Raw genomic sequence first — 57,671 nt, forward strand, 5'->3', positions numbered from 1 at the left:
AGTGTTCCAGCTTGGCGAGCCGATTCCGAAGGCAGCAGCAGAACAGTACGAGGTGTTCGTCCGGAACTTCGAGCCGGTGCCAGAGGGTGACCCTGTGGCAGCAGCCGACGACGAAACTGTCGTCGCGGAGGAGGCCTTCCACCCGGTGTTGCTCTCAGCCTACGGCTACGAGGACGTGTTCGGCTTTACCGCGGATCAGATCGGGATGCTTGACTGAGACGGGTTTGCCGCGGGGTTCCGGTCCGGTCGTGACTTCACCGTCGGATTAGTCATCATTCTGGGCGACGACTTCGTACGAGGTGTACTCGATCTTGTCCGAGTCGCCCGAAAGCACCGGATCGAGTAGCTCGTCCTCACAGCATGAGAGATGCGGGAACAGCACGAACCGTTCTTGCAGAGGTATTTGTGGGGCGGTTGATTCTGGGAGGAATCGTGCTACGTTAGGACGGCAGGCGACGTTTCGACCGATACGATTGAGCTATCGTCCTGTTCGTCTTCGTCCCCGTTTTTACAGAGAGAGGTGTACAGAAGAGGTATGCACGAACGCGCTTCGGAATTTGCGGACCGGGCCCGTGACCGATACGGGGTTGACCTCGATGTCTCGGAATTCGAGTCGGGAACGGAAACAGCCGCAGCGGCGGCCGAGGCCATCGGCTGCGAGACGGCCGCCATCGCATCGACCATCGTCGTCGCACTTGCAGGCAGCAATCGCGACGGTGACCTCGTCGCCGCAATCACGAGCGGTGCGAACCGTCTTGACCGTGACGCGGTCGCGAACCACTACGGTGCAGAAACCGCGTCGATGGCCGACCCGGGCGACATTCGGAGCGTCGTCGGCTGGAGCATCGGCGGCGTCCCCCCGATCTGTCACGATACGGCCCTCCCGACCACGGTCGACCCGACACTGACCCACTACGACGTTGTTCACGCTGCCGCCGGCACGCCGAGCGCGGTGTTTGCGGTCGAACCGGACCGGTTGGTGGACCTCGCCGACGCCGACGTCGTCGACCTCACAGAGTAGCGCCGACGGTGCGACCATCCGTCGTTTCAGGCTTGTTGGCACTCAGACCGGGGGTCGAGTACTGGCCGCGGAACCGGCCGGTCAGTACCCGGGGAAACAGCCGACAGACGGACGAAACACAGCAGGAGCGGTTGTATCGCCAGCTGCGATGACAGATCGCGAACATACAGAAGAGGTTTACAACCGCAGATGAAACCGAGAAGACGCTACTATGCCCTCCAAGCAAGCCGTTAGTAGTCTCGGGAGTCTACTCGCCGTACTCGGACTCTCCGGGGTCGCAACAGCACAGCCTACAGCCTCGGGTGGGAGTCTTAGCCCGGCGCTCGAAGTCGTTCTCCGATTCGGTGTCGGGTTCGTCATTCTTGCAGTATTAGGTGCTGCAGCCGCCGCTATCGGCCCGAAGTATACGACTAACGCCGTGCGGGAGATTCAGGACGACCTCGGCGGCGCAATCGGCTGGGGAGTTCTCGTCGGCATTTTCCTCCCCATCGGGCTGGTGATACTCGCGCTGACGGTTATCGGCGCTCTGATCTCGATCCCCGGGCTGCTTCTCATCGGCATCCTGGGTATCATCGGTACCGGCATTACTGCCGTCTGGGTCGGGAACTCGGTTATCGGCGATGACGGGACCGTGAGCGCAACAGATGGCGTCGCTGGCGGACTGTTACTGGCCGTCCCGTTCGCAATTCCGGTCGTCGGTGGCCTCCTCCTCAACCTCATAACGCTCGTCGGCCTCGGTGTCGTCGGCCGCGGGCTGTACGAGGACTGGACGGACTGAGCGAGTTTCTCGCCCACCGTTCAGCGGTTTCTCTCTGTTGCTGACGAGTGGGTCAGCTGGCACCGGGACAGCCGAGTTCGTAGGGGTCGTCGTACACCTCCGGTGGTACCGAGATTTTGGTCGGTTCGTCGAAGTCAGTGTACCTGAGCGTAATTGTCGCGGTTGCGGTCGCGCCTCGCTGTGAGATTTGTAGTCGGAGTTCCGATTTTACTGGCCTGTTTGTTTCCGGGTCGAGCCAGAGTCGCGCCGTCGCGTTCTCAAGCGAGCCGCGGTTGAGCGCCATGTCGCCAGCCTGTCGGCGATTCATCAGTGACTCGATGGTCTCGGCGCTCGGGGACGCCGTGACGAGGACAGTCCGGTTGCCGTCGAGCGTCTCGTTGCCCCGCCAGTAGACGTTCGAGCGTTCGAAGAGCAGTACTTGCCGATGGAGCGGTGTCGCGGTTGCCCACGGCTCGGAGCGCGAAACGTTCTCGACGCCGTAGCCGTCCCAGGGTTCCTGACAGCCCTGGTACGCTTTGTACCCATCGACGAAGGACTCGACCGTCTGGTCTTGCATCCGTGTCGTCGCCTGCATCCGTTTTTCCGAGACGTTCACCGCACCCTCACCGTCGACTCTCACGGTCCGTGACTGCTCACCATCCGACGCAGTTACGTGCATATCCATTCCGAATCGGTACGCTTTGACGGTGGCGACAGTGCTGTTCGCCTCCTCGACGGCCGCGACGGCTCGTTCGTCGCTCGGCGGCGGACTATCTCCCACGAATGTGCCACACCCAGCGAAGAGGGCAACGAAGCAGACGGCGAGGACCAATCGTCGCATACAATACCGTCGTTCGCCCGTCGGTCTAAAACGTCATGGATCCGACTTGTGATACCCCTCAAAACAATCTGAAGTCAAGTTGGGTCTGCAGGTCCATTACTAGAATATACGCCGCCAGTGCGAGAACGAGCACCGAAAACCCGGTCCAGAGGTGGAGATTTACTGCACCCTCGCCGACCCACTGTGGGACCGCCGGGCGCACAACGGGCGGCTGGAGCGGCCAGAGCAAGTCCGACGACACGTACGGGTCCGGGCGAAGGAGCTGTCGGTTATCGGCCACCAGATGTGAGAGATGGGCGAAGGCAAACGCCGCCCCAAGTCTAGTCCGATCCGTTCGGACCGCGTATGCGACGACGGCAATCGAGAGCGGAATCGCGAACGGAAGCGAGTGCATAAATACCCGCCCGGAGGGGATCAATTGGAGTTCGTACGCCAGTGGCTTGTCGATGAGATCCGGGAACTGGCTGCCGAAGAACGTCACTGCCAGTAAGTGAAGCGTTGGGAGCTGTCGATCGCGGAGGAGGGCGTATACTGCGACGGGAAGGAGGGCGATGATGAAATGTTCGATTGGGAGGACCATTCTCTGACTCGGTAGTAGTGCTACGTTGATGTGGGAGGAAATACCTTGTGTGGGAGGGAAGACTGCGTGTCACATGGCATTCTATTAACGAACAGCCAGTGCGCCCGCTGTAGTGATTCCCCACCGTGTCGAGTGCTTTCCAATTGATTCATACGGGCCTCGTGGGAAGCGGTACTCTATCGCTCTCCTACCCAGTCGCCGTCTCGTCGAGTGTCTCGAATGTCCTCTGTATTGGTATCTGAACCCGGGACACTCGACGTAGCGTAGTACTGCAATCACAACCTTGTTGCAGGATATCAGGTCCCTCAGCCAACTCCACGACAGTACACAGTCGCCCAAATAAATAGATACACAGAAAGTCAGACACAGATGCCGAGTAAAACAATCAGTCTCAAAGAGGAAACATACGAGCGGTTGCGTCGTAAGAAAGGCGAAGGTGAGAGCTTTAGCGACGTTATTGATCGTATCCTTACCGAAGAGGAACATCCACTGTATGGATTGGTCGGGTTGGCAGAAGATGACGAAGTAGCGCAGATTCAAGAGAAATCCCGCTCATTCCGTGATGATGTCGATAGACGCATCAACGATGAGAGCCAGATTGAACAGTGATTCTCGATGTATGCTTTTTGACTGATTTACTCGCTGAGGACGCCGGAGCAGTTGCAAAACTCGATGAGATCTCCGATGAACTACTTGTTGTCCAACCCTAGTCTATACCGACGTCGGGATCGGTATCGACCCAACGACAACGACTGGCCAACAGTTCGATGAGATTCTCGACGACAGTCCGTTAGTGCCATACGATAGCGAAGCTGCGCGTCGTGCCGTGGACGTTCAACGTGATCTTGCTCGCTCCGGGGAACAGATTGGTGCTGTCGAGGCAATGATCGCGGGGATTGCTGTTGGCCGTGATGAACCAGTCGTCACGCGCAATGCCGGTGAATTTGCTCGGACGCCTGTTCGCGTCTCGCCGTACTGAGGATGTGTTTAGATTTCGAACGACGGCCGCAGAGAGACAGAAAGCCCTGGCTGGTTGAGGTCGGGGGACTTGCTCAGTACAGTCGTGATGGTCAACAAGCGCAGGTTCGAACACCAGATTTCCGGAGTGTTCTGGTAGCAAATATACCCGATCTGATGGCTGGAACTAGCTCGATAGCACCAGGGATATCCATTGACCGTTGAGACACACACCCGATTCGGAGTTAGTTCAGTTCTCAACTTCGTGAGGCAGGGCTATGCTTCAGCAGCTATCTTTGTAGACATCTGAGCGTCTAACTGGGTGTCAAGTGTGTCTCTGGGCACAGGAATTGAACTGAGGAGTTACGTGTCCTTCTGAATCGAACCGCCGAACTCCTCTTCGAATCCCTCGACGAGACGCGCGACGCCCGACTGAAGCGAGAATTTGGCGTCTTCTTTCGCTTCACGGAGGTGCTTCGCCTGCGTCCCCGACGTTTCCCCTGCCATATCGTCAAGTTCGATGACAAGCGCTTCCAGTGTCTCCTCATCGTCAAGCGCGTCGTAGGTTCGAAACACGTCTTTCAAGCCACGCTTGGCCGCTTGTCTAACACGGCCATCGTCGTCCGTGAGCGCCTCTAGTAGAAAGCCACACAGTGCATCTGTCTGGTCTTGGAAAGTTGCTTCGTCGATAGCGATAGATCGGTCGTCATTGTCGAGTGCCGCTACGATCGGAAGTCCAGGTACAAGCTGGTCTGCGACGCGGACAACTGACTGCCGGACGTATCCATCGTCGGCCGCCTCATACAGTTGGACTACCTCGTCGAAGCAGCTGTTGAAGAGTTCGCTCCGCTCGCTGAGACTCATATCGCTAATATCGTCAATAACGTCGTTGACGCGGTCCGATTCACCGGATTCGAGTTCTGGTGCGAAGTCTGACCACCGCTGGTGCATGGTTAGTGTTACTCTTTCCACTTACTAACACCTAATCAATAAGGCGTCAAGCGTCTCCGTGTACGAGTCAGCCGTGGGTTATGAACAGCTATAGTAGCCATTGCAAATCAATGTACACCTGATCGCACGATGGCAGTGTGATCTGTGTACATCGTTTCAATTGTTACTATAGGGACAACCGGAGCAGTACGTTGCAATCACATACTGGCTCGAAAAGCGATAACGGTCCGTATGACACATGGCGACCAGAAGCCTGTTCCTGCTACCACATGTCCAGTGTCTTTTGTAGCAGTTGGACGACCTCGTATCGAGGACAGCTCAGTGACTCCGATCAAGACGCTGTTGTACTTCCTTGAAGATACCCATGTGGCCTACCGTTTTGCTGATTGTCTCGATACAGGGAGTGGATTCGCAGCAAGAGCGTACTCGTAGTACCGTCCTCCAACGTCGTCTGTATCCTACTCAACCCAACTGGTGATTCCCAGCATGGCGAGCTCGTGTAGGTAACCTTGCATCCACCGAGGGAAGAGTGCACCTGTCACCGCCCGGTGGTGAATGACGTCGTACCGCGCTCGAATCGCTCGTGTCCGGACTGTCGTATCGCTTCCCTCGTGAGCTCTCATATGGACTACGCGGCTGCTGCCGTGGGTGGTGCTTTGGGGTTGATCTGCCGTTGGTACAGGTGTGCTGGTCCTGCCTGACTGGCGGAAAGCTTGTCCCGGACACACCTGATACCGAGTGTACTGGCTGGTTGTCATTGTCTGTCCGATAGATTCTCGTCTCAGACACACCCCACACCGAGTGAAAGATCGGATCTCCACAGCGTCTCTGATGAGCGGCAAGTAAGCGGGTTTCGGGACGAAAAGCGGACTGAGACAAAAGCCGCGAAGTTGCGGGTTGCATCGAATATGCAACCCGACTGCGTTTTATAATAGTCCACAAATGGATCTCGCAGGCACGCACCAAGTACCGAGTGTACTGACCGCTGATCGTCGTTGACAGAGAGATACTCGTCATGAGCGGATCATGAACCGAACGTAAGCTGTGTATTCTCGGCCAGTCGTTCGGCGTTTACTGTAAGTAGACGCTGCGCCAGTGGTGAAATGAGGGTAAGGGACTCCGATCTAGATATAGTCCATCGTGGACTGCATGCCTTCCCGCGCGTGACTTCAAGTAGCCTAGTGTGGGCAGTAGGCGATTACACTCGGTAGAGGGTGTGTGACACCCCACACAGACATATATAAATTTATGTGAAAAGCTACTAAAATGGTTTTAGACGGTTTTTACTAAACTTCACTCGTTGCTTGGTCGCTACACTTATCATACAGGGACGGATTTGATAGAGTAAATAATGTCAGACTCAGATGAAGATGATAATATCTTCAAAACCGGCGGAATATTTGCTAACAGGGAACTGGTACGCGTCGGCCACGTCCCCGATCTGGAGCGAGTCGTTGGGCGGGACGACGAAGTCAGCGCTATCGGGCAAGCACTCGGTCCAGCAACGGTCGGCGGCCCACCGGAGAGTACGATCATATACGGCAAGACCGGAACCGGAAAGTCACTCGTTGCGAGGTGTGTGTCTCGTGAGGCTCACTTCGAGGCACAGGCAAACGATATCTCGTTTCAGCAGGCGTACGTCGACTGCTCCGATTATCAGACCGACGCAAAGGCAAGCCGGGAGATGGCACGCAAACTAGTGGCGAGCCTCGACGCAGATATCGACGTCCCGCGTGTCGGGATCGGAGCCACCGACTACCGTGACATCACCTGGGACCTACTTGAGGAGTACAACATTAACTCACTGGTCGTCATTCTCGATGAAATCGACAAGTTAGACGATGATGAACTGTTACGCAGCCTCTCTCGGGCTCGCGAGAGCGGGAAAGCAGAGACACACGTCGGCGCCATCTGCATCAGTAACAAGATCGAATATCGCGAGCGCTTGAGCGAACGCATCGACTCAAGTCTGCAGGAGAACGAACTCGTCTTTGACCCCTACGATGCTGGTCAGTTACGAGCAATCTTGGACAACCGGACGGATGCCTTCGAACCGGACGTGTTGGAGCACGATGTGATCCCAAAGGTCGCTGCCCTCTCAGCCAAAGAACACGGGGATGCACGGAAAGCGATCGATACGCTATACGAAGCTGGTCGTCTCGCTGAGAAACAGGGGACGGAGACAGTCACAGTCTCGCACGTCGATGACGCCGTCCAACGAGCGGAGGTGAACCGCTTCGAGAAACTCGTGCGTGGGACGACGCCGCATGTGAAATACATCCTCCGAGCGCTGGCGCTACTTACCGTCGACAACCCCGCGCAGGAGGCCTTCCGAACCCATCAGATCTACACGCTCTACGTGAAAGTCGCTGAGCAGGCTGGGGCAGACCCGCTCTCCGAAGATCGCGTGTACCGGCTGCTGAAAGAACAATCGTTTCTCGGGGTGACTGAATCGAATCACACGGGGGGTGGACAGGGTGAAGGGAGCTACCTTGAGCATCGACTGCTTCGGGATCAAGAGGTCGTCATTCAGGCTATAGATGGCTCAGCGACGGGCGGGGACCCATGACGATGTTTCACTCGTTACGAGGTGTGTGGGTCGGCTTCGGTCACGGTGCGCTGGGTTAGTCGTTAGCCGTACCGGCGACAGGACGGGACCAGGGATCACAATGCGTTCGCGGCCGACGTAACACAAGTCGGTGCATGGCTCTTCGATGCGCCGCCAACCGTCAATGTGTGGAACATATGGAATGGAGCGACGGGCCTGACTTCATTCATAATTTCCCCCTGGTCCAAGATATCTTGTGTGACCCTGGTTTCTCCCGCTTCCCGGCCTGAATTAGATCCAGACACCAAATTATATCCCCGTCTGCTAGAACACTTTCCCAATAGATGGACAAATAATTGAAAGAGCCAATTCAATAACAAACTTAGGGACGAATGAGAGTGTAAATCTGACCATTTCAATTGCTCTTGACTTATCCCAAAGCGATACCGTTATTTTTCGCTACCCAAATGGCGAGAGAATGTGTCTGAAAAACACCCACAACAGAAATTCAGCTATCGGTGTAATCTGAGAAGCCGCTGAGAACTGAATTAGAGACGTAAACAGTCTCAATAATCGGCATGAGAAATATTAACTAGGTTGATAACTGACAGGAGGATGTGTACCAACTGGATCGGGGATTAACAGCAGCGAGCACAGTAGGGATTAGTGCCGCTGCGATTGGGGCAGTCGGCACTACAAAATCAGCAGGGTATACACCGAGTTTCTATGATTTCGTCCCAATTTGGGTTTGGGCTGGACTAGTGTTGGCACTTGTTGGCGGTCTTGGCCTTCTCGTCCGTGGAACATTTGCCCAGCGGCGGCCACTGTTCGCTCGCGGTGCTCTGATCATAGGAGCCACATATGGCGTGCTATACTTCCTGCCACAGGCAACTGGGTTCAAATTCTGGTCGTTCTCTCGGGCTGACGCCCTGATGCATTTTTCATACGCTGAGTATATCATGTCAACCGGAGCGAGTCCGGCATCGAATATGTATCCCGGGACGCATTTCATCGTCGCACAGACCGCCCTCATCACAGGGTTACCGGTTGAGGCGCTCCAGCCGATCGTGATGTACCTTGTTACAGGAGTTTTCGTCGCCGGCTGTGCGGTGTTCGGACGCGCCCTTGGCGGAAAGCCCGCCGGACAGTGCGTATTCATTGCAGCGGTTCCGCTCGTGCTAGGAAAGTATATGCAGCATCTGATGCCGTGGTTTATTGCGTTCGCACTGTTGCCCATCACGCTGTTTGTCGCCGAATCTCTGCGGAAAGGCCAATTGGCTGGGTCAAACACAGTCTCAGCGACACTCTGTGCGGCTGTATTATTATTCGGTATTGTGTTTATCCACCCGATGTCGGCCGCCCTCGCGGGAGTCGTGCTCGGATGTGGGCTCATCGCCGTCACAGCATATAATTGGCGCACCGTTGAGATCGAGCGCCAGTATCGTGTGACATGGGGACTCTTGATCGCAATCCCTCTTGTGGCTTGGTATTTTGCGATGCCGACATTTAGTCGATTGGCTCGCCAGACAGCTCTGTCACTCGTGGCGGCCTCTCCGGGTGCAGCAGCAAGGGCTGGTGAGGCAGGAGCCTCAGGCTACACGACTTGGCAAATCATCCGGCGCTACGCCATTGGTGAGTTCGGAACCCTTATTTTATATCTCGCAGCAGGAGGCGTTATCGCACTGTGGTTCGGATACACGCTGTTTCACGGCCGAGATATCAAGTCCGGCGAAGTGGTGGCTTGTGCCATCTATGTCACTGGCGGCACTATCGGTGTAATATTCGTGATGTTCCGCGCAATAATTACCGAATTTTACCGCATGAACCAACTGACACTTTTCGGGGCAATTCTTCTGATTGGCCTCGGGATGGCAGTGCTACATACACACAACGACAACTTACGCAGCGGCGTGTTACTCAACTCCGTTGCAACAAGCGCACTTGTGTTGGTCGTCATCACAGCAGGCAGTCTTGCAGTCTTCAACGTCTATGATGAGCGGCGTCACGCCACCCAGGCCGAATTTGAAGGGGTAAACCATCACATGACCTACGCAAACTACGACCTCAACACACGGTCGCTTCGGGTGTCGGCGATCGCATCAGAGTACACCATCGGAACGCAGCGTGCTTCAAATATTCCCTGGACGGAGCGTCCGTTCCACCAGCTAAGACCCAACAGTGGGCTCCCGGACGATCTCGGGTATACGACGAATAAGTCCGTCTCAAGTCTGTTTGATGGACGAGGGTACATCGTCATCTCAGAGCGAAACCAGGACTGGGTTGCTGTTGAACCCCCCAACCGACACCAGTACGTGAAATACATCTCCGATGAGGAAATGTCAAGGCTTAGAAGTGATAATAGGGCCCGGCAAGTGTACGACAATGGTGGTTCATGGATATGGTGGGTCCGCTGATGGGGAAATTGTGTATCCAACTTGTACGAGTGAAGAGCGCTAGCCAAATGGCCAGCCTTGATAGGAGCTACCGATATACCTGTGGTACCAATTATAATTTATCTAATGGGACTTTGTAGTGCTTATAATCGTGGATTACCGCGCTTCGGCCGCTATAGACAATTGTGGCCTTCGCCAAATGACGCGAATCTATCAATTCGATTGTCCTATTGGTATATGCTTGGAAAGATGGACAGGGGCTGTGTACAGAAGAAATGAGTGAAACGATCCATATGAGGTATAGACTGACACTATATTCTCTATATCTTAAAGAGATACCCTTTTGAGTTGTAACGTCTACCCGGTTGGTATGGAACAGAGATCTGGGGATCGGGTTTTGCTATGTTCTGACCATTTACCACCGAGTGATGGCGGAGTTGAACAGGTTGTACAAAAGTTGGCACTCCATCTAGTTGATCACGGATTCAGTGTTGGTGTATTCACACTTGATGACGGGACTGGTGAATTCGACTTGGCAGATATCCCTGACATTTCTTTTTATACGTCTTCCGGAGTTGATCTTACCAATAAAGTCGGTTTACAGAGTATGTTGTCTGTGTCCGCATTGCGTGAGTTTGGACACGTCCTTCGGGACTTTCAGCCGGATATAGTACACACACATAACAGATTCTTTTATACATCAGCACTGGCCGCTGCCTACTCAGTGCGAGCAAACTACAAACTAGTGACGACGGTTCATTTAGGAGATATCGGGATGATCTCGGGGGTTGGAGGAGCGGCAGCGAGAGTGTTTGAACAGACTATTAGTCGATTCATTGTCTCTCAAAGCGACCAAGTGATCTGCGTCAGTGCTGCTGCCGAGTTAATCACCCAGTCGCTCGGAGCGGATCGAACAGAAGTAATTCGGAACGCAGTCGATATAAAAGAGTTCTCTCCGGTTCCTACTGAGAAAAAATCACTACTATACATCGGGCGACTTGTTCGCAACAACGGCATTCAGGACCTATTGAGTGCACTTCCAGGGTTGCTTGAGACACATCCAGATGCAACAATACACATCGTGGGGAGTGGGCCCATGGAAGAGAATGTTCACGAGATGATTCAAGCAGAGGGCATATCCGAGTCGGTGACGGTTTATAATTTCGTCGAGGACATCTCAGAGATGTATGATATTGCTAGCGTGTTTTGTCGGCCTTCTTACTCCGAAGGACTACCACTCACGATGCTAGAAGCGATGGCATCGGGAGTTCCTCCCGTTGTTACGGAAATCGCAGGTGTTCCCGAAGTCGTTACAGATGGCGAGTCCGGCGTTTTACTTGAGCCCGGAAGGCCAGATGAAATTGAACGCGAAATCAGTATATTGTTTAAAAATAATGAGTTGCGAAAACAACTGTCGCGAAACGCACGTAGGTACGTTGCTGAAAATCTGACGTGGAAACGACGGGCCAAAAAAGTCATGAACGTTTATTCCACTCTATATTAAATCTCGATTGGTTTCGTAGTATTGGGTAAACATATTACCCACCGACACAAAGCACCTCTCAACGATGGAACAAGCAAATAATGTTATTCTGATTGTAATGGATACAGCGAGGTATGATTTCGTTCATGGGCAAAAAAATGGGGTAGAAGTCGCGCCAGAAATCAATTCTCTTGCAGAGTCTGGAACCAAATTCACGAATGCGTTTAGTGCAGCTCCGTGGACATTACCTTCTCATGGGTCCCTCTTTACGGGACAGTATCCGTCGAAGCATGGGGCCCATGCCGGATCAAAACAGTTGCCAGATGAGAGTACGACTCTCGCAGAGGTTTTTTCGGAGGCGGGTTATGCCACAGTTGGCGCTTCAAATAACGCGTGGATTAGCGAATCTTTTGGATTTGGGAGGGGATTTGATGATTTCTATAAGGGGTGGCAATATATTCAATCTGAGACAGACTTAGGGAGGGCTGGCCTGATGAATAACGGGCGAGATATGTGGAAGGCTATTATGAGAGAGATGCTTAATGGAAATGTATTTAAAAACGTTCTCAACGCATTATATGCTAAGCTTCGTTTTGGTGAACTAGATGATGAGGGAGCTCGGAAAACTACCGAATGGATTACAGAGTGGATTGACTCACATTCAAAACAAGAGCCGTTCTTTATGTTCATAAACTATCTTGAGCCTCATTTAGAATATGCACCTAAACGTGAGTTAGCAGAGCAGTTCCTTCCAGATGATGTCAGCTATGAGGACGCAATAGAGGTCCCACAAAACCCTTGGAAGTATGTAACCGGCCAGCTTTCGCTTACAGGGCCTGAGTTTGAGATCCTTAAATGCCTGTATGCCGCTGAGATTGCGTACGTAGACTCCAAGATAGGTGCCCTAGTCGGCCATTTAAAGTCTATAGGTGAATGGGATAATACCGTTCTTATGATTCTTGGAGATCATGGAGAAAACATAGGTGACCACGGCCTAATGGATCATCAATACTGTTTATACGATTCTCTTCTACACGTTCCACTTGTAGCACATGGCGGTTCGTTCACTGATCAAGGCAGTATTGACGATCTTGTACAGCTCACAGATATAGCACCAACCTTACTCTCAGAGATAGGTATTGGGAGCAGTTCGTTTAGCAATCAGACTCAAGGAAAACCTATCTTTGAACAAGACAGAGACCATGTAATCGCGGAATATATTACACCCCAGCCTTCACGCGAATCCATCGAGAAACGGGTTGGTGACCCGAACAACTGTATGGATATGTATGATAGATCGCTCAAAACGATACGTAATAAGCAATATAAATTAATACGTGGGTCAGATGGGTCTACGGAACTATATGATATTGTGAAAGATCAAGATGAAAAGGACGATTTATCGGCATATAAACCAGACGTGGTTGATGAGATGTGCTCCACACTTGATACGTGGATTAGTTCATTTGACGCAATAGAAACGACGTCAAACGAAAATATCGATGAGGATGCTCAAGAAAGGTTAGAAGATTTGGGATATATTTAATTCTTCCGTAACAAATTTTCAAATACCTTATTGGACTTTTTTTTGAACTTTTCAAATGAATGCTTTTCCGCCAGCCTCCTCCCATTCTCTGCTAGCGGCTGTAGTGTTTTTGGGTCAGATAGGGCGCTATCCAATATTTCTGCTAATTGCTGTTCGTTATTCGTCTCAAATAAGAATCCATTTGAATCTACGTTGATATAGTCTCGGATTCCATATGTATCGGACCCGACAACTGGCGTACCAGATGCTAAAGCCTCAAGTCCTGTCGTCATATATCCTTCCATGAGTGAAGGAACAATAAATAACAGTGACTCGCGGTAAAGGCTTTGTTTTTTCTCTTTGCCAACATATCCATGAAACTCAATATTCTCAAGATTTAGATCCTCAGCCAATTGCTTTAGAGATTCTTCTTGATTTCCAGTTCCAGCGATAGATAGTGTATAATTCTTGTATTTAGGTTCGATTTGAGCCCAGGCATTTATAAGACAAGAGACATTTTTACGAGGTGTGAGACGTCCCAAATATAGAAGTCGTTTTGATTTTGAGTCAAACTGATATTGGAACTCGGAGATATTGATACAAGGGTTCAATATATACCCATCGTTGTATCTAGTTTTTTGTTTCATTCTCTGCTTTGTGCTCCTGCTAGCACAGATCAGTTCTGGGTCGTTCATATACGGTAACAACCGGTCAATAATATTTACGACAGAACCCTTTATAGGACCGTTAAATTCCCAAGCGGAGTTAAAAAATGCCGTGTGCATAAAAATCGAATTTATTGAGTTTTTTGAAAAGAAATGTGCAGGATAGTAGGGAATATGAGAAATGTCATCCAGAATAATGTCTGGATCTTCAGCCTGTATAAGTGAACGGAATTTATTCATTCCCCTCACCGAGCCGAATAGACGTTCGGATGCCGTTTTTGGGTTTGAGTAGGGAAATGAATGGTAAGTACAATTTTGACCTAACTCTGTCGTCGGGACCTCCTCTTCAGGTTGTGGACAAAGAATGTTGACCTCCCAGTTCGTGCTGCCCAATGACCTCGCAATGTTACACATCAAGCGGCCTGCACCGCCGGCAGGAGGTTGGTGAAGTGATCGAGCTGAACGAATTAGAATTTTAGGGGAGAATTCGGCATTCACACTCGGATATAACTCAACCAGATATATAAAACCGTAATGAAGTAAGAAGTGAAATGTTAACACGTTAAACAACATCATAACTGAAATGTCGCAGCATAAGGTGACCAAAGCATCTCAAATGTAGTAGAGTCGCTAAGAGGGTGTCATAGAACGGTTATCGCACCAGAGAGCAGGGTGAACGCTGAGGTGGAATGAGCTCAGCGGCCCTGTTAGATGATTTTTCGGTAGAGACGTTCTTCAATGTCGTGGGGTCAGAGACGCTAGCGTTGTTTGAGCATCTCTCCTTCTGGTTTTCGAAGAGTTAGACGTGTTCACCCTGGCGGAGACAGGGGAACACGAGAGCATGAGCCACCAGAGATGATGCGTGGTTTCTCCATTGCTACTACCACGATATTACGGCATTCGTCCCGTTGAACGCGAGTTTCGGAACACGTCCGTTTGGATGAGCCGTGGCTTCGATCGACCACCGTCAAGAAACGCGGTCGATCGCTTCCTCACTGATCTTGGATACGTCGTCGACGAAGTCTTGGACCACTTCATTGAGCAGGCCGCCCGCCGCGGCCTGCTCGACTTGACCTACTGCACCGATTCAGCAGATATGAGTGCGATACCCGCCGATCAAGACGCGCCGAAGTGTACGAACCAACGACTGAAGAGTACTACCACAGATACGGCTGCATGATCGTCTCGGCCGAACAATCGACGTTAGACAAACGTACAACCGCCGCACGGGAGTCAAACGAGCTAACGAATCGTTGAATGACTGCGGCCTATAGTGTGTGCTCACCCGAGACTGCGTCCACGCACGAGTGCAAGTGTTTCTTGCACTGTGCCTTCGCCTCGTCGTCGTAATCACCAACTACGAACCGGAGACAATCCAGAAAAGACCGTGATCACGGTGTGAAATCTTCTACGACACCCCTCATTAAATTAAATTGTACAAGAATTTCAGTTGGATCACTTACAATCTGCTGAATCGAACAAGCAGTGCTAGAGCGATGTTTTATTATTCTTCGAGGTTATGCCTAACATAGTATTGAAGTTGTATATGATAAAGATCATACATAGAGGTTTGCGGTGTGAAACTCTATTTGAGATCATTACCCACAGTAGAAGAGTCTGAATAAAACAGCATATTGGGGCCATGAAGCGCTCGATTAAAGAAAACTAAGCTCGCCAACTTGCTGGCTGAGGAAGATTTCCTAGGAGGAATGAATGATAAATAATTGTCGAATAATAAGAGCTAATTGTATCAAGGTAAATTCATCTTGTAATGGATGAGAAACTAGTCTCAGTCGTTATTACCACATATTATCGCAATGATGGGCTCAGGGAGGCAATTGAATCCGTCAAGTCACAATCGTACGACAATATAGAAATTATCGTCGTAGATGATTCAGGAGAGAAGCATGCAGCTCCCGTTGTTGAAGAGTTTGATTTAACCTACATACCAAATGATGGTAATATAGGGGTTAATAAATCACGATCTATTGGAATTGACGCAACGCAGGGAGAATACATACAGCTCTTTGATGATGATGACATATTACGCCCCACAAAAATTGAAAAACAGGTGTCGGTAATGGAATCAAATACTTCAGCTACAGTCGTGTACTGTGGACTGAAAGATCAAAAAAATAATTTTCTTTGTCCAGATAAGAATGCAAGGGGCGATATATTGGATTTAATCTTACAATTTGATGTTGAACCAGCCCACACCTCAACGCTACTGTTTGATGGCCCCCTAATGAGAGAACTCTCCCCATTTAATTCATACCCCGCTGCGACTGATATGCCGTTTAAAATACGGGCATCAGCTCACGGCGAATGTGACTTTGTTGATGAGTGCTTGGTAGTGAAAAAAGACCTTGGTAACAAATTATCAGAAGGGCTAGAATATTCTGATGCTTTGCTTAGCATCATCAACGACTTTGAACACCTCTATGAAAATAACAAGCATCTCCGTGATCGCGCGCTTGCCAATGCATATAGGCGGCGTGGCATTGATTATATATACAACGATGTATGGTCTTTCGAAGCCATACTTAGTTTCGCAAAGACAATATACTACGAGGAAAACGTAGATGCGGTCCTTATCGGACAATTTTTGGGTTCTTTACTGGGCCGACCAGGATATAAAACTGTCAAAAGTTGCGGTGATATAATTAACACTGATCGCTGAAAATGCTACGAGGATTCATATCAATCTTAACTGGTAAATTTTCCTCACTTTTACTCGGGTTATTAATTACACCATTATTGGTCCGAATGCTAGGGCAGGGCCATTATGGTGACTACGCATTTGTATTATCATTTATATCAATCACCACAATTATCACAAATGCTGGAATATTTGATGGCACCCGTAAGTATATCGCTGAGACCCACGATAGACCAGACTGGGAAGCCAATGTATTTGGCTTCTATCTTAAGTTGGCATCTGGAATCGGTATAATTGTGTCTGTCGGCTTAGCATTACTTGCAGCAAGTGGTGTAGTGAGCAGGCTCTTGGGTCCGGAGTTTGAATTTTATTTGTATATTTCAATTCTCTTGCTGCTTGCTCGACAGTTGCGGTCAGTTGTTAGAGGTGGCTTGATGGGCCTTAGTCTAGAGCACATAAGTGAGTCACTGAATGTTCTGAATAAACTGGTATTTGGGGTGGCTGCAATCGCACTTGTACATTTTAATTATGGAGTCAACGGGGTCCTCATTGGACACATCACAGGAACAATGATTTTAGTTCTTATGGGTTTAATTAGTTTATCGAAAAGGATTGATTTGATTAAGTCTATATTTACGCTCCAACGTAACATCCCACGTAAAGATCTTATATCATTTAATTTTATGAGCTTCATACTCATTTTGTTCCTCTATTCGCTTTATCATGTAGATGTTATGCTCGTAGAAACATTAGCTCCAGAGGATCAGACTGGATATTATCGAGCGGCATTGGTAATTGCCGAATTCCTATGGTTCGCACCAATGTCATTACAGAAACTATTGTTGCACTCGGTAGCGGATCTATGGAACAACGATCAGCGTAAGAGAATATCGGAGCTGTCATCTAAATTGACACGCTACAATGTACTACTGACGGCGTTGCTAATGATGGGGTTGGCAGCGCTTGCAAGGGATTTTATTCCCCTATATTATGGCGCAGAATTCGCACCCACTGTGACTCCCTTACTGATTCTTCTTCCAGGGACTTTCGGATTTTCGATTACGCGTCCAATTATGGGAATTGGTCAGGCGAAAGGCGATTTTCGGTTATTAATCGCTGCTACGGGTTTGGCTGCAGGACTAAATATAGTATTGAATATTATACTTATTCCACGGTATGGGATGAATGGAGCAGCAATTGCGACAAGTATCAGTTATAGTTCGATGTTATTTTTACATCTTAGTGCGTGTCAAAAGATCGGATTCGACCCAATCTCTGATCTTAGATTAGCCAAGACCACGACTACGATTGCCGTATCTGCTCCAGTGATTTTTGGTACAGCATGGCTACTACCAAACCCATATAGTCTCATTGTTGTTCCGCCAATCGGATTCATTTTGTACAGTATAGTCGCACTCAACATTGGCAGTATTTCTGCGAGCGAGATTTTTGAGATAACTGATAGGTTTCCCACCCCAATCAGTAGATATATCCGATTAATAATTAGAAAAGTAAATGTTACTAAAAATATTTCCGTAGTGTTCAGATAAGGATTGAAGAGTGAGGCACGGCGGTTTTGAAGTGTCTATGCCCAAAAACGCCGGCCTCGGTGGTAGTCTCGACCAAATCGACTTAGATTTTGTGGAGGGAGAAGCGACACCGCGACTGCTGATGAAGCTGAGTATTCAATTGCATTGGCTGGACTGTCACTTTCGAATACTGTCTCAGTTCTTGAGGTATTCGGTGTCCAACGCGCTCGATCAACTGTCTATAATTGGGTTTACAAAGCAGATTTACAGCCCAAATATGGACAGACACCGGATCACGTTGCGGTTGACGAAACTGTGATCCAACTCAACGGTGAGAGATATTGGCTGTACGCCGCTGTCGATCCACAAACGAACAAATTGCTCCATACGAAGCATAGACCGACTACAACGAAGGTTCTCGTCCATGCATCTCTCACCGAACTCTCTGAGAAACACGACGTCGACGTGCAGGAAAACATGGCACCGATCCAGGTGGTCGGCTCAGGTGCGACAGTCAACGACGCCACGCAGAACGCCTTCGACCGGGCGAGGTCCGGGCGCGCTGTACCTTTACCGGCGGCGTCCAGATCGGTCGGCTCCCCGGTGTCGTCCAGTTCGATATGCTCTCCCCGCTTGATATATTAGAGGATCGCGGCCTCGGCGATGCCGTCCAAACGCAGTAAGGGCCATAAGATGGGGTAGTTGCTCTATTCTCCGGGCGCTTCCAGCTCCACCAGCGTCAAATCACGATCTAGCATACAGTAGTCATGCGGCGGGTCACCAACAATCTCGGATATCCGATATTCCTCATCAAACTCAGCCCCAGCAGGCTCACAGTAGGGGTGGCTGGGACATTCGGTGTGCGGACAGGGGCCCGGCAGCGACGCCTTACTCCCAGCGTACGCACCCTTCGAGGGGACGTTGGCCTGAATCGGTGCGGGCTCAACCTCGACGGCCCGAACGCCGTTTTCATGCACGGCACAGTCTAGCGTTTGCCCGCTCTGGCGGACGTTGGTGATCCGGTATCGGTTCCCCGTCGTCAGATTGAGACATTGGTCGCGGTAGGGACAGCCCTCACAGCCGCTGGCTTCGCCGCGGTAGACGAACTCCTCGCCGGCCTCGGCGAGGCGCGTCCCGACGAGCGTGACAGTAGTCATACTGGGTTATAGAGTGTCGCCACGGTAAAGCGTCATGACCGCCCGGTCAGCTCGTCCAGTTTGTCCAGATACGCCTCGCGGGGGACCTGATACAGCGAGCGGTAGTCCAGCTCGCCGTCGGCGAACCGAGTAGCGAGTGCGACAGCGCCCTCAACGGCAGTGTCGCGGCGTTCGTAGGAGTCGGCGTCGCGCTCGACTTCGGGCTCAAGATAAAAGGTGACGTACCAGCTTTCTCCGGTCCGGTCAGCGCCGGGGCGGCGGGTCCGTTTCCCGCGCGTGAGGTAAATAGTCGGCAGGCACGGCGCTGGAAACTGCTCAGAGTCGAAGATGTCCGGGCGGTACGCGAGGATGAGCTTGTCGTCGGTCTCGTTCCACACCGTCCAGTCTTCGGGAAGGGCCGACAGGTCCATACCGTCGAATTGGCGTGGACCGGCAAGAATCCGCTGGTCCGTCCCGAAATCCGCCGGGCCCGGATACCGACACTCGTGCTGACGGCGGCAACGTCGATACGTCAAGCCACAATATCGTGTGGGCCGTTCTCAGTCGCCAATCAAACCAGCAACAGATTCACATCAATCCAGCGCTAAACACTGGCCGACACACCGAAGAGAACAGTTGACAACCGACACAGTATATAAATCCAACTCGAAACCAATGATGCACGCTAACATACATATGGCCCACCATCCCCGTGTTCGGCCTATCACGGCGTCGGAATTTATCGGCGGTATACCCACAAGAGGGCAAAGTTCTTATACGAACAGAGTTCGTACGGTAAATAGTATCGGAAACAGTTCCACACTGTCTCCCGTTACCACAGCAGGTCGGAGCAGTCCCCGTGTTCCGCCCGGCAGGTCAGCCATGGAAGGGCACACGCGTCACCCTGCAGCGAAGGGTGATTCGGCGGCTGTACGCGGTCACATCTGCAGCGGACAGCACCGACGACGAGTAGCCACACAGCCCCGGGACCGTCCCGCAACAGTCGGCGGTCGCCTGCAGCCACGACGAACTACTGAGATAGCATGAGCAAGAACAAAGAGACACTCGAAGCGCTGAGCAAGGAGTACCGTGACACGATACCGGCGGACCTCCGGAAGACGAACACGTTCGACTGGTATCTACAACAGTTGTACGACGAACCGACGATCGCCCGCAACGCCCACCAGCGCGTGGCGGACATGTTCGACTACTACGGCAAGACCTACGACGAGGAGGCCGGCGTGGTCGAGTACGAACTGGCGAGCGAGGACCCGCTCAACGACGGCGAGAACACCTTCTACGGGCGGGTCATCCACGAGGCAATCCACGAGTTCGTCAACAAGGTCAAATCCGGCGCTCGCGGCCTTGGCCCCGAGAAGCGCATCAAACTCCTCCTGGGGCCGGTCGGGTCGGGCAAGTCCGACTTCGACCGCCAGGTCCGGCGCTACTTCGAGGACTACACCAGCCGGGACGATGGGCGGATGTACACCTTCCGCTGGACGAACCTCTGTGACGTCATCCACGACCAGGACCCTGCCGACGACGTGGTCCGGTCGCCGATGAACCAGGACCCGCTCGTGCTCCTCCCACAGGAGCAGCGGGACAAGGTCATCAAGGACATCAACGCGGAACTCGATGCGCCTTACACCATCCGGAACGAGCAGTCGCTTGACCCCGCCTCGGAGTTCTACATGGACCGGCTGCTGGCCGAGTACGACGACGACCTCCAATCGGTCTTGGAGAACCATATCGAGATAATCCGCTTCGTCGCGGACGAGAACCAGCGCCGCGGTATCGAGACGTTCGAGCCCAAAGACAAGAAGAACCAGGACGAGACGGAGCTCACCGGCGACGTCAACTACTCGAAGATCGCCATCTACGGCGAGAGCGACCCGCGGGCGTTCGATTACTCCGGGGCGTTCTGTAACGCCAACCGCGGAATCTTCTCTGGCGAGGAGCTGCTGAAGCTCCAGCGGGAGTTCCTCTATGATTTCCTCCATGCCAGTCAAGAACAGACAATCAAGCCCAAGAACAACCCCCGCATCGACATCGACCAGGTCATCGTCGGCCGGACGAACATGCCCGAGTACCGGGACAAGAAGGGCGACGAGAAGATGGAGGCGTTCAACGACCGGACCAAGCGCATCGACTTCCCGTACGTCCTCCAGTACGAGGCCGAAGCCAACATCTACCAGAAGATGCTACGCAACGCCGACCTGCCGGACATCCAGGTCGAGCCACACACCCTGGAGATGGCGGGCCTGTTCGGCGTCCTCACCCGCATCGAGGAGCCGGACAACGAATCCATCGACCTCGTCCAGAAGGCGAAAGCCTACAACGGTGAAATCGACGAGGCCGACGACGTCGACGTGAAGAAGCTCCGCGAGGAGGCCGAGAAAATGGCCGACATCGGCGAGGGGATGGACGGCGTCTCCCCGCGGTTCATCGGCGACGAGATCGCCGAGGCCATCATGGATTCGATGCACCGCAGCCGGGACTTCCTCTCGCCGCTGACGACGTTCAACCACCTCGAGGGCAACCTCGAGAACCACGGCTCTATCGACGAGGAATCGTTCAGCAAGTACTACCGCTTCCTCGAACTCGTCCGCGAGGAGTACAAGGAGCGGGCCATCGAGGACGTGCGCCACGCGCTGGCCTACGACATGGACGAGATCCAGCGCCAGGGCGAGAAGTACATGGACCACGTCATGGCCTACATCGACGACGCGACCGTCGAGGACGAACTCACCGGCCGCGAACAGGAGCCGGACGAACAGTTCCTGCGCTCCGTCGAGGAGAAGCTCAACCTCCCCGAGGACCGCAAGGACGACTTCCGGCAGGAAGTGTCCAACTGGGTGTCCCGGCGTGCCCGCGAGGGTGATACGTTCAACCCACAGGACAACGACCGCCTGCGCCGTGCCCTCGAACGCAAGCTCTGGGAAGACAAGAAACACAACATCAACTTCTCCGCGCTGGTCTCCAGCTCGGAGATGGACGACGAGGAGCGCAACCAGTGGATCGACGCCCTCATCGAACAGGGCTACTCCGAGGAGGGCGCCAAGGAAGTCCTCGAGTTCGCCGGCGCGGAGGTCGCCAAAAGCGAGATGGAAGAGTAATGACCGGCGAGGAGTACATCGACCGCGCGGACGAGTCACTCGACGCCGCCTACGAGGCCCCGATGAGCCTCGCGGAGTACGTCGACACCGTCCTCGAAACGCCCCAGGTCGCAGCCCACGCTTCGAAGTACCTGCTCGATGCAATCGAGGACGCCGGAACACGGATCGTCATCGAGGAGGGCGAGGAGAAGGAGCGCTACCGCTTCTTCGACGACCCGCACAACGACGGGGAACACGCCATCCTCGGTAACACCGAGGTCCTGAACGCGTTCGTCGACGACCTCCGCTCGATTGCGGCGGGCCGCGGGAAAGACGAGAAGATCATCTGGCTCGAAGGACCGACGGCGACCGGCAAGTCCGAGCTCAAACGCTGTCTCATCAACGGCCTGCGGGAGTACTCGAAGACGCCCGAGGGGCGGCGCTACACCGTCGAGTGGAACGTCGCCGGGGCCGGCGGCAACGCCACCAGCATGACCTACGGGAACGCGGCCGTCGAGGACGAGGACGACTGGTACGAGAGCCCCGTCCAGGCCCACCCGCTGACGGTGTTCCCCGACGACGTCCGCACCGATCTGCTCGCCGAGGTCAACGAGCGCCTCGACGACCACATCCCGATCCGCGTCGACGGCGAACTCGACCCGTTCTCGCGGGAGGCCTACGACTTCCTCGAAGAACAGTACCGCCGGCAGGGCGAGACGGACCTGTTCTCGGCGGTCACCCAGCCCGCCCACCTCCGGGTGAAGAACTTCGTCGTGGACGTGGGCCACGGCATCGGCATCCTGCACTCCGAGGACGAGGGGACGCCCAAGGAGCGGCTCGTCGGCTCGTGGATGCACGGCATGCTCCGCGAACTGGATTCGCGGGGGCGCAAGAACCCACAGGCGTTTAGCTACGACGGCGTCCTCTCCCAGGGCAACGGCCTGCTGACCGTCGTCGAGGACGCCGCCCAGCACGCTGACCTGCTCCAGAAGCTGCTGAACGTGCCCGACGAGTCTCACGTCAAACTCGACAAAGGCATCGGGATGGACGTGGACACCCAGCTCATCATCATCTCGAACCCGGACCTAGAGGCCCAGCTCAACAAACACGCCGACCGGGAGGGCCAGGACCCGCTGAAGGCGCTGAAACGCCGGTTGGACAAACACGAGTTCACGTACCTGACGAACCTCTCTCTCGAAGCCCAGCTCCTGCGGCGGGAGCTGACCAACGAGACGCAGGTGTGGGACCCCGAGACCTGGGACGAACTAGAGACGTGGATTCAGGAGCCACTGACCATCTCGGTTCGGGACGAAGTCGAGTCGGCGACCGACAAGGAGCTGGCCCCACACACAATCGAGTCCGCGGCGCTGTACGCCGTCGTCTCGCGGCTCGATAGCGCCGAAATCCCGACCGGGCTGGACCTCGTCGACAAAGCGCTGCTGTTCGACCGGGGCTACCTGATGGAGGGCGACGAGCGCGTCGACATCGACGACTACGATCTGGAGACCACCGCCGAGGACGGCGACCACGGTATTCCGGTCACCTACGTCCGCGATATCATCGCCGACCTGCTGCACGAACCACAGGACCGCCACCATCCCGACCTCCCGGTCGAACACGTTCTGATGCCCCGAGACGTGCTCAACGCCGTCGCCGAGGGACTGGTGGATGCCCCCGTGTTCTCCACTGGTGAGGCTACCGAGTACGAGGAGCGTGTTGTGACTGTCAAGAACTACATCTTCGGCCAGCAGGAACAGGACGTGCTCGACGCGATGATGCGGGACAAGCGCGTCGACGAGGCGACCGTCGAAGAGTACATCGAACAGGTCTACGCCTGGGAGTCCGACGACCAGATCGAAAACGAGCGGGGCGAACTCGTCGACCCGGACCCGCTGAAGATGAAGGTGTTCGAGATCGAACACCTGGGCCGCTTCGACGAGAAGAACTACGACGGCAACGAGCCCGACCACGCCGTCGAGCAGTTCCGCACCGACAAAATCATCACCGCCCTGAACCGCCACGCGTGGCAGCGCCGCGACGAGGAGTTCCGCGTCGGCGACGTCAACCCCAAGGAGATTCCGGTCATCAACACCGTCCTCGGGAGCTACGACTGGGACGACATCCAGCGGACCTACGCGGACTTCGAGCCCGGGCAATGGGACAACCCCCCGTCCGGCACCGAGACGGCCCGCCTCAAGGACAAGACGCTGGATAACATGGTAGAGATGTTCGACTACACGCCGGCGTCGGCCGAACTGACGAGCCGTCACGTTATGAGCCAGGTGAGTTACAGATGGGACTGAAAGACGACCTCGAGCGGTACCGCGACGTGGGCGAGGAGCGCCGACAGGACCTCGCCGAGTTCATCCAGTACGGCGATCTGGGCCAATCTCGGGGCGACTCCGTTCGTATCCCGATCAAGATCGTCGACCTCCCTGAGTTCGAGTACGACCAGCGCGATCAGGGTGGCGTCGGTCAGGGGGAAGGCGCCGAAGAGGGCGACCCGGTCGGCCAGCCACAGCCCCAGCCCGGCGACGACGGTGACGCGGACGGCGAACCCGGCGAGGAGGGCGGCGAACACGAGTATTACGAGATGGACCCCGAGGAGTTCGCCGAAGAACTCGACGAACAACTGGGGCTCGACCTCGAACCGAAGGGCAAGAAAGTCATCGAGGAAAAGGAAGGCGACTTCACGGACATCACCCGGACCGGCCCCTCCTCGACGCTGGACTTCGAGCGGCTGTTCAAGAAAGGACTCAAGCGAAAGCTCGCGATGGACTTCGACGAGGACTACGTCCGCGAGGCGCTCAAAGTCGACGGCTGGGGGCCGGCCACCGTCTACGAGTGGACCCGCGAGGGGAACATGCCCGTCTCGAAGGCGTGGATCGACGACGCCTACGAGGAACTGCCTGCCGACGAGAAAGCCGTCTGGGACTCCATCGAGGAGATGGAGGACAACGTCGAAAAAGTTGAGACCTCACAGCGCATCCGCCGGGAGGGCGTCGACCAGATCCCGTTCCGTCGCGAGGACGAGCGCTACCGCTACCCCGAAATCGTCGAGGAGCGCGAGAAGAACGTCGTCGTCGTGAACATCCGGGACGTCTCCGGGTCGATGCGCCAGAAGAAGCGGGAACTGGTCGAGCGGACGTTCACGCCGCTTGACTGGTATCTCACCGGCAAGTACGACAACGCCGAGTTCGTCTACATCGCCCACGACGCCGACGCCTGGGAGGTCGAGCGCGAGGAGTTCTTCGGCATCCGCTCGGGCGGGGGCACCCGAATCTCCAGTGCGTACGAACTCGCCGCCGAAGTGCTCGAAGAGGAGTACCCCTGGAGCGAGTGGAACCGCTACGTGTTCGCGGCGGGCGACAGCGAGAACTCCTCGAACGACACCGAGGAGAAAGTAATCCCGCTGATGGAACAGATCCCGGCGAACCTCCACGCGTACGTGGAAACCCAGCCGAGCGGCAACGCCATCAACGCCACCCACGCCGAGGAGGTCGAACGCTCCTTCCGCGACGCCGACAACGTCGCGGTCGCGTACGTCTCCTCGCCGGAGGACGTGGTGGACGCCATCTACGACATACTCAGTACGGAGGACCAATGAACGACGACAGATTCGCGAAACAGCGCGTGGCCGACGACCTCGACGAGCCCGTCGAGGAGGCTGGCAATCTCGCCAGAAAGCTCGGGCTGAAACCGTACCCGGTGAACTACTGGATCGTCGACTACGACGAGATGAACGAACTCATCGCCTACGGCGGGTTCCAGCAGCGCTACCCGCACTGGCGCTGGGGGATGCAGTACGACCGCCAGCAGAAACAGGGCCAGTTCCTCGGCGGCAAGGCCTTCGAGATCGTCAACAACGACGACCCGGCCCACGCGTTCCTCCAAGAGTCGAACACGCTGGCCGACCAGAAGGCCGTCATCACCCACGTCGAAGCCCACGCGGACTTCTTCGCCAACAACGAGTGGTTCCGGATGTTCACCGACGGCTCCTCCCGGACGACGACCGATGCGTCCGGCGAGGACCGCCGCCGCGGCCCTGACGCCGCCGGGATGCTCGCCCGCCACGGCGACACCATCCAGGAGTACATGCAAGACCCCGACATTGAGCGGGCCGAGGTCGAGCGGTTCATCGACCACGTCCTCTGTCTGGAGGACAACATCGACCAGCATATTCCCTACAGCCCGGTCGAGACGGTCCCCGAGGAGTTCGAGGACATTGAAGGGGCGGACGTGACCGAGCAGCTGGATGATCTTGAACTCTCCGAGGAGGTCAAACGGCAGGTGTTCGACGAGGAGTGGCTGGACGCCCAGCGCGACGACGACGAGAACGTCACGTTCCCCGCCGAACCCGAGAAGGACGTGCTCGGCTTCCTCCGGAAACACGGCATGCAGTACGACGGGGACGCCGAACGCGCGACCGAGATGGAAGATTGGCAGACGGAACTCTTGGAACTGCTCCGACGGGAGGCCTACTACTTTGCGCCGCAGAAAATGACGAAGGTGATGAACGAGGGTTGGGCCTGTGTAGACCCTGAGACGCCGGTTTTCACGGCTGATGGGTTAGTTCCAATGGAGGACGTGGTATCGGACCATGTCACCGTCTCCGATGGTGAACAAGCACGCGAAGTGTACGACTCTAACATTATCCCGGACCACGATACCGTGACGATAGAGACACGTCGTGGGTTCGAGTTGACCGGATCGAACAATCACCGTGTGCGTCAGCCCGATGGAGACTGGGTCAGACTTGATGAACTGGAGACTGGCGATGAAATCGCCGTCACTGGCGGGAACGGGACGTGGCCCGAGACGAACGTCCCAATCGAGTGGACCTGTTCGGAATACACGTCGCTGAATGACGTCGCTGATGAGGCGGGTGTCTCCGTCTGGACCGTAATGCGGTATCGGCGTACAGGTAGCGCCGAAAAGGCTGAGGCTATCGACCGCGCACTCGACGGCTACGAAGAAGGCGGTAACGCTGGGTTGAGTAACAGAGAGTCGATCCGCATCCCTGAAACCGTTGATGAGTTATTCGGGCGATTCCTCGGTTTGTTAATCGGAGACGGACACGTTCCGTCGAATTCCCGCCATATCGGGTTTACATCCGGTAAACAGGCCCATGCGGAAGAGTTCGCTGGGCTTCTCTCGGAACTGTTCGGTATCGAAGCGACGGTCGAACGGCAGGAGTCACGGTGGCGAGTCTACGCGTATTCGAAGAATCTCCGTGACTTGCTCACTGAGGAATTCGACCTCCCAACTGGTGTCGCTGCTGCTGAAAAAACGGTCCCAGACCAGATTCTGCGGTCGCCGAAACAGGTGGTCGCCGAATTCATTCGCGGTCTATTCGACGCCGATGGGTACGCCGGAGAGCAGGGTGCGATCCTGTCGACAAAGAGCGAAGATCTCTCGAAAAGGGTTCAGCTACTACTGACGAACTTCGGAGTTCTGAGCCGACGGCGGGAGCAGTCGGACGGCTGCTATCACGTCCATCTCACCGGTGCGTCTGCAAACACCTTCGCCGACGAAATCGGGTTCGGATACGAGGCAAAAGCGACGGAACTGTCAACGTACCTCGATGAACTCGCCTGGTTCGAAACTGAATCGTGGACAGACGAAATTGTCGATGTCGAAACCGGCACCGGAGATGTGTATGATATCTCCGTTGAGGAGACGCATCGGTACGCTGCCGCGGGGTTCGTCAACCACAACTCCTACTGGGAATCCACGATGATGACCGGCGAACAGTTCGCCGGCGACGACGAGTTCATCCTCTACTCCGACCACATGTCGAAGGTGCTCGGGTCGGGCGGGCTGAACCCTTACAGCCTCGGCCTGGAGATCTGGGAGTACGTCGAGAACACGGAGAACCGCCGCGAGGTCATCGAGCGCCTGCTCCGCGTCGAGGGCATCACCTGGCGGAACTTCGACGAGAGTGTCGATTACAAGATGGTACAGGACCACCTCGAACCGCCGGCGTGGCTCACTGCTGTCCCGAACCACCTCGACGACCTCGACCCCGAGGACCCGCGGGTCGATAGCGACGGGCTGGCGGCGGCCCGCGACGGCGAGTTCGACGTGGAGCAGTACCCCTGGAAGGTGCTGACCTACGAGGGGCTGGCCCAGCGCCACTACTCGCTGGTCAAGCCCCAGTACCGCGGCTTCGTCTCCCGGGTTGGGCAGGAGGAACTGGAGCGGACCGCCCGCTACATGTTCGACAATTCGCGCTACGACAGCGTCGAAGACGCACTCGACGACGTGGATTACACCCGCGGGTGGGAGCGCATGCGGGAGATCCGCGAGAGCCACAACGACGTGACCTTCCTCGATGAGTTCCTCACCCAGGAGTTCGTCGACGACAACGACTACTTCACCTACGAGTACACCCACGCTTCGGGTGACTACCGGGTGACCTCGACGGACCACGAAGACGTCAAGAAGAAGCTCATGCTGCAGTTCACCAACTTCGGGAAGCCCACCGTCGTCGTCGAGGACGGCAACTACCAGAACCGCAACGAACTGCTGCTCGCTCATCAGTACAACGGCGTCATGCTCGACATCGGCCAGGCCAAGGAAGTGCTCAAGCGCACCTTCGAACTCTGGGGCCGACCGGTGAACCTGCTGACCATCGTCAAGGAGTTCGACGACCACGACGTGGAGGTCGCCAAGCGCCGCGACCGCGAACCCGAACCAGAAGAGGTCGGCAAGCGCATCCGCTACGACGGCGACGAAGTGACTGTCACCGATGTCGACTGGTCCGAGGTCGAACACCTCACAGCAACTGACATCGACTACAACACCAAGCCGGACGAGTGGCTTGCCTGAAGGGCGGAGTTTGAACGAGGCCGGGTTTTCCGACCTGTGACGCTGAGCGTAGCGGTACGCTTGAGTTCCGTCCGCTCGTGGGCGCAGATATGCCAACGAATCGGTTCACTGTCGCGACTGACGACCAGCTCTCGGTAGTCGACATCACCGACCGAGTCCGGGACGTGATTCCCGAAGACGCCGAGGGGACCTGTACAGTGTTCGTCCGCCACACCACCGCGGGCATCACAGTCAACGAGGCCGAGCCGCGGCTGCTCGGTGACCTCAGTGACGCACTCGGGGACCTCGTCCCGGACAGCGGGTGGGACCACGACGAACTGGACGGCAACGCGGACGCACACGTCCGGGCGATGTTTGTGGGGCCGAGCGAGACGATTCCCGTCCGCGACGGGGGCCTCGATATGGGGACGTGGCAGTCCGTGCTGCTCGTCGACTGCGACGGGCCGCGAGAACGAGCCGTCGACGTGGTCGTCACCGACTGAGGCGGCGACAGCATTACTGACGACTGCCAGTCAGACAGCCTCGACCTGCTGTTCGCCGTATATCTCTGCGAGTTTCTCGCGGTACGCGCTGCGGATGTTGCGGCGCTTCTTTTTCATCGACGGCGTGAGCAAGTCGTTCTCGGCGGTCCACTCCCGGGAGACGAGCGCGAACGACTTGATCCGCTCGACGCGTTCGAGTTCCTCGTTGACCGCGTCGACGGCAGTCTGGACCCACGCGTGGACGCGGTCGTCCTCGACTAGTTCCTCGGGGTCGTCGGGGAGGTCGACGCCCTCGCTGTCGGCCCACCGGCGGAGTTCCTCGAAGTTCGGGACGATTATCGCGCCGACGAACTTCTGGTCGTCGCCGACGACCATGACCTGATCGACCCGGTCGTTCGTCGCGAACTGGTCTTCGATGGGCTGTGGTGCGACGTTTTTCCCCGTCGAGAGGACGAGCAGTTCCTTGAGGCGGTCGTGATAGATGAGGAAGTCGTCGTCGGTCCGTTCGACGATGTCGCCGGTGCGGAACCACTGGGTGCCGTCGATTTCGGTGAAGGCCCGCGCTGTCGCATCGGGCGCGTTCCAGTACCCCTGCGTGACGTTCGGGCCGTCGACGAGCAGTTCGCCCACGTCGCCAGTGACGCCGTCGAATTCGCTGGCGTCGACGACGTCGGTATCGATGTGAACGTCGACCTCAGTCAGCGGAGCACCCAGGGTTCCGGGACGGACGTCTTCCGGCGGGTTCACCGTCAGAACCGGTGAGGTCTCAGTGAGGCCGTACCCTTCGAGTATCGTCAGCCCCATCCCGAGGAACGTCTCACAGAGCGTTTTCGAGAGACTCCCGCCGCCGCTGACCATGAACTCGATGTTCCCACCGAGCCGTTCTTTGACCGTGCTGTAGACGAGTCGATCAGCGAGCGAGTGTTTCGCAGTGAGTATCGGTCCCGGGTCGTCAGTCCGGGCGTAGTCGCGGGCCACGTCCATCGACCAGTCGAAAATCCGCTTTTTGAGCGGGGACTCGCTGGCCTGCGTTCGCATATTGTCGAAAATACGCTCGTAAACTCTGGGGACGCTCAGCCCGGTCATCGGTTTGACGGTCTGGAGGTCGTCGGCCAGCGTATCCGGGCTTTCGGCGTAGCTCACAGCCGCGCCGGAGGCGTACATGAAGAAATGGCCCGCGAGGCGCTCGAAGACGTGCGCCAGGGGGAGGAACGCTATCGAACGCGTCTCGGCGGTGACGGTCGGCAGGTCCGGCGGCTTGTCCGGTCGTGGCCCGATTCGCCTGCGGGCCTGATTGACGTTCGCTCGGAAGTTGCGGTGGGTGAGTTGGACCCCTTTCGGCTGGCCCGTCGTCCCGGAGGTGTAGATGAGACTCGCTAGATCGTCGGGGTCGCGGTCGTCCAGCCAGGACTGGTACGCCGACTCGCTGAACGTCTCCTCGCCGCGCCTGTACACTGTTTCGAGTGTGTACACGTCCTCGCGGTCCACGTCGATGTCGTCCATGACGACGATGAACGAAAGCGACAGGTCCTCCTCGATAGCCAGGACACGGTCCAGCATCTCGGCGTTCTCCACGACGACGGCGCTCGCCTCTGGGTCCGACAGCAGATACTGCACCTGTTTCGGCGAGGAATCCGTGTACACGGTCGTCACCACCCCGCCCGCAGACAGAACGGCAAAGTCGCTCAGCGCCCACTCCATCCGCGTGTTGGCCAGAATACCGACGCGGGCGTCCGGGCCGACACCGAGGTCACGGAACCCTGCGGCCAGGTATTTGACCAGGTGATGCATCCGCTCGTAGCTGAGTTCGGCGTAGTCGCCGTCGGGAGCCGCCGGTATCACGTCGACAGTCAGTGACCGGTCGTAGACACCACCCTTGTACAGTTGGGCCGTCGTGTCGGCGTTCCGGGCCGCGCTTGCGGCAAACATCTCCCCCAGCGTGTCGTCGCCGATGACGTCATCAGTGTGCGCTTCCTCGGCCGTCCGCCAGTCAGAGTGATTGCCCGCAGTCATGTCATACCGCAGTGTTCACTAGGCCAGCCCAAATATGTGCAGGATGTTAACACTCAATTGGTTTGTCGGAGTTGATTCCGTCAACGGTTTTGGAAGAAGGGGCGACGAGTGGCAACCTGTCTCGCCAAAGCTTTGTCATGAGAGCGAGATAGCCATCACATGGTCGTCTCGACGGAACCAGCCTGGGGTGATGCCGTGGAGCAGTTCGTCAAAGAGTACGAGAGCGCCATCGTGTACGCCGATATCGAGCAAGAGACAGTCCTGCACGAGGGAGCGGTTCGCGTCCTCGCAAACGGCTGGGTCGAACTACCCACGGGGCGACTCCTCTCACCAGACGCAGTCCACCACATCGATGCGCAGGTGGACTGAAAAGAGCGTGCGAGTTTGCCAGCGAAGGGATGCACCCGAACGGCCGGAGTCGCGGGTGCGCACCCGGAAAGCGGTACACCGTCCGGAAGACAGTTAGAACAGACGTGTTACTGCCACTCTAGTCGGCAGTCCTCGTTGCAAAAGTGGGCGGTTTCGACGCTGCCGTCTTCTATCCATGTGATGACACGGTGTGTCACTTCGTTAGCGATAGCGTCGCCGCAGGTAGCACACTCCGGTGCCTCGTCCTCGTCGATATTCTCGTGGTGATCTGATGTCGGGTCGACCATCTTAGTTGAGAGTGTCTTTCACGCCACTTAATCCCACATACTTGCACTGAACGTCACGAACGTACACGAATGTCGAATCGGTTACAGAAGGCTAGCTACACGTAGTTACCGCAAACAGACGCTCGATAGAAGATGCCCGCTATCGGTCTCGCGTGACGGATTCGCCAGGGGTTGTCGTCGCGCCCGAGGAGAGGACGACACCGGCGTTCAGGCTCGTGTTGATAGCCGTCTTCGCGCCGTCGCCTGCGACGACGCCGAACTTCCGCCGCCCCGTCGAGACGCGGTCGCCTTTCACTGTCATCCGGACCGGGTCGCCGTCGTGGCGGAGGTTCGCTACCTGCGTTCCCGCGCCGAAGTTGACCTCGCGCCCGATGACGCTGTCACCGACATAGGAGACGTGGGGCACGTTCGACCCCGCCATTAGCACCGTGTTCTTGAGTTCGACGCCGTGGCCGACGTGGGTATCCTCCCCCAGAAGGGTCGCCCCGCGGACGTAGGCGTTCGGGCCGACGTGTGCGCCCGAGCGGACCAGCGCCGGCCCCTCGATGACGACGCCTGGTTCGATAACTGCGCCCTCCTCGACGACGACTTCGCCGCGCAGGTCGGCATCACCCCGCACCTCCCCGTCGAGTCGTCGGTCCAGTTGCCCCAGTTTCCACTCGTTGGCTTCCAGTAACTCCCAGGGACGGCCCACGTCCAGCCAGCGGTCGACCTCGACGGCGGTGACCGTCGATTCCTTGATGACTTTTGCGAGCACGTCTGTGATTTCCCGCTCCCCGCGGTCGCTGAGCGGCACGTCCAGCCAGTCCCGCGCTTCCGCCGGGAAGACGTACGCCCCGGCGTTGGCCAGGTCCGTCGGCGGGTCGTCCGGCTTCTCGACGATGCCGGTGATTGTGTCACCTTCGGTCGACAGCACGCCGTAGCTCGTCGGATCGTCGACGCGGTAGGCCGCGACCGACGGCGCGGCGTCGAAGAGGCCGCTGAGACTCGCAGCGTCGTAGAGGTTGTCGCCGTTGAGGACTGCGAAGGGACCGTCGAGGTGCTCCCTCGCAGCGGCGACAGCGTCGGCGGTCCCCAGTTGCTCCTCCTGAACGGCGAAGCTGACCGGGACGCCGTTGTACTCGTCGCCGAAGTACGAGCGGACCGCCTCGGCCTCGTAGCCGACGACGAAGATGAGTTCGTCGGCCCCCGCCTGGATTGCCGTGTCGGCGGTGTGTGCCACCAGCGGCCGGTCCGCGACCGGGAGCATCGGCTTCGGTGTGTGGTCTGTCAACGGCCGCATACGCGTCCCCTGGCCTGCCGCGAGTACGACTGCTTGCATGGTCGGTCCGTTGCTCGGGCCCGAAAAATACCTACCGCTGTTGACTCGTTCGGGAGGCGGATTAGCGAGAAGTCACGCTGATTCGGTCGTGGAGAAAGCCCTATCTACACCTATTCCACGGCCTCGAACGTCCACTCTGCCCCGAATGGCGTCGTCCGGTAGTCCCACCGCCTGTCCGCGTCCGGTTCCGTCACCAGTTCGATGGTTCTGGTTTCCCCAGCGGGAATCCGCTGCGTGTAGGGGCCATCAGAGTCAATGTACCACGTATCTGCGGAATAGCCGGCAAGTATGCCTGGTTCCTCGGGCGTCTTGAACTCGAAGATGGACTTGAACATCCCTGCGCTGTCGCCCACGTTCTCGACCTCCATCTCGACTATCGCTTCATCGCCCGTGACGTCCTCCGGCGGAACGTCGATGTTCGCCAGTTCGAACTCGGGGAAGCCACCGGGCGACTGAAGCGGGATTTCGATATCAGCGACTGCACTCCCTTCTGCGAGATTTATGCCGAACGCGAGGTTGTCAATCTTGGCCTTCGGGACAGCGTAAATCAGATGGCCGCTGTAGGTCTGCCCTGGGTTGATGTTCTCCCCGGCTGCGTTCGTCCCGTCACGACCTGCGGCCGACTCGCTCACGAAGCTCGATTCGGGAACGACAAAGTCGTCTTTCGACACCGTCTTCGCCTCGCCAGTTCCGTTCTCGAACGTCACGCTCAGAATCAGGAGGATATTATCTGAGACCGTTTCGCGAATGGCATGGACAGTGTTATCGCCCAAAGCCCGTTCGCCAGAGGGGAGCTCGTAGGCGATCATCTGTTCGTAGGACATATCAGACACTGTGGCCTGAACGCCGCTCGCAAGCTCGATGGTTTCCCCAGTGCTCCCCCGCTTCGGGAGGACCGACACGGTTGACGTGACCGTATCGTCGACGGCGTAGAAGTCCGACGACGGTTCAAACGCCCAAGCACCGGCGTACTCGGCGTCGACACGATAGCTATGCGAGACTTCTTCGCCGGACGCCAGTCCGTCAGCGTTGACGGTGACTGTCTGTGGCTCAGTGTTAGCTGCTTCCGAATGGACGAACTCTATGGTTGCGTTCCCGGATATCGGCTCACCACCGACATTGACGGCAGTCACGTCACCCTCGATGGTGTCACCGAACGCGACCTCCTTTGGCCCATTCACGGAGAGCAGTTTCAGCCGTGCCGGTGCCTCTTGATCTACTTCATACGTTGGTTCCGGCGTTGGTGTCGACTCACTGGTTCCGTCTCCGCCGTCTCCGTCTCCCCCGTCGCTCCCACTACATCCTGCAAGGCTGAGTGCAGCGATGCTGCTTCCGATCGTACTTACGTATGTTCGCCGTTTCATATACTACTGGCTTCATATACATATATAAATATGTTTTCTTTCACCTACGTAATTGTCAAATATCAACACAGAGAGTGGCTGAATTGCAAAGCCTGGAGGCTGAACTCACAGTTACGTGCGGACTGGGCAGAGTAGTAACGGATCGAACAGCGGGCACAGCAGTCGCTCACTATAGTAACAATTGAAACAGTTCACACACTGATCACACTGCTGTCGTGCGATCAGGCGTGGGTTGGTTTTCAATGGCTACTATAGTTTGGTTACGACAGTAATGTGCTCGGTCAGGGATTTGAACCCTGGTCCTCGGCTTGAAAGGCCTTCCGTAACCGCAGAGTGACCATTTGTTTCGAGCACACCCAAATCCACCCAATTGCGTTTTTTCGTCGCTACTAACAGCTAATGTACAGGGAGTACTTGAACCAACCTGCTGATTGTCCATCAGCCAAGTTCGATTGGGAGGTGTGTCTGGTTTTAATTCCCACACAAATGGCAGTCGGGACTGGTTCGAGAGCACCTTCTCAGAACCAGTCCGGCTATACTGACTTCAAAATAAAGAAACCACGATTTCTGAAACTACGATTTCCAAAATCGGGAGTTCTATTGTATTGGGTATGGTACTGCCTGTATGGCGCAATTCGTTGACCGGGATATCGAACTCGAGAAGCTAACAGACTGTTACGAGTCTGTGACGGCGGATTTCGTCGTAATCTACGGCCGTCGCCGCCTCGGTAAGAGCGAACTCGTCCGCCAGTCCATCGCTGATCGGGACGACGCCGTATACTACCAGGCAGTCGAGTCCACGGCACCGAACCAACTCGAACAGTTCGTCGACACTGCAACTGCGCAGTTCCCGTCACTGCGAAACGTCCGCCGTGATTGGGAAGCACTCCTAGAAACACTCGGCGAAGAGGACGCCATTATCGTCATCGACGAGTTCCCGTTCCTCATTGAGGAGGACGAATCGCTCCCGTCACGGATACAGCGAGTTTGGGACATGAAGCTACAGGAGACGGGGATGACACTCGTGCTCGTCGGCTCTTCGATCAGCGTTATGGAGGACAAGGTGCTTTCCGGGAGCGCGCCGCTGTATGGACGCCGGACAGCAACAATCGATCTCAAGCCCCTCGAAGTAGTCGATGCGCAGCAGTTCTTCCCGGAATACGATCCCGAAACCGCAATCACCGCGTGGTCGATCTACGGCGGGACTCCGTATTATCTCCAGACTATCGATCCCGACCAGCCGTTAGGAGCGAACGTCCAGCAGACAGTTCTGTCGGAGCGCGGGCTTCTGTACTCAGAACCGGAATTCCTTCTCCGCACCGAACTCCGGCAGCCGAACACGTACTTCAGTATCCTCCGCGCACTTGCTCATGGGCGTCGCACTCCGAACGAGATCGCGGGCATGGCCGGCGTGGATTCGGGGTCGCTCAGTACGTACTTACAGAAGCTTCGTCGACTCCGCCTCGTTGAACGCCACATCCCCGTCACTGAATCACCGAGGACCTCGAAACGCGGCCGGTACCGCATCGCTGCGCCGCTGTTCCGGTTCTGGTTTCGATTCGTCTACGGGAACCAGGATCAGCTTCGCATGCTCGGCGCCGATGCGTACGACAAACTCGTTGTGCCCGAGCTAGCGGATTACGTGAGCCCGTTGTTCGAACGCCTCTGCCAGCGAGCGATTCCAGACCTTATCGACCGGCAGTTCCGTGATGTCGGGCAGTGGTGGTTCAAAGAACACGAGTTGGACATCCTCGGTCTCTCAGATAGGGGACTCGTTGCTGGCGAGTGTAAGTTCACCTCTCAGCCGGTAAGCGAAGGCGTGCTCTCTGATCTTGAACGAACCACGGAAGAAGTCCGGTGGTCAGGAGAACCAGCCGAGGAAGAGACGCTGTACGTCTTGTTCAGCCGCTCCGGATACACTGACGATCTCGAACGCGTCGCTGACACCCGCGATGACGTGCTTCTTTTCGAACTTTCAGATCTGGTAACAACTAACAGCACCTCGTGAACGCGATCCACTCCCCACACAGTAGTGACTTACGAGTTTGTTCGCGACAGTAATGTGCTCGGTCAGGGATTTGAACCCTGGTCCTCGGCTCGAAAGGCCAAGATGATTGGCCGGACTACACCAACCGAGCGTACTCTTGCGTTCCGGGTGCACCAATTTAACCCCATCGAAATAGACGCTACCTGAGGATGCGTACCACAGACGTACGACTGTTGTGAGTCGGCAGGCTCCAGTAGCGTGTGTCAAAAAGATACGACGTATTCAGCCGGTGGGCGACTGTCCGCTATTACTTGCCTTCGAAGTCCGGCTCACTTCCGTCAGAGCTTCGCTCTGACGACGGTCGCCTCACTTCCCTTCGAAGTTCGGCTCCCCGTCGCCCATGAACGCGTTGATGCCCTCCATCACGTCGTCGGTCCCGATGAGATGACCGAAAGCCTGTGATTCGACTTCGAGGCCGGCATCGATGTCGTCGCGGCCGGCCAGCATCGCGCGCTTGGTGAGTTTCTGTGCGACCGGCGGGCCGGCGGCCATGTCTTTGGCCAGTTCGAGTGCGTGCTCGTGGAGGGCGTCGTTGTCGACGACCTCGTTAATGAAGCCGTATTCGGCCATCTCGTCGGCGTCGTAGCGGTCGCCGGTGAAGATAATCTCCTTGGCGCGGCCTTCGCCGACGATGCGGGCGAGGCGCTGTGTGCCGCCCCACCCCGGCAGGAGGCCGAGGTTGTGTTCGGGCTGGCCCAGTTCGGAGCGCTCCGAGGCCACGCGGAGGTCGGCACAGGTCGCCAGTTCCATCCCGCCGCCCAGCGAGTAGCCGTCGATGCCGGCGACGACCGGCATCGAGCACTCCTCGAGCTTCCCGAAGGTTTGCTGGCCCTTGCGGGAGAGTTCGATGGCGTCCAGCGGCGTCGCGTTCGAGGCCATCGCCTGCACGTCTGCCCCGGCGGAGAACGCTTTGTCGCCGGCCCCGGTCAGCAGGATGGCGCGCACCTCGTCGTCGTCTTCGAGCAGGTCGACGGCGTCGGCGAGGTCGTCCATCAGCTCAGGGCTGACGGTGTTCATCCGGTGTGGGCGGTCGAGTTCGATGTGACCGACCATGTCACCGGGGTACTCGACGGTGACATTATCGAACTCCGCTGGAGCCTCGTCCTCGGTACTGTAAAAGCCACCTTCCGCCGCGGCCTCTCGGAGGCCGTCAGAGACCGCGTAGCGCTCCGCGCCGGTCTCCTCGTGGGTTTCCTCAAGCGTGTCGACGAGCGTCTCGAGACCGGTCTTGTCGGCTATCTTCGCGGGACCGTCCGGGAAGCCGCCGCCGAGCTGGACGGCCTGGTCGATGTCTGCAACGGGGGCCACGTCGTTCTCGACGAGCTTCCCGACCTCGTTTGCCATCACGGCGACGAGGCGGTGCTCGACGTCTTCGCGGCCGGCGTCGGTCGGAATATCGACGCCGCCGTTCTCGTAGTCGTAGAAGCCCTTGCCGGTCTTCTTCCCGAGTTCCTCGTTCTCGACTTTCTCCTCGAGCAGGGGACACGGGGCGTAGGGCTCGCCCAGCACTTCGTGCATATATTCGAGGACGTGGAGGCCGACGTCGTTACCGACCTGATCGGAGAGTTCGAACGACCCCATCGGCAGGCCCATGTCGAACTTCGTCGTCGAGTCGACCTCGGCGATGGTCGCTTCCTCGCCGTGGACGAGCCAGGCGGCCTCGTTCATCAGCGGGACGAGGATGCGGTTGACGATGAACCCCGGCGAGTCCTTGCGGACGCGGACCGGCGTTTTGCCGAAGTCTTCGGCGAGCGCCCCGATGGCGTCCAGCGTCTCGTCGCTGGAGTGTGCGCCGGAGATGACTTCGACCAGCTGCATCCGGACCGGCGGATTGAAGAAGTGCATCCCACAGAACTGCTCGGGTCGCTCGGTCACTTCCGACAGTTCCGTGATGGAGAGGCTGGACGTGTTCGTGGCGAAGATGGCGTCTTCGGGCGCGTGTTCTTCGACCTCCGTGTACACGTCCTTCTTGATCTCCATTTTCTCCGGCACGGCCTCGATGACCACGTCGACGTCGCTGACTGCTTCCTCGACATCGACCAGCGGCGTGACGCGGTCAAGCGCCGCATCGGCTTCCTCCTGGGTGAGCTGGTCTCGCTCGGCCAGCTTGTTCAGCGACCATTCGATGTTGTCGTAGCCGTCCTCGACGAACTCGTCTTTGATGTCACGCATCCGCACGTCGTAGCCTGCGATGGCGGCCACTTCGGTGATTCCATGGCCCATGTTCCCGGCACCGAGCACGGCGATAGTGTCAATATCCTCGAAATCCATGACATATCGTTCCACTGCCGGCCGAGGCTTCAACGTTTCTCTCATTAGAAAACCACTCTCCAGTTTATTTCGGATTACAAACCATTAATGCATTTCACGTCAACACACCACATATGGACTTCGAACTGACAGAAGAGCAGCGACAGATACAGGACGAGATTGCCCGGTTCGCCGAAAACGAAATCAAGCCCGTCGCGACCGAGTACGACACGGAAGAGAAGTTCCCTCGAGAGATCGTCGAGAAGGCCGCCGAGATGGGGCTGACAGGCGCGAACATCCCGATGGAGTACGGTGGCGCAGGCTACGACACGCTGACCAACGCTATCATCGCCGAGGAACTGTTCGCGGCCGACCCCGGAATCGGCCTGAGCATCCAGTCGGCCGCCTTCGGTGCTGACGCCCTCATCGGGTTCGGCTCAGAGGCCCAGAAAGAGGAGTACCTGGAGCCTGTGGCAACTGGGGACGCCATCATGGGCGCGGCCATCTCCGAACCAGACACCGGCTCGGACGTGTCGTCGGTGTCGACACAGGCGCGCAAGGAGGGCGACGAGTGGGTCATCAACGGCAACAAGATGTGGATCACCAACGGCTCGGTCGGCGACTACTTCGTCGTGCTCTGTGAGACCGACCCGGACGCGGAGGGGCGGTACAACGGCTTCTCGCAGATTCTCATTGAGTCCGACCGCGACGGGTTCGAAGCCGAGAAGATTACGGGGAAACTGGGTATCCGTGCGTCGGATACCGCAGAACTCATTCTCAACGATGTGCGCGTCCCCGAAGACAACCTTGTGGGAACGCGCGGGGCCGGCTTCCTCCAGATAATGCAGTTCTTCGACGAGACCCGGACCGGCGTGGCCGCACAGGGCGTCGGTATCGCTCGCGGGGCCGCCGAGCGCGCGCTGGAGTACGCCCAAGACCGCGAGCAGTTCGGCCAGTCCATCTCAGAGTTCCAGGCCACCCAGCACAAACTCGCCGAGATGTTCACCGAAATCGAGGCGGCACGCCAGCTAACTCACAAGTCCGCCTGGAGCGTCGACAACGACGCCGACAAGCTCACCCAGCTGGCCTCAATGGCCAAAGAAAAGGCCTCCCGCGTCGCCGTCGAAACAGCCGACGAGGCCGTCCAGATCCACGGCGGCGCTGGCTACGTCAACGACTTCGACGTCGAGCGGTTCTACCGCGACGCCAAGATCACCCAGATCTACGAGGGGACGACCGAGATCCAGAAGAACATCATCGCCCGAGAACTGCTCGGGAAGGGCATGACGTAAACTACCCCACCCTACTTCGCTCGGTCTGACGACCTCGCTTCGTTGAGGGTGGGGCTTTCGCGTGGACTCCCGCTCTGGCCGGAATCTCCGGCAGGAGTCTCATACTCTCCGTTCGCGTTCAATGTCCCGCGATTCAAGCGCACGCCTACGGGTGCGCCTCCACCGTCCCCAGTTTGGTTACGACGGAGATACCGCAAACCGATGTTTTTTGCCGCATTGTAGTCGGCGTGGTTCTCGTAGCCGCATTTCAGGCACACGAACGCCTCGCTGTCGCGGTTGTCCGGGTGGGTGAACCCGCAGTGTGAGCAACGACGTGACGTGTTTTCCGGGTCTACCACTGCCACATCAATGCCGTGCAACTCGGATTTGTATTTGACGTACTCGTACAACCGCTCGAACGCCCACTTGTGGCCCCACGACGCTTCGGGGAGTCGGTCACGGATGCCGCTCAACTCCTCGAAGGCGATGATCGTACACCCGTTCTCGGCGGCTTCTTCAATGATACCGTTGGCAATCCGGTGGAGCATCAGTTTGAACCGGCCCGTTTCCTTCCCTCCGACCGACTGGATATTCTCGTGAGCGGCCCGCGTGCCACACTGCTGGAGCGAGCCACGCCGCTCCTCGTACTCGCGCCTCGTGGTCGAACTCGTGGCCGCTCCAGAACGTCCCTGTCGAAGTAACAGCGAGTTGGTTCACGCCGAGGTCAACGCCGAGGACTGTCCTGTGCCCGGTCGTCGCCTGTTTCGGCGTGTCAGACACCACCTCCGCGTTTGTACGGAGATGAAGGAACCACTGGCCGTCTCTGTGGTGCAGTTCTGCGCCCGTCACTTGGTAGTCGTCGCTGTCGAGATACCGACTGTGTGGTGTGTCGCGGTCGGCGGCGGGAAGGAGGTACTCGACTTCGATACGGCCCTCAACGGTCGCCAGCGACACGTACTCGTCGTGGAATGTCGCGCACCGTTTGTCGTACACCACGGTCGGACTCGTGAACTGCGGTTTTCCCGCGTACTCGCCCTGCTTCCAGCGGGCGACGGCGCTCTGTACGGCGTCGGCGGCCTTGTTGCGAGCGTTCTGGACGAGATTCGCGTGCAATCGTGTTTGCTCACGCACGTCGTCGTAGGTTTCTGCCTGCAACTGGGCCTTGCTCGTCGTTTTGTATTCGCCCTGCCATGCGTGGTCTACGACGTAGTTGGCGGCCCACAGAAATTCATCGACGGTTTCGCGGAGAAGTGCGGCGTCGTTGCTGTCCACGTCGAGTTTGACTGAAACAGTGCGCCGCACTTCCATGGCTCAGACGTGTGCTCGGTGTTTTATCAGCGTTGGGGAGAACAGACGGCAACAGTCCGTGGTCTGTGTCCGGGTTGTCGGCTTCCTCTCCGGCCTACTCGTTCGCTTCGCTCACTCCTTGAGGCCGGAGGCTCCGCCTCGAAACTGCATGATTTTTGCCTCGGTCACCGCTTAGTGGCCTGTGGACCTCCCGCTGCTTTCTTTAATTGCTGGTCGAACCACTGCTTTTTAAGCTATCGAGCGTCGTAGTTGTGGTAATCATGGGCGACCGAACTTCACGCCACGTTGCTCGCCCGCTTCGAACCACAGGCAGTCACCGCTTCTCCCGTCGCTGTTGTCGATTCTAATGTCCAGTGCTTCGGCCCGGCCAGCCGTCCCGTCTACAGACGACACCACCCACACTACACACCATGTTTGACCGACTGAAAGCGGATATTCGTACAGCACTCACAAAGGACCCGGCGGCGACCAGCGCGATGGAGGTCGCGCTCACGTACCCCGGCCTGCACGCGATCTGGGCCTATCGTGTCGCCCACTGGCTCTGGGCGAACGACCGAGCGTTGCTCGCCAGACTCATCTCCCACGTCGCGCGGTTCCTGACCGGCGTCGAGATCCACCCCGCCGCGGAGATCGGCAAGCGCGTGTTCATCGACCACGGGATGGGCATCGTCATCGGGGAGACGGCCGAAATCGGCGACGACGTGCTCCTGTACCACGGTGTCACCCTCGGCGGCACGTCCATGCGCCGCGAAAAGCGCCACCCGACGGTCAGGGACGGCGCGACCATCGGCGCTGATGCCTCGATAATGGGGCCGATCACCGTTGGAGAGAACGCGTCCGTCGGCGCTGGCGCAGTCGTCGTCGATGACGTGACCCCCGAAACGACAGTCGTGGGCAACCCGGCGGAGCCTGTCGGCGCTGCCGGTGTCGCCTCACCAAATCCGGACCCTATCATCGCTGACGGCTAACGGCGACAGATACGTTCTTTTCCGTCGAGTCAGTATCACAGAGCCATGAGTGACTCGCCACATGAGGTGTTACGCGCAGACCCCGATATCGGGCCGCTGGTCGAGACACACGGCGAACTCACGCTCGACCCGGCGTCGGACCTTTTCGAGCGGCTCGTCGTCTCGATTCTTCGCCAGCAGGTGTCGATGGCGTCGGCCGCCGCGACACGGGAGCGACTGTTCGACGCCGTCACCGTGACACCGGCGGGCATCAAAGACGCTGACAACGACCTCCTCCGGGACGCCGGGCTCTCGCGGCAGAAAACCCGCTACGTCAACGAGGTCGCCGATGCGTTTCTGGAACACGGCTACTCGCTGGAAACGTTCGAGGACGCCGCCGACGAGGAGATCCACGAGGAACTGACCGCCATTACGGGGGTCGGCGACTGGACCGCAAATATGCAACTGCTGTTATAGCGTCAGTGAGTACAGGCGTCACACTTATGCTATCTGCTGACAGCAGTAATGCATGGCACGAATACAGGTACGGGTGTCAGACGAGCAAAAGGAACTGTGGGACGAATACGCAGAGAACAGTCCTGAATACCGAACTACTGCCGACCTTGTACGGACAGCAGTTACCCGTGAAATAAACGGTGGCTGGCAAACGGGTGGGGGGATGGACGACGAGACGGCACGGAAGATTGAGAGTATGGACAATACTATTGACGAACTGATGGACCAAATGGCAGTGATGACGAAAGCGTTTGCAGGGTCCCCGATAATGGCCGATGACGCCAGTGAGGGACTGTCGGACTTTGATGTATCACAACTGCCAGAAGACCCTGATGAGGCATACTATCCCGACAAGGCGACTGTTCGGCGTAAGCTACGGGAAGTGTCGGATAATATTAAGAACATCAGGGAGACAGACGACGGTGGTTTCTATCAAGGGAGTAGTCAATGATGAACGAAAGTGATGCACTGTCGGTCTTTGACGGTATGCGGACAGAGTCTCCTGCCTCAATTGAGAACTACAAGACGGTGGTACGGCGGTTCATCAAACACCACCCTGACGTGTATGAGGTTACCACGGACGAGATAGCTCAGTACTTGGAGGATATGCTGAATGACGGTTATGCCGATAAGACCGTTGACGCCGCCCGTACAGGACTAATCAAGTTCTTTGGACAGTTAGACCGTGACGACGACCCTACCGACAGTGACAAGCTGGATATTTGGAGTTGGTATCAGTACACGGGGAAGACACGTAAGACCGAAAAGAAGGAAATTATCTATCTTGAACAGGATGAAATTAACAAGCTGATTGAGAACCTGCCTGCCCCTGTTCTCCGTAATGAGCTAATCATTCGTCTGATGTTCGAGACGGGCCTTCGAGCGACTGAGTTGTGTACCCTGAAAGTAGAGGATATAGACACAGACAATCGCCGTATTGACGTAATCGGTGGCAAGGGCAACAAGGACAGGACTGTCTACTATGATGAGACGTTAGATACACTGCTTGAGATATGGCTTGTTGACAGACAGGGTGTGTACGTCGATAATACGCCGTACCTGTTCCCAACAAACCGCAGTGAGCATATCAGTCAACGGCGATTAGCTGATGTGATTAACAAGGGGGCCGAAAATGCAGGGATACAGGAGACACTGTATGTAGACAAGTCGGGCAGGGGACGTAAGCGCGTCACACCTCACACCATACGGCACAGTTTCGCTATGGCCTGCCTCAACAACGGTATGCCCATCAAGTTCCTTCAGGAGCTAATGGGACACGACAGAATGGAAACTACAGAGGTGTATCTAAATGCTCTTGATACGGACGTAGAGAAGTCATATCGTCGGTGGGGACCGCAGTACTAATCAATCAAATCGTTTTTATTTTTATAATTCATCGCTATCCTCTTTCCGCGCTTCTACTGCCTCCTCGTACTTTATTACTTCTTCTTCACCGTCTAAATAAACGTGGTGTCTGCACCGCTTCGTGTCAATATTCTGAAGGAACAGTCTCAGGGAACACATAGCACAGTACCCTCGACCGTCAGACAGTTCTGTACCACAACGGTTCTTGGGAACCTCACCCTCGGTATCGTAGGCCATTATAGCTCCCAGTTGAAGCTCATGACTTGAGCTATGCTGGACGCCCGTGCCTGAAGCGGCGTTGATGCCCGAGGCAGGAGTCCCCACCAATGTAAGCTATTTGTCACGTCGGACTTACAGAACATCTCGTCCTCATCTGTGTTCTCGATAAGGAACTGGAATATCTCCTTTGTATTCATCTCCTGTTCGACTGAAAGGAAGTACATCGGAGCCTTTTCCATCAGGTCGTCTCGACTCCACTCCCACTCCCCACTACGGAGCATTTCCATCATCTCGCTATCAGAGGGCTTGGAGTGTTCTTTGACATTCCACTTCATTATGCCGACACCTCCGTCAGCGTAACAATATCACAAGCGCCTTTTGTTCCGACTGGCAGAACGTGAATATAATCATAGTCGTTGTCGATAACGTCGACTCCATCATGTCGGTGTGAGACTCGGGTAACCCGCACCTCGTAGTCAGTCGAGCCGATACGACCGTCGTTCTCAAAGACGCCGTTAACGTACACGAGGACGTGCTGATAAGGCTGTTGAGTACTGATTGTTACTTCTTCGACATTATTCGGAAGGGACAGAATAGAGCCGTCACCAACCTGTTCAGAAAGGACGTTCATCAGTTCCAACCCTCTGGCGTCGAACGTCGGGGAGCTAACTCGTCTGGTGTGGCAGAATCTTCTGCGGCACACTGCTGGCAACATGGTTCGTCATCGTCACTTTCATCGTCCTGTTCAACAAGTCCAGTTTCGGACATGAAGGTGATTGTTCCATCCGTGTCCATCTTAATATTTTCGGCATCTTCTGGAATCTTGGTACTGTCTTCTGTTCGGTATGTTTTTGCCATAATTGTATTATCTGCTGTTTTCGTGTAGTAGAAGCCCTCTACTGTGGTTGTGGGTCGTATCTCCGTATCTGCCTGATACCCCTACATTCGTGCCGCTTCTATAATTTCAATCCCGATTAGACTAAAATCATCTGACTCGGCCATGGTGTAAGGTAACTTCTGTATGCGTTTTAGTCGTCTAAAGCAACATCAAGAAGCTGTTCGAGAACAACGGCATTAGGGACGTGTTCGGTGTTGTAAACCTCCATCTTGTACGCATTAAGTCGTTCAACGTCGCTCCGCTTGATTCGGGTCGTAGTTTCTGTTTCTGTCATAATATATCGGTTTTCCGTGCTACCTAAATTCGTGGTAGCGCACTGAAAATGAATACGCAGGAAACCCTGCGATACAAGCTCCTTGGTTGGGGCTTTCAAGATTACTACAGGAGTAGACAGGAAGCACTGGGGTGAACAGGAAAGCTCCCTCAGTCCTGCCTCCTCCGTATACGTATGTAATAACAATGCGTACAAGCTCTAATACGTCATTATGCACAATATGAGGGTTGAAATAATATCTGATGCACTATTTCAAGATGGAAGTCGGATAAAAAAGCGTCTGGATGTGCAATCCCCATACCATATCGGTTTTGCAGGAATAGGTAGCGACTACAGGTAGGAACAGGCAGAGATGAATTTGCCCGATTAAACCCCTGAGCCATAGATGTATCTCCGCCGTTTAAATTGAAGGATTAAAAGCGTCTAAAAGTAGAGATGGATTGCCTCAGTAAAACAATCAAAACTGAGGCTGTACGTAAACCGTTAAGAGCGTCCCAACGTCCAATCCAGCATAACGCCGACACGGGAAAATGCCAGAATATCCTATTAGGACAGGGGGTAGCATATTTCGCCCCTCAAACTACTGGAATAAAGATAGTTCCGCCCGCACATAATTCCGCCCCTAACAATGATGGATACAATGATAGAGACAAAGCCTCCTCATTATGCCTACCTTCTGTTCACGAAGCTGTTGCACTTCTGTTCCTTCGTACCGTCCTTCTTCGTACCGCTATTCTCCTGAATCCCGCCCGAAGGGTGGGTTGAAGGTAGCGTCGTCAAGGTGTTGTTTCTCGACTCCTCCAGCGTCCTGTTACACACGCCGTTCGACCTCATACTTCGGTCTGTAATAACAGTTCGTACAAGCCCTAACACGTCATTATGCACAATATAAATATTGAAATAAAAGATACTGTCTGGCTCCTGATACAATAGGGGGTTATGTTGCCGCTATCTCCAAATAGCTCCTGTGACGCCACTGGGAACGTTTGAAGGGTCAGACATACTATCCCCCTCGACTTAGAATCAAACTATACACGGGCTAACTGGGGCCGTCAGAATCCATCGTAGCAGGATAGCTATGCTTGAATGAACAGGCTGTTCAAGTAAGTAGGGTCACAGGCCCAAATAAAGAGATATATCCGTGAGTGTGGGTCTATACCGATAGTATTTCCATTTGTAGGCCCATGTGTGCGTTCTGATGGGTTTCATCTAAATGTAGTGTCTACCACTTATCTTTGTGTGGACGGCGTCAGAACGGACAGGAGCGGCCTTAGAATCGACTGTGGTGTAAGGGCGGACACTGACACCTTGCTGATGCTCCTGTCTCGTCAGTTAGTTGATGAGTATATCTGTTTAGCTATACCGTGTTGATGCCCTTTAACCCACCCCGTCAAAATTAGAATTGAATAAAGGTTACCACGTTGACACGTTGGCGGAGGATAGGCTTGGCACACAGACAGGCTTGACACGCACGCACCCTTCAATGAGGGACTTTTTAATGGACGGGGACAATGTATGGTATGTAGACCCGTCGGGGCCTCACCTATCCCACTCAGGTTCTCGATAGGGCTACACCGTTAGCAACGCCTATGAGCGAGAAAGAAAATGCTCCCCACGACAAAAACGAACGGGAGCCTGATGAAGAACAGAACAACATACTGAGAGAGCTAAAAGTAGTGCGACTGGTGTTGGAGATTGTCTCACTGGTCGCACGGCTAATCAGTATGTTGTAACATTGGTGGGTTTCCGACCTCACTGGTCGGGACCTCACCTATCCCAACTACTACTACTAAGTCCATCCACTTAACTCTACTACAATCTTACTACAATCGTTCCATGACTTCACTATAAATCTACTACAATCCTACTACATTCGTGCCACGGCCTCACTATACTTTATTGGAGATTGAATATAGCCTAAAGTTTAGAGTACGACACCTGTACTGACTGGTTGTTGAACATGCAACTCCTGTTCGCGTTCGGCCGAAAAGACGTGTTCCCGGTCGGCGACCTCGGCATCCGCAAGGGGTTCGAGGCCGTCGTCGGTGACGGGTACAGCCGCGCGGAGATGCGCGAGTACGCCGAGCGGTGGTCGCCGTATCGGAGCTACGCGAGCCTGTATCTGTGGCGGGCCAGCGAGGATATCGCCGAAAGCGTCGCAGAAGTGCGCGAGGACTGAGACGGCTCGAAAGCTGGTACGAACGCGTCGCTACTCTTCGCTCTGCTCTTCTTCCTCTGTTTCCACGTCTGACTCGTCGTCCGCACGGCGGGTCACGTCGACCTGATAGTGCTTGAGGATGTCCCGACCCAGCAACAGCGGATAGTCCATGTGCCCGCGGTCCTCGACGCTGGCCGTGACGGTGTGCTGGGTCCCGCCGACGCCAACGACGAGGTCGACGACCGGGCGCGACCGACCGGACTTGAGACTCCCGGATTTGATCTTCACGATGTCGAGAATCGGCCCCGTTCCGATTTCCGCGGCGAGCTTGGCGTCGATACTGGTTCTGGTCGCGCCAGTGTCGGATTTCGCGAGGACGGACTTTGTCCCCTGCGTCCCGGTGACGACAACCTCCTCGATGTAGCCGACGACGACGTTCTCCTGTGCTTTCGGCTGTGGCTTCTTCGGCGTACACGCAGGCTTGGAGTCGTCGAGCCGGTCGGAGAGCCGTTCGACGGTTTCCTCGTCGACGCTTCCGCCGGCCCGCTCGATAGCGAGCTGAGCGATGTAGGGGGCAGGACTGACGCCGCTGGCCTTGAACAGGCCGCGGAACCCGGCGGTGGGGTTCACTTCGAGCACGTAGTAGCCGTCGTCGCTCTGGACGATGTCGACGCCGGCATAGTCTAGACCGATAGCCTCGACCGAGTCGAGCGCGATTTCCCTGACCCGCTCGGGGAGTTCGCCCGTCATGTCCTCGACCTCGCCGCCGAGCGCAACGTTCGTCCGCCACTCGCCTTCGGGCGCGTAGCGGTTCATCGCGCCGACGATCTGGTCGCCGACGACGTACACGCGAAGGTCGTGGTGGCGCTGCTCGTCGTGTTCCATGTACTCCTGTAAGAACGCGTAGCGGCCGCCGACCTGGGCGTTGACCTGGTTTTCCAGATCGACCATCCACGTCCCGCCGCCGTGGGTGCCGATAGCCGTCTTGTACACCGCGCGGTCACCGAAGCGGTCCCGTTCCTCGTTCAGCAGGTCGCTCGACAGCGCGAGCAGCGCGTCCGGGACCGGGACGCCGGCGTCGGCCAGCGCGGCAGCGCTGGCGAACTTGTGCAGTGCCGTCGTCGCCGCCATCGGCTCGTTCAACGTCGGTGCGAGCCGGCTGATAGTCATCCCGAGCCCGATCCCTTCCGCGGGATGTTCGTCGCTGGAAAGTAGCAGACGGTTCGCGACCACGTCGACACTCGGTTCGAGTGTCATTTCGCCGTCAGCAACGCTGATCGCGGTGTTTTCGGTGCGAAGCCACTCCGTGTCGTAGCCCATCTCGTCGACCGCGTTCAGGATGGCCTTCGACTCCTTGCTGGAGTGGAGGCTGAGAACGCCGACTGTAATATCCTGGTCGCTCATGCTGTCGACTTCTGTCGGCCACAGTATAGATGTACGGATACTCGCTTGTCCCGGAGGGGTTTTAGCCGCCGACTCTCGTTGTGATGGCATGGAAGAGGCCAAGCCGTTCACCTTCGACGGCGGCCGCGTCAAACCGGGGGAAACCCGCAACGTTCGCTACACGGTCAGCGAGACGTATCTGGGGGACGCCGTCCGGATGCCGGTTACCATCGTCAACGGCGAGCGGCCCGGTCCGACAGTGTTTCTCACCGCAGCGGCCCACGGCGACGAACTCAACGGCATCGAGGTCGTCCGGGAGGTGGCCCACGAGTGGAACCACGACGGGCTGGCGGGGACGCTGGTCTGTCTGCCGGTGTTGAACGTCCCGGCGTTTCTGGCACAGGAGCGGTACCTGCCGATCTACGACCGGGACCTGAACCGCTCGTTCCCCGGCGACCCCGAATCGACGAGCGCGAAACGGATGGCCCACGAGATTTTCCGGAACTTCCTGGCCCCGTGTGACGTGGGCCTCGATTTTCACACGTCCACGCGCGGGCGGACGAACATGCTCCACGTCCGGGCGAACATGGACGACCCCGAGGTCGCGCGGGTCGCGAACGCCTTCGCCTCGAACGTCATCATCTCTTCGGAAGGTCCGTCGGGGTCGCTCCGGCGGGAGTTGAGCGATTCGGGCGTCCCGACGATCACGATAGAGATGGGCGAAGCCCACCGGTTCCAGCGGCCGCTCATCGACTCGGCGCTTGATAGTGTTCGGTCGGTGCTGGCGGAGTTCGGCCTGCGGGACTCCGACACCGTCCGGTGGCCGGGCTGGCGGACGGTCATCGACGACAACGGCGAGAAAACCTGGATCCGCGCGGACTCGGGCGGACTGGTGGATATGCACTACGACCGCGGTGACCTGGTGTACGAAGACGACGTGATCTGTACGATCGCCAATCCGTTCAAAACGGAGAATACACTGATGCGTGCGCCGTTTACCGGCCTGCTGGTCGGCATCCTTGAGAACCCACTGGTGTATCCCGGCAACCCCCTCTGCCATCTGGTCCGACTCGACGACCGGACACAGCGGGCCATCGAGTGGAACCGCCGGGCGGACGACGACGATTGGTAACTGCAGAGTAGTCAATTGACGAACGTCTTCGGACGAGATTCCGGCGATACGCGTCCGTTGTAGAAACTACTATCTGTCCCCGGACTAACCCCCCAGTGTATGAGTCAGTCTTACAATCGCGGCACCGTCGAGGACTTCGGACGGTGGCGGGAGTTCACGGCCGGGATGTGGGCCTGGATCTTCCACAAGTTCACCGGCTGGGTTCTCGTGGGCTACCTGTTCACCCACATCGCGGTGCTGAGCACTGCGGTCGGCGTCGATCCGGCGAGCGCGCAGGCAGGCAGCGACCTCTACACCAGCACGATCAGCGGCCTGGAATCGCTGCTGATCGTCCGGTTCCTCGAAGTCGGTCTGCTAGCCGTCGCCGTCTTCCACATCCTCAACGGCATCCGGTTGCTGATGGTTGACCTGGGTGTGGGGCTGGAATCGCAAGACAAGAGCTTCTACGCGTCGCTCCTGCTGACGGGCGCTATCGTCGTCGCCAGCGTGCCGACGTTCCTCGGGGGGAAGCTAGCCTGATGGCTGAACACTACTCCTCCTTCGACCGTGGCGGGCGTCGCTGGCTGTTCCAGCGGCTGACGGCAGTGTTCCTCGTCGGCGTGCTCGCGTTCCACTTCATGCTGTTGCACTTCGTGAACCACGCCGCCGACCTCACCTTCCTGGGTACGCAGGCCCGAATGAACCGACCCTGGTATCTCATCACGATGTGGCTGTTCCTCGTCACCGCCACGTTCCACGGCGTCAACGGCGTGTACAACGCGCTGGTCAACCAGGGACTCACCGGCTCCCGGAAGAACGCAGTCAAGTACCTGCTCGGCATCGCCGGCATCCTGCTCATCGTGCAGGGGACCCGCGTGTCGCTGGCCATGACAACCCTCGTCTGAACTATGAGTACGCAAATCGAACAACAGGAGACCGAGACGGAGGCCGACGAAGAGACAGAGCCCGAGGTCCAGTCCCCGGGCGACCGTCGGCGCGCACAGCGAGACGAACGACAGGCACAGGAGCAGGCCCAGCGGGAAGTCGAAGAGGAGACGCTCGACGACGAGGACACGATTACGCTGAAAGTGTTCCGTTACGACCCCGAAGTCGAGGGGAAGCAGGAACCTCGCTTCGACGACTTCCGCGTGCCGTTCCACAAGGGCATGACCATCCTCGATGCGCTCATCTACGCGCGGGACCACTACGACTCCTCGCTGACCTTCCGACACTCCTGCCGGCAGGCCGTCTGTGGCTCGGACGCGCTGTTCGTCAACGGGCGACAGCGCCTCGGCTGTAAGACGCAGATATCGGAGCTTGACGACCCCATCCGCATCGAGCCGCTGCCCCACCAGGAAGTGGTGAAGGACCTCGTCGTCGACATGGAGCACTTCTACGACCAGATGGAGGCCGTCGAACCGTACTTCGACGCCGACGAGACGCCGGACGACAAGCTCGAAGAGCAGCGCCAGACCCGGGAGAACCGCGAGAAGGTCAAGATGTCCACGCGGTGTATCTGGTGTGGCGCGTGCATGTCCTCGTGTAACATCGCCGCCGGCGACAACGAGTACCTCGGCCCCGCCGCCATCAACAAGGCCTACCGCTTCGCGATGGACGAGCGCGAGGGCGAGAACCGCAAGCAGGAGCGCCTGCGCATCATCGAACAAGAACACGGCGTCTGGCGCTGCCAGACCCAGTTCTCCTGTACCGAAGTGTGTCCGAAGGACATCCCGCTAACCGAGCATATCCAGGAGCTCAAGCGGGAAGCGGTCAAGAACAACCTGAAGTTCTGGTGACTTCAGCGTAGTATACCCGATACGCTACTTCTGCCGTGCTCCGCTGATCGAACGAACCGATGACGGGCAGAGGGTTGTGACCTCGGGGACACCCGCCCTGAAACCGTTCGTGTACGAGCACAGGTGTTCGGTACGCCCCAGTTGCCTCTCCCGATTGAGACTACTAGCGGCCGCGAAGACAGTTCTGACACCTGAAGCACAGTGTGAGACGATGTCTACGAAACCATCTCTCGGATTCGAAAGCGAAGGAAAGTTGCTGGGGCTACTCGGCCTGCCCAGCACGTATGTCTGGCTGAGCGGTGCCGGGAACGCGTCCGCCAACGGCCACCTTGTAGATGGCGTAGACGGCCCAGATGAGAAACCCCAGGAGGATGATATACGACCGGATCTCGAGCGGAACGAGGGCATCGTGCACGACTTGCCCCTCGCCGGAGACGGGGTGGGTACTCCCCAGGAACATTTCCACGAGGCCGATACCAACCGTACCGAGAAGCACGAGGCCGCCGCCGACGTACATAGCGATCTTGTCTGCTGTAGTAAGGTCACTCATATTTTGGCACCTCCATTAGCCGATGAGGTACTGAAGCCGCGGGTGGTTCTTGACGAACTCGGTGTTCTGCAGGTACGCGTCGATGCCGAGGACGCGCCCGGCACCGAGGGTGGCAATCATCCCGAAGATGAGAATGCCCAGCAACTCGCCCGTGACGACGCCGTGAGACCAGGCACCGGTCTCGCCGTTGATGAAGTAGAAGAACACCATCATGAACGCGCCGAAGAACGCTGCTGTCCGGGTGAGCGCCCCGAAGACCAGTCCCAGGCCGATCAGCACCTGACCGATCGGGACCGCGACGTTGGTGAACGCCAGTCCGGCGCCACTACTGAACAGAGTGACGATGGGACCGAGACTCGTTCCCTGGGCGGCGCCACCAACGAACCAGCTTGCGTCGAACGGCCAGCTAGCGAGTTTGTCGAGGCCGGCGTGTAACAGCCACCAGCCGCCGACCAGCCGCATAATGACCAGCCAGTAGGCCAGCCACGGTTGTGACACGCTGAACGTGACGTCTTGCCCGAGCATCCGGGTCTGAACAATTGTGAGATCACTGGTTGCCATATGTTTCCACACTATTTGGTAACATGGTTATATGTATTCAATTTTTGCCTATACGATGAGTGTCAAAAATCCGTTTAACACGTCGGTATTAAACGAAGAGATACCTGCACCACCAACAGCTGTGCCTACGGGGCCAGTCGAGACACCAGTCCCACCAGCGGAGACGCTGATTCTCGGCGCGAATTAGAGAGAACAGACGAGTGCAACCCCGAATCGTGGTGGGTGGGCGCATCACGCCACATCCCAGTATCGAAGGCACGGGGAACCGCCCACCCCGGTATCCGAGTGTACCGAACCGGCCGCAGTCCCGCAGGTCGACCGACTCCGAGCGGTAACGCTACGTACAGCGACAGGTGCCGGGGCGGTGGGCCCACAGTTCGGTGCGGACCGCCCCCAGCTCTCACTGTCACCTGTGTGCAGGTGTACTGCTTTGCGGTCAGCGGACCCCGCGACTCAGTCGCTCCCGTCGGCCCACGGCGGCAGAATCGCGGTCAGGGCCTCGTTCATCGGGGCCGCGACGCCAACATCGTCGGCGTGGCGGACGACCGAGCCGTTGAGCGCGTCGAGTTCCATGGGCTTGTCGTGGGTCAGGTCGTAGTCGAGCGAGGAGTACATCCCCGGGTCGAGGTCCTCGGCGAAGTCGAGACACTCCGAGACCGTATCGTCGGGCAAGTCGAGAGACGGAGTTTCATACTCCGTAGAGCTACAGCGAACCGGGTGAAATGGGCTTGGGCGGCGACCACAGCCGTCAAACGCAAAAGCGTACTCAGTTATCGCGACAGATGAACTCGAAGCGCGCACCGCCGCTTTCGCTGTCGGTCGCGATGACTTCCCAGTTGTGTGCATCGACTATCTGTTCGACGATGCAGAGGCCGAATCCGGTCCCCTCATCGGCCGTCGAGTAGCCGGGTTCGAACAGGTCCGCGGTGCCGTCGGAAAAGCCCGTTCCGTCGTCCGTAACGTAGAATCCCCACGATTCCGTCCCGACAGTGACAGTCACGTCGTCGCCACCGTGTTCGATAGCGTTCCGAAAGAGGTTCTCGAGTAGTTCCAGCATCGCCCCCTCGTCGGCTTTGATGCTGTCGGCGGTCTCAGTTTCCAGCGTCGCGTCCTGTGTGTCGACCATCGACCAGGCCCGTTGCGAGAGGGTGCTGAGGTCGACTGTCTCGATCTCCTCCGGGTCGACGCCCTGTTTGGCGAGCACGAGCAAGTCGTCGATGAGCGTGTACATCCGGTCGATGCTCCGTTCGGCGCGCTCGAAGTGCGCGTCTTCCCCTGTCTCACGCGCGAGTTCGAGCGAGCCATCGAGGACGTCCAGCGGGTTCCGTAGGTCGTGACTAATCGCGTCCGAGAACCGCTCGAGGCGCTGGTTCTGTCGCTCGAGTTCCTGTTCGCGCTGTTTCCGCTCGGAGATGTCGCGAGTCGTCACGACGACGTGGTCTTCCAGCGGGCCGCTCTCGACCTGCTGGCCGCGGGACTCCGCCCAGATCCAGTCGCCGTCTGCGTGGCGATAGCGGTGCTCGATGACGGCGATATACCCCGGGTCGTCTATCATCCGGCCGAACTCGGTGAGGGCGTTCGAGAGGTCGTCCGGATGCACGTACTCAAAGAGGTCTGAGTCCTGCATCTCGTCTTGCTCGTAGCCGAGGACGCGTTCCACGGACGGACTGATGTACTCGACATTGCCTTGCTCGTCGAACACAGTGAGCACGTCGGAGGTATGCGTGACGAACTGGCGAAACTGGGCTTCGAAGCGCGGTCGGTCGCTGACGTCGCGGGAGGTGAACACCCGGCAATCGCGGTCTGTCTCGGTGTCTGATGAGACGATGGTTTCGAGCCAGACCCAGTCGCCATCGGCGTTCCGGAACCGGTACTCGGCCCCGTCGTCCTCCCGTTCGCCCGTAAGCGTGGCGAGGACGCGATCCGTATCCTCCGGGTGGACGAGATCCAGCCAGTTCGTGCCGACGAGCGACTCCATATCGTACCCTAACACGCGTTCGATCGCTGGGCTCACAAACCGTATTATCAGTTCTCCATCAGTAACTGTCAGTACTGAGGGTGCCTCGGCTAACACCGCTTCGAAGTCATCAGTTGACGTGAGATACTGGTCTGGCATCAGGTTTGAGACGGGTCAGCGCCCGTAGTGGGACTATCCGTCGGGTCTAGTATCAGTAGTTGGTTCCTAAGTATTCACAGCGCGTGATATAATTCCATCGGATAGGTCAAGAATTCAGTCTCCCTGACAAGACATCCCGATACCAGGAGCGGGATGCAACCCACTAGTGGAGCCATACTCGGTAACGCAACAGGGAGGCTTAAGTTTGGCTAATCCTAAGCCGAAACCACGCCAAGAGACACTCTCACAATGTACGAACACGATGTCATCGTGGTCGGCGCGGGTGGCGCTGGCCTCAGGGCGGCTATTGCAGCGGACGAAGAGGGTGCAGATGTGGCCCTCGTGACCAAGCTCCATCCAGTTCGGAGCCACACAGGTGCCGCGGAGGGTGGAATCAACGCCGCCCTTCAGGAAGGGGACTCCTGGGACCTCCACGCGTACGACACGATGAAGGGGTCCGACTACCTCGGCGACGCCCCTGCCATCGACACCTTCGCCAAGGACGCTCCGGAAGAGGTCATCCAGCTCGAACACTGGGGGATGCCCTTCTCCCGCGAGGACGACGGCCGCGTCTCACAGCGTCCCTTCGGCGGTCTCTCCTATCCGCGGACGACGTACGCCGGTGCCGAGACCGGTCACCACCTGCTGCACACGATGTACGAGCAGGCGGTCAAGCGCGGCATCGAGGTGTACGACGAGTGGTACGTGACCCAGCTCGCGGTCACCGACCACGACGACCCCGAGGACCGCGTCTGTCACGGCTGTGTCGCCTACGATATCAAGTCCGGCGAGATTCAGGGCTTCCGCGCGAACAACGGCGTGATTCTCGCAACCGGGGGCCTGGGCCAGGCCTTCGACCACACCACGAACGCCGTCGCCAACACCGGCGACGGCTGTGCGATGGCCTACCGCGCCGGCGTCCCGATGGAGGACATGGAGATGATCCAGTTCCACCCGACCACGCTGCCGTCCACGGGCGTCCTCATTTCTGAGGGGGTTCGCGGTGAGGGTGGTATCCTCTACAACGACAACGAGGAGCGGTTCATGTTCGAGCACGGCTACGCCAACAACGAGGGGGAACTGGCCTCCCGCGACGTGGTCGCTCGTGCCGAACTGACCGAGGTCAACGAGGGCCGCGGGGTCGAAGACGAGTACGTCGACCTCGACATGCGCCACCTCGGGGAGGAACGCATCCTCGACCGTCTTGAGAACATCCTCCACCTCGCGGAGGACTTCGAGGGCGTCGACGGCCTCGACGAGCCGATGCCGGTCAAGCCCGGCCAGCACTACGCCATGGGCGGCATCGAGTGCGACGAGAACGGCGAGACGTGCATCGACGGCCTCTACGCGGCCGGCGAGACCGCGTGTGTCTCGCTGCACGGTGCGAACCGGCTCGGGGGCAACGCCCTGCCGGAACTACTCGTGTTCGGTGCCCGCGCCGGCCATCACGCCGCCGGCAAGGACATGAAGACCGCCGAAATCCAGACCGGCCCCTCCGCCAAGAGCGAGCCCGGCGACGTGGAGCCGCCGGTCGAACCCGGTGCCATCGACGCCGGCAGCGACGACGTCGCCGCCGACGGAGCGGCTGTCGAGCCAAAGGCGGTCCTCGAAAGCACCGTCGAGCAGGAGCGCCAGCGCGTCGAGGACCTCATCGAATCCGACGGCATCAACCACGCCGAGGTCCGCGCGGACGTGCAGGAGACGATGACCGAGAACGTCAACGTGTTCCGGACCGAAGCGGGTCTGGAGAAGGCCCTTCAGGACCTCCGGACGGCGCGCAAGGAGTACGAGAACGTCGCCGTCGAAGACCCGTCCCGGACCTACAACACGGACCTCATCCACACCATCGAGACCCGCAACATCCTCGACGTGGCCGAGGCCATCACGCTCGGCGCGCTCGCACGCGAGGAGTTTCGTGGCGCACACTGGCGTGCGGAGCACCAGGAACGCAAGGACGACGAGTGGATCAAGCACACGATGCTTGCCTGGAACGAGGGTACCCCCGAACTCTACTACAAGCCCGTCATCCTCGAAGGCGACGAGGAGACCTACGAGCCGAAAGTCCGGTCGTACTGACGACCTGACCACCGGCGA

45 protein-coding genes, 2 tRNA genes and 7 pseudogenes (1 of these 54 running past the window's edge) are annotated in these 57,671 nt (G+C 57.1%); 32 read left to right on the forward strand and 22 right to left on the reverse strand.

The genetic code is table 11. From position 1 onward, the window contains the following. From SG26_RS16180 to SG26_RS16190, 4 genes and pseudogenes are all read left to right on the forward strand, one after another. A protein-coding gene (locus tag SG26_RS16180) for a succinylglutamate desuccinylase/aspartoacylase family protein (protein ID WP_014040470.1) crosses the window boundary here: on the forward strand, positions 1-217 show its 3' portion. The gene continues 572 nt to the left of window position 1, outside the view; only the last 217 of its 789 coding nucleotides appear in the window; its start codon lies beyond the left edge, outside the window; its stop codon occupies positions 215-217. 147 nt (positions 218-364) lie between these two features. Beyond that, positions 365-478, forward strand: a pseudogene (locus SG26_RS21200) (IS200/IS605 family transposase); the annotation flags it as partial. 57 nt (positions 479-535) lie between these two features. After that, on the forward strand, positions 536-1,021 hold the full coding sequence (locus SG26_RS16185; RefSeq protein ID WP_050038130.1) for a YbaK/EbsC family protein: 486 nt from the start codon (positions 536-538) through the stop codon (positions 1,019-1,021). Between the two features lie 211 nt (positions 1,022-1,232). Next, positions 1,233-1,799, forward strand: coding sequence for a hypothetical protein (locus SG26_RS16190; protein ID WP_050038131.1), 567 nt, complete (start codon positions 1,233-1,235; stop codon positions 1,797-1,799). A gap of 52 nt (positions 1,800-1,851) precedes the next feature. On the opposite strand, the gene SG26_RS16195 is transcribed toward SG26_RS16190, so the two are convergent. Both SG26_RS16195 and SG26_RS16200 read right to left on the reverse strand, forming a co-directional pair. After that, entirely contained in the window at positions 1,852-2,619 is a 768-nt protein-coding gene (locus SG26_RS16195) for a hypothetical protein (protein WP_175055158.1), read from the reverse strand. Positions 2,620-2,677: 58 nt separating this feature from the next. Further along, the gene (locus tag SG26_RS16200; RefSeq protein WP_050038132.1) at positions 2,678-3,199 is read right to left on the reverse strand and encodes a metal-dependent hydrolase; all 522 of its coding nucleotides are present in this window, start codon (positions 3,197-3,199) and stop codon (positions 2,678-2,680) included. Between the two features lie 369 nt (positions 3,200-3,568). Here SG26_RS16200 and SG26_RS16205 point away from each other — a divergent pair, with 369 nt between their 5' ends. Then, entirely contained in the window at positions 3,569-3,808 is a 240-nt protein-coding gene (locus SG26_RS16205) for an antitoxin VapB family protein (protein ID WP_050007776.1), read from the forward strand. Between the two features lie 711 nt (positions 3,809-4,519). Here SG26_RS16205 and SG26_RS16210 read toward each other — a convergent pair. After that, positions 4,520-5,107 carry a hypothetical protein gene (locus tag SG26_RS16210; RefSeq protein WP_050007777.1) on the reverse strand — a complete coding sequence of 196 codons (588 nt, stop codon included), beginning with the start codon at positions 5,105-5,107 and terminating at the stop codon, positions 4,520-4,522. A gap of 1,351 nt (positions 5,108-6,458) precedes the next feature. Here SG26_RS16210 and SG26_RS16215 point away from each other — a divergent pair. The 4 genes from SG26_RS16215 to SG26_RS16230 all read left to right on the forward strand — a co-directional run bounded on the left by SG26_RS16215 (position 6,459) and on the right by SG26_RS16230 (position 13,077). Beyond that, the gene (locus tag SG26_RS16215) at positions 6,459-7,676 is read left to right on the forward strand and encodes a Cdc6/Cdc18 family protein (protein WP_050038133.1); all 1,218 of its coding nucleotides are present in this window, start codon (positions 6,459-6,461) and stop codon (positions 7,674-7,676) included. A 596-nt stretch (positions 7,677-8,272) separates the two neighbouring features. After that, entirely contained in the window at positions 8,273-10,069 is a 1,797-nt protein-coding gene (locus SG26_RS16220) for a DUF6541 family protein (RefSeq protein ID WP_394298899.1), read from the forward strand. A 349-nt stretch (positions 10,070-10,418) separates the two neighbouring features. Continuing rightward, entirely contained in the window at positions 10,419-11,552 is a 1,134-nt protein-coding gene (locus SG26_RS20785) for a glycosyltransferase family 4 protein (RefSeq protein WP_079980833.1), read from the forward strand. A gap of 64 nt (positions 11,553-11,616) precedes the next feature. Then, on the forward strand, positions 11,617-13,077 hold the full coding sequence (locus SG26_RS16230; protein WP_050038135.1) for a sulfatase: 1,461 nt from the start codon (positions 11,617-11,619) through the stop codon (positions 13,075-13,077). Here the strand turns inward: SG26_RS16230 and SG26_RS20790 are convergent. Next, a complete protein-coding gene (locus tag SG26_RS20790) occupies positions 13,074-14,219 on the reverse strand; it encodes a glycosyltransferase family 4 protein (RefSeq protein ID WP_218587541.1) in 1,146 nt (381 codons plus the stop codon). The genes SG26_RS16230 and SG26_RS20790 overlap by 4 nt on opposite strands. A 191-nt stretch (positions 14,220-14,410) precedes the next feature. Between SG26_RS20790 and SG26_RS16235 the strand changes: the two are divergent. The 5 genes and pseudogenes from SG26_RS16235 to SG26_RS22005 form a co-directional block, all read left to right on the forward strand. After that, positions 14,411-15,123: pseudogene (locus SG26_RS16235) on the forward strand (hypothetical protein). A gap of 369 nt (positions 15,124-15,492) precedes the next feature. Further along, positions 15,493-16,401, forward strand: a complete 909-nt coding sequence (locus SG26_RS20795; RefSeq protein WP_079980835.1) for a glycosyltransferase family 2 protein — start codon at positions 15,493-15,495, stop codon at positions 16,399-16,401. Between the two features lie 2 nt (positions 16,402-16,403). Further along, positions 16,404-17,930, forward strand: coding sequence for a polysaccharide biosynthesis C-terminal domain-containing protein (locus tag SG26_RS20800; RefSeq protein ID WP_079980836.1), 1,527 nt, complete (start codon positions 16,404-16,406; stop codon positions 17,928-17,930). A 37-nt stretch (positions 17,931-17,967) separates the two neighbouring features. Beyond that, positions 17,968-18,374, forward strand: a pseudogene (locus SG26_RS20805) (IS6 family transposase); the annotation flags it as partial. After that, positions 18,351-18,592 (forward strand): annotated as a pseudogene (locus SG26_RS22005) (acetamidase/formamidase family protein); the annotation flags it as partial. The pseudogenes SG26_RS20805 and SG26_RS22005, both read left to right, overlap by 24 nt. Positions 18,593-18,616: 24 nt before the next feature. Here the strand turns inward: SG26_RS22005 and SG26_RS16250 are convergent. Both SG26_RS16250 and SG26_RS16255 read right to left on the reverse strand, forming a co-directional pair. Further along, complete coding sequence (locus tag SG26_RS16250; protein ID WP_050038137.1) at positions 18,617-19,066, reverse strand: UPF0179 family protein; 450 nt, start codon at positions 19,064-19,066, stop codon at positions 18,617-18,619. 32 nt (positions 19,067-19,098) lie between these two features. Continuing rightward, positions 19,099-19,476, reverse strand: coding sequence for a DUF5820 family protein (locus SG26_RS16255; RefSeq protein WP_050038138.1), 378 nt, complete (start codon positions 19,474-19,476; stop codon positions 19,099-19,101). Between the two features lie 612 nt (positions 19,477-20,088). Between SG26_RS16255 and SG26_RS16260 the strand changes: the two genes are divergently transcribed. The 5 genes from SG26_RS16260 to SG26_RS16280 all read left to right on the forward strand — a co-directional run bounded on the left by SG26_RS16260 (position 20,089) and on the right by SG26_RS16280 (position 29,453). After that, the gene (locus SG26_RS16260) at positions 20,089-22,161 is read left to right on the forward strand and encodes a PrkA family serine protein kinase (protein WP_050038139.1); all 2,073 of its coding nucleotides are present in this window, start codon (positions 20,089-20,091) and stop codon (positions 22,159-22,161) included. Continuing rightward, positions 22,161-24,443, forward strand: a complete 2,283-nt coding sequence (locus SG26_RS16265; RefSeq protein WP_050038140.1) for a PrkA family serine protein kinase — start codon at positions 22,161-22,163, stop codon at positions 24,441-24,443. Before SG26_RS16260 ends, SG26_RS16265 begins: the two co-directional genes overlap by 1 nt. Continuing rightward, entirely contained in the window at positions 24,434-25,747 is a 1,314-nt protein-coding gene (locus SG26_RS16270; RefSeq protein WP_050038141.1) for a YeaH/YhbH family protein, read from the forward strand. The genes SG26_RS16265 and SG26_RS16270 overlap by 10 nt, the downstream gene beginning before the upstream one ends. Continuing rightward, positions 25,744-28,971: a SpoVR family protein gene (locus tag SG26_RS16275; RefSeq protein ID WP_050038142.1), complete on the forward strand. Its 3,228-nt coding sequence runs from the start codon at positions 25,744-25,746 to the stop codon at positions 28,969-28,971. The genes SG26_RS16270 and SG26_RS16275 overlap by 4 nt, the downstream gene beginning before the upstream one ends. Before the next feature lie 89 nt (positions 28,972-29,060). Then, on the forward strand, positions 29,061-29,453 hold the full coding sequence (locus tag SG26_RS16280) for a secondary thiamine-phosphate synthase enzyme YjbQ (RefSeq protein WP_014040498.1): 393 nt from the start codon (positions 29,061-29,063) through the stop codon (positions 29,451-29,453). A 30-nt stretch (positions 29,454-29,483) separates the two neighbouring features. Here SG26_RS16280 and SG26_RS16285 read toward each other — a convergent pair whose 3' ends face one another. Then, positions 29,484-31,466 (reverse strand): long-chain fatty acid--CoA ligase, encoded by a 1,983-nt coding sequence (locus SG26_RS16285; RefSeq protein WP_050038143.1) that lies wholly within the window; start codon positions 31,464-31,466, stop codon positions 29,484-29,486. Between the two features lie 159 nt (positions 31,467-31,625). Here SG26_RS16285 and SG26_RS16290 point away from each other — a divergent pair, with 159 nt between their 5' ends. Then, entirely contained in the window at positions 31,626-31,835 is a 210-nt protein-coding gene (locus tag SG26_RS16290; protein WP_008308946.1) for a hypothetical protein, read from the forward strand. A 107-nt stretch (positions 31,836-31,942) separates the two neighbouring features. Here the strand turns inward: SG26_RS16290 and SG26_RS16295 are convergent, their stop codons facing one another. The 4 genes from SG26_RS16295 to SG26_RS21205 all read right to left on the reverse strand — a co-directional run bounded on the left by SG26_RS16295 (position 31,943) and on the right by SG26_RS21205 (position 35,137). After that, entirely contained in the window at positions 31,943-32,122 is a 180-nt protein-coding gene (locus tag SG26_RS16295; RefSeq protein ID WP_008308944.1) for a hypothetical protein, read from the reverse strand. Between the two features lie 139 nt (positions 32,123-32,261). Then, positions 32,262-33,443 (reverse strand): bifunctional sugar-1-phosphate nucleotidylyltransferase/acetyltransferase, encoded by a 1,182-nt coding sequence (glmU, locus tag SG26_RS16300; RefSeq protein ID WP_050007724.1) that lies wholly within the window; start codon positions 33,441-33,443, stop codon positions 32,262-32,264. Positions 33,444-33,553: 110 nt separating this feature from the next. Next, positions 33,554-34,807 (reverse strand): DUF4352 domain-containing protein, encoded by a 1,254-nt coding sequence (locus SG26_RS16305; RefSeq protein ID WP_014040501.1) that lies wholly within the window; start codon positions 34,805-34,807, stop codon positions 33,554-33,556. A gap of 274 nt (positions 34,808-35,081) precedes the next feature. Beyond that, positions 35,082-35,137: transfer RNA gene (locus SG26_RS21205), tRNA-OTHER, on the reverse strand. Positions 35,138-35,432: 295 nt separating this feature from the next. Between SG26_RS21205 and SG26_RS16310 the strand changes: the two genes are divergently transcribed. After that, positions 35,433-36,815, forward strand: coding sequence for an ATP-binding protein (locus SG26_RS16310; RefSeq protein ID WP_014040502.1), 1,383 nt, complete (start codon positions 35,433-35,435; stop codon positions 36,813-36,815). Between the two features lie 55 nt (positions 36,816-36,870). Here the strand turns inward: SG26_RS16310 and SG26_RS16315 are convergent. Next, a tRNA-Glu gene (locus SG26_RS16315) sits at positions 36,871-36,945 on the reverse strand. 215 nt (positions 36,946-37,160) lie between these two features. Next, complete coding sequence (locus tag SG26_RS16320) at positions 37,161-39,125, reverse strand: 3-hydroxyacyl-CoA dehydrogenase/enoyl-CoA hydratase family protein (RefSeq protein WP_050038144.1); 1,965 nt, start codon at positions 39,123-39,125, stop codon at positions 37,161-37,163. Positions 39,126-39,238: 113 nt separating this feature from the next. On the opposite strand from SG26_RS16320, the gene SG26_RS16325 reads away from it, so the two are divergent. Then, entirely contained in the window at positions 39,239-40,396 is a 1,158-nt protein-coding gene (locus SG26_RS16325) for an acyl-CoA dehydrogenase family protein (protein ID WP_050038145.1), read from the forward strand. Positions 40,397-40,407: 11 nt separating this feature from the next. Here SG26_RS16325 and SG26_RS22010 read toward each other — a convergent pair. Next, positions 40,408-41,683, reverse strand: a pseudogene (locus SG26_RS22010) (RNA-guided endonuclease InsQ/TnpB family protein). A gap of 410 nt (positions 41,684-42,093) precedes the next feature. Here SG26_RS22010 and cysE point away from each other — a divergent pair. The 4 genes and pseudogenes from cysE (at position 42,094) to SG26_RS16355 (ending at position 44,511) form a co-directional block, all read left to right on the forward strand. Continuing rightward, positions 42,094-42,651 carry a serine O-acetyltransferase gene (gene cysE, locus SG26_RS16340; protein ID WP_050038147.1) on the forward strand — a complete coding sequence of 186 codons (558 nt, stop codon included), beginning with the start codon at positions 42,094-42,096 and terminating at the stop codon, positions 42,649-42,651. Positions 42,652-42,696: 45 nt separating this feature from the next. Further along, positions 42,697-43,101, forward strand: a pseudogene (locus SG26_RS16345) (DNA-3-methyladenine glycosylase family protein); the annotation flags it as partial. 58 nt (positions 43,102-43,159) lie between these two features. After that, the gene (locus SG26_RS16350; protein WP_050038148.1) at positions 43,160-43,597 is read left to right on the forward strand and encodes a hypothetical protein; all 438 of its coding nucleotides are present in this window, start codon (positions 43,160-43,162) and stop codon (positions 43,595-43,597) included. Beyond that, on the forward strand, positions 43,597-44,511 hold the full coding sequence (locus SG26_RS16355) for a tyrosine-type recombinase/integrase (protein WP_175055159.1): 915 nt from the start codon (positions 43,597-43,599) through the stop codon (positions 44,509-44,511). Before SG26_RS16350 ends, SG26_RS16355 begins: the two co-directional genes overlap by 1 nt. Positions 44,512-44,532: 21 nt before the next feature. On the opposite strand, the gene SG26_RS21210 is transcribed toward SG26_RS16355, so the two are convergent. The 3 genes from SG26_RS21210 to SG26_RS21215 all read right to left on the reverse strand — a co-directional run bounded on the left by SG26_RS21210 (position 44,533) and on the right by SG26_RS21215 (position 45,902). Further along, entirely contained in the window at positions 44,533-44,748 is a 216-nt protein-coding gene (locus SG26_RS21210) for a hypothetical protein (protein ID WP_154020802.1), read from the reverse strand. Further along, the gene (locus SG26_RS16360; RefSeq protein ID WP_050038150.1) at positions 44,748-45,065 is read right to left on the reverse strand and encodes a hypothetical protein; all 318 of its coding nucleotides are present in this window, start codon (positions 45,063-45,065) and stop codon (positions 44,748-44,750) included. Before SG26_RS16360 ends, SG26_RS21210 begins: the two co-directional genes overlap by 1 nt. A gap of 693 nt (positions 45,066-45,758) precedes the next feature. Then, a complete protein-coding gene (locus SG26_RS21215; RefSeq protein ID WP_154020803.1) occupies positions 45,759-45,902 on the reverse strand; it encodes a hypothetical protein in 144 nt (47 codons plus the stop codon). A 1,945-nt stretch (positions 45,903-47,847) separates the two neighbouring features. On the opposite strand from SG26_RS21215, the pseudogene SG26_RS16370 reads away from it, so the two are divergent. Next, a pseudogene (locus SG26_RS16370) lies at positions 47,848-48,081 on the forward strand (DNA-3-methyladenine glycosylase 2 family protein); the annotation flags it as partial. A gap of 30 nt (positions 48,082-48,111) precedes the next feature. Here the strand turns inward: SG26_RS16370 and SG26_RS16375 are convergent. Further along, the gene (locus tag SG26_RS16375) at positions 48,112-49,464 is read right to left on the reverse strand and encodes a RimK family alpha-L-glutamate ligase (protein WP_050038152.1); all 1,353 of its coding nucleotides are present in this window, start codon (positions 49,462-49,464) and stop codon (positions 48,112-48,114) included. 88 nt (positions 49,465-49,552) lie between these two features. Between SG26_RS16375 and SG26_RS16380 the strand changes: the two genes are divergently transcribed. The 4 genes from SG26_RS16380 (at position 49,553) to SG26_RS16395 (ending at position 52,350) form a co-directional block, all read left to right on the forward strand. Further along, positions 49,553-50,575 (forward strand): succinylglutamate desuccinylase/aspartoacylase family protein, encoded by a 1,023-nt coding sequence (locus SG26_RS16380; protein ID WP_050038153.1) that lies wholly within the window; start codon positions 49,553-49,555, stop codon positions 50,573-50,575. Positions 50,576-50,674: 99 nt separating this feature from the next. Beyond that, the gene (sdhC, locus tag SG26_RS16385) at positions 50,675-51,094 is read left to right on the forward strand and encodes a succinate dehydrogenase, cytochrome b556 subunit (protein WP_008308928.1); all 420 of its coding nucleotides are present in this window, start codon (positions 50,675-50,677) and stop codon (positions 51,092-51,094) included. Continuing rightward, a complete protein-coding gene (locus tag SG26_RS16390) occupies positions 51,094-51,459 on the forward strand; it encodes a succinate dehydrogenase hydrophobic membrane anchor subunit (RefSeq protein ID WP_008308927.1) in 366 nt (121 codons plus the stop codon). Before sdhC ends, SG26_RS16390 begins: the two co-directional genes overlap by 1 nt. 3 nt (positions 51,460-51,462) lie before the next feature. Continuing rightward, a complete protein-coding gene (locus SG26_RS16395) occupies positions 51,463-52,350 on the forward strand; it encodes a succinate dehydrogenase/fumarate reductase iron-sulfur subunit (protein WP_050038154.1) in 888 nt (295 codons plus the stop codon). A 262-nt stretch (positions 52,351-52,612) separates the two neighbouring features. Here SG26_RS16395 and SG26_RS16400 read toward each other — a convergent pair whose 3' ends face one another. The 4 genes from SG26_RS16400 to SG26_RS16415 all read right to left on the reverse strand — a co-directional run bounded on the left by SG26_RS16400 (position 52,613) and on the right by SG26_RS16415 (position 55,577). Then, entirely contained in the window at positions 52,613-52,900 is a 288-nt protein-coding gene (locus tag SG26_RS16400; RefSeq protein WP_050038155.1) for a hypothetical protein, read from the reverse strand. 15 nt (positions 52,901-52,915) lie between these two features. Then, the gene (locus SG26_RS16405; protein WP_050038156.1) at positions 52,916-53,461 is read right to left on the reverse strand and encodes a DoxX family protein; all 546 of its coding nucleotides are present in this window, start codon (positions 53,459-53,461) and stop codon (positions 52,916-52,918) included. Positions 53,462-53,914: 453 nt separating this feature from the next. Continuing rightward, positions 53,915-54,133 carry a ketopantoate reductase C-terminal domain-containing protein gene (locus SG26_RS16410; protein ID WP_050038157.1) on the reverse strand — a complete coding sequence of 73 codons (219 nt, stop codon included), beginning with the start codon at positions 54,131-54,133 and terminating at the stop codon, positions 53,915-53,917. A 94-nt stretch (positions 54,134-54,227) separates the two neighbouring features. After that, entirely contained in the window at positions 54,228-55,577 is a 1,350-nt protein-coding gene (locus SG26_RS16415; protein WP_050038158.1) for a PAS domain-containing sensor histidine kinase, read from the reverse strand. 249 nt (positions 55,578-55,826) lie between these two features. On the opposite strand from SG26_RS16415, the gene SG26_RS16420 reads away from it, so the two are divergent. Further along, the gene (locus SG26_RS16420) at positions 55,827-57,653 is read left to right on the forward strand and encodes an FAD-binding protein (protein ID WP_014040516.1); all 1,827 of its coding nucleotides are present in this window, start codon (positions 55,827-55,829) and stop codon (positions 57,651-57,653) included. Positions 57,654-57,671 lie beyond the last annotated feature (18 nt).

It is taken from the genome of Haloarcula sp. CBA1115, from assembly GCF_000827835.1.
Lineage (GTDB): Archaea > Halobacteriota > Halobacteria > Halobacteriales > Haloarculaceae > Haloarcula > Haloarcula hispanica.

Coding starts and splice junctions, on each gene's coding strand:
- SG26_RS16185 (WP_050038130.1), top strand. CDS start 536: ATGCACGAACGCGCTTCGGAATTTGCGGACCGGGCCCGTGACCGATAC.
- SG26_RS21210 (WP_154020802.1), bottom strand. CDS start 44,748: ATGGCCTACGATACCGAGGGTGAGGTTCCCAAGAACCGTTGTGGTACA.
- SG26_RS16255 (WP_050038138.1), bottom strand. CDS start 19,476: ATGGACCTGTCGGCCCTTCCCGAAGACTGGACGGTGTGGAACGAGACC.
- SG26_RS16280 (WP_014040498.1), top strand. CDS start 29,061: ATGCCAACGAATCGGTTCACTGTCGCGACTGACGACCAGCTCTCGGTA.
- SG26_RS16305 (WP_014040501.1), bottom strand. CDS start 34,807: ATGAAACGGCGAACATACGTAAGTACGATCGGAAGCAGCATCGCTGCA.
- sdhC (WP_008308928.1), top strand. CDS start 50,675: ATGAGTCAGTCTTACAATCGCGGCACCGTCGAGGACTTCGGACGGTGG.
- SG26_RS16295 (WP_008308944.1), bottom strand. CDS start 32,122: ATGGTCGACCCGACATCAGATCACCACGAGAATATCGACGAGGACGAG.
- SG26_RS16390 (WP_008308927.1), top strand. CDS start 51,094: ATGGCTGAACACTACTCCTCCTTCGACCGTGGCGGGCGTCGCTGGCTG.
- SG26_RS16205 (WP_050007776.1), top strand. CDS start 3,569: ATGCCGAGTAAAACAATCAGTCTCAAAGAGGAAACATACGAGCGGTTG.
- SG26_RS16400 (WP_050038155.1), bottom strand. CDS start 52,900: ATGAGTGACCTTACTACAGCAGACAAGATCGCTATGTACGTCGGCGGC.
- SG26_RS16320 (WP_050038144.1), bottom strand. CDS start 39,125: ATGGATTTCGAGGATATTGACACTATCGCCGTGCTCGGTGCCGGGAAC.
- SG26_RS16395 (WP_050038154.1), top strand. CDS start 51,463: ATGAGTACGCAAATCGAACAACAGGAGACCGAGACGGAGGCCGACGAA.
- SG26_RS16265 (WP_050038140.1), top strand. CDS start 22,161: ATGACCGGCGAGGAGTACATCGACCGCGCGGACGAGTCACTCGACGCC.
- SG26_RS16215 (WP_050038133.1), top strand. CDS start 6,459: ATGTCAGACTCAGATGAAGATGATAATATCTTCAAAACCGGCGGAATA.
- SG26_RS16355 (WP_175055159.1), top strand. CDS start 43,597: ATGAACGAAAGTGATGCACTGTCGGTCTTTGACGGTATGCGGACAGAG.
- SG26_RS16350 (WP_050038148.1), top strand. CDS start 43,160: ATGGCACGAATACAGGTACGGGTGTCAGACGAGCAAAAGGAACTGTGG.
- SG26_RS20785 (WP_079980833.1), top strand. CDS start 10,419: ATGGAACAGAGATCTGGGGATCGGGTTTTGCTATGTTCTGACCATTTA.
- SG26_RS16420 (WP_014040516.1), top strand. CDS start 55,827: ATGTACGAACACGATGTCATCGTGGTCGGCGCGGGTGGCGCTGGCCTC.
- SG26_RS16405 (WP_050038156.1), bottom strand. CDS start 53,461: ATGGCAACCAGTGATCTCACAATTGTTCAGACCCGGATGCTCGGGCAA.
- SG26_RS16380 (WP_050038153.1), top strand. CDS start 49,553: ATGGAAGAGGCCAAGCCGTTCACCTTCGACGGCGGCCGCGTCAAACCG.
- SG26_RS16325 (WP_050038145.1), top strand. CDS start 39,239: ATGGACTTCGAACTGACAGAAGAGCAGCGACAGATACAGGACGAGATT.
- SG26_RS16195 (WP_175055158.1), bottom strand. CDS start 2,619: ATGCGACGATTGGTCCTCGCCGTCTGCTTCGTTGCCCTCTTCGCTGGG.
- SG26_RS16260 (WP_050038139.1), top strand. CDS start 20,089: ATGAGCAAGAACAAAGAGACACTCGAAGCGCTGAGCAAGGAGTACCGT.
- SG26_RS16190 (WP_050038131.1), top strand. CDS start 1,233: ATGCCCTCCAAGCAAGCCGTTAGTAGTCTCGGGAGTCTACTCGCCGTA.
- SG26_RS16310 (WP_014040502.1), top strand. CDS start 35,433: ATGGCGCAATTCGTTGACCGGGATATCGAACTCGAGAAGCTAACAGAC.
- cysE (WP_050038147.1), top strand. CDS start 42,094: ATGTTTGACCGACTGAAAGCGGATATTCGTACAGCACTCACAAAGGAC.
- SG26_RS16290 (WP_008308946.1), top strand. CDS start 31,626: ATGGTCGTCTCGACGGAACCAGCCTGGGGTGATGCCGTGGAGCAGTTC.
- SG26_RS16250 (WP_050038137.1), bottom strand. CDS start 19,066: ATGACTACTGTCACGCTCGTCGGGACGCGCCTCGCCGAGGCCGGCGAG.
- SG26_RS16415 (WP_050038158.1), bottom strand. CDS start 55,577: ATGCCAGACCAGTATCTCACGTCAACTGATGACTTCGAAGCGGTGTTA.
- SG26_RS21215 (WP_154020803.1), bottom strand. CDS start 45,902: ATGACAGAAACAGAAACTACGACCCGAATCAAGCGGAGCGACGTTGAA.
- SG26_RS20800 (WP_079980836.1), top strand. CDS start 16,404: ATGCTACGAGGATTCATATCAATCTTAACTGGTAAATTTTCCTCACTT.
- SG26_RS16230 (WP_050038135.1), top strand. CDS start 11,617: ATGGAACAAGCAAATAATGTTATTCTGATTGTAATGGATACAGCGAGG.
- SG26_RS16360 (WP_050038150.1), bottom strand. CDS start 45,065: ATGAAGTGGAATGTCAAAGAACACTCCAAGCCCTCTGATAGCGAGATG.
- SG26_RS16200 (WP_050038132.1), bottom strand. CDS start 3,199: ATGGTCCTCCCAATCGAACATTTCATCATCGCCCTCCTTCCCGTCGCA.
- SG26_RS16375 (WP_050038152.1), bottom strand. CDS start 49,464: ATGAGCGACCAGGATATTACAGTCGGCGTTCTCAGCCTCCACTCCAGC.
- SG26_RS16270 (WP_050038141.1), top strand. CDS start 24,434: ATGGGACTGAAAGACGACCTCGAGCGGTACCGCGACGTGGGCGAGGAG.
- SG26_RS16275 (WP_050038142.1), top strand. CDS start 25,744: ATGAACGACGACAGATTCGCGAAACAGCGCGTGGCCGACGACCTCGAC.
- glmU (WP_050007724.1), bottom strand. CDS start 33,443: ATGCAAGCAGTCGTACTCGCGGCAGGCCAGGGGACGCGTATGCGGCCG.
- SG26_RS16285 (WP_050038143.1), bottom strand. CDS start 31,466: ATGACTGCGGGCAATCACTCTGACTGGCGGACGGCCGAGGAAGCGCAC.
- SG26_RS20795 (WP_079980835.1), top strand. CDS start 15,493: ATGGATGAGAAACTAGTCTCAGTCGTTATTACCACATATTATCGCAAT.
- SG26_RS16210 (WP_050007777.1), bottom strand. CDS start 5,107: ATGCACCAGCGGTGGTCAGACTTCGCACCAGAACTCGAATCCGGTGAA.